33 protein-coding genes and 1 pseudogene are annotated in these 42443 nt (G+C 37.7%); 17 read left to right on the top strand and 17 right to left on the bottom strand.

Annotated elements, in window-relative coordinates:
• The first annotated feature begins 920 nt into the window (after positions 1 to 920).
• Positions 921 to 2342: an ammonium transporter gene (locus ACIR131C_RS22455; protein WP_035371814.1), complete on the top strand. Its 1422-nt coding sequence runs from the start codon at positions 921 to 923 to the stop codon at positions 2340 to 2342.
• A gap of 95 nt (positions 2343 to 2437) precedes the next feature.
• Here the strand turns inward: ACIR131C_RS22455 and ACIR131C_RS0110305 are convergent, their stop codons facing one another.
• Both ACIR131C_RS0110305 and ACIR131C_RS0110300 read right to left on the bottom strand, forming a co-directional pair.
• A complete protein-coding gene (locus tag ACIR131C_RS0110305) occupies positions 2438 to 3943 on the bottom strand; it encodes a M16 family metallopeptidase (protein WP_028090122.1) in 1506 nt (501 codons plus the stop codon).
• Positions 3944 to 4053: 110 nt separating this feature from the next.
• Positions 4054 to 5631, bottom strand: a complete 1578-nt coding sequence (locus tag ACIR131C_RS0110300; protein ID WP_028090121.1) for a M16 family metallopeptidase — start codon at positions 5629 to 5631, stop codon at positions 4054 to 4056.
• 135 nt (positions 5632 to 5766) lie between these two features.
• Here ACIR131C_RS0110300 and ACIR131C_RS0110295 point away from each other — a divergent pair, with 135 nt between their 5' ends.
• Positions 5767 to 6381, top strand: a complete 615-nt coding sequence (locus tag ACIR131C_RS0110295) for a TetR/AcrR family transcriptional regulator (RefSeq protein WP_028090120.1) — start codon at positions 5767 to 5769, stop codon at positions 6379 to 6381.
• Between the two features lie 21 nt (positions 6382 to 6402).
• On the opposite strand, the gene ACIR131C_RS0110290 is transcribed toward ACIR131C_RS0110295, so the two are convergent.
• Positions 6403 to 6843: a DUF4332 domain-containing protein gene (locus tag ACIR131C_RS0110290; RefSeq protein WP_028090119.1), complete on the bottom strand. Its 441-nt coding sequence runs from the start codon at positions 6841 to 6843 to the stop codon at positions 6403 to 6405.
• Between the two features lie 369 nt (positions 6844 to 7212).
• Positions 7213 to 7809 carry a hypothetical protein gene (locus ACIR131C_RS0110285; RefSeq protein ID WP_028085329.1) on the bottom strand — a complete coding sequence of 199 codons (597 nt, stop codon included), beginning with the start codon at positions 7807 to 7809 and terminating at the stop codon, positions 7213 to 7215.
• Between the two features lie 196 nt (positions 7810 to 8005).
• On the opposite strand from ACIR131C_RS0110285, the gene ACIR131C_RS0110280 reads away from it, so the two are divergent.
• The 5 genes from ACIR131C_RS0110280 (at position 8006) to ACIR131C_RS0110260 (ending at position 13910) form a co-directional block, all read left to right on the top strand.
• Positions 8006 to 8611: a hypothetical protein gene (locus ACIR131C_RS0110280; protein ID WP_028085330.1), complete on the top strand. Its 606-nt coding sequence runs from the start codon at positions 8006 to 8008 to the stop codon at positions 8609 to 8611.
• Between the two features lie 404 nt (positions 8612 to 9015).
• Positions 9016 to 10497, top strand: coding sequence for an efflux RND transporter periplasmic adaptor subunit (locus tag ACIR131C_RS0110275; RefSeq protein WP_028090118.1), 1482 nt, complete (start codon positions 9016 to 9018; stop codon positions 10495 to 10497).
• Positions 10498 to 10519: 22 nt separating this feature from the next.
• Positions 10520 to 11737, top strand: coding sequence for an ABC transporter permease (locus ACIR131C_RS0110270; protein WP_028090117.1), 1218 nt, complete (start codon positions 10520 to 10522; stop codon positions 11735 to 11737).
• A 300-nt stretch (positions 11738 to 12037) separates the two neighbouring features.
• A complete protein-coding gene (locus ACIR131C_RS0110265; protein WP_028090116.1) occupies positions 12038 to 12802 on the top strand; it encodes an ABC transporter ATP-binding protein in 765 nt (254 codons plus the stop codon).
• A gap of 178 nt (positions 12803 to 12980) precedes the next feature.
• Complete coding sequence (locus ACIR131C_RS0110260) at positions 12981 to 13910, top strand: SMP-30/gluconolactonase/LRE family protein (protein WP_196811750.1); 930 nt, start codon at positions 12981 to 12983, stop codon at positions 13908 to 13910.
• A 59-nt stretch (positions 13911 to 13969) separates the two neighbouring features.
• Here ACIR131C_RS0110260 and ACIR131C_RS22450 read toward each other — a convergent pair whose 3' ends face one another.
• Positions 13970 to 15178 carry a DUF362 domain-containing protein gene (locus tag ACIR131C_RS22450; protein ID WP_051347531.1) on the bottom strand — a complete coding sequence of 403 codons (1209 nt, stop codon included), beginning with the start codon at positions 15176 to 15178 and terminating at the stop codon, positions 13970 to 13972.
• Between the two features lie 366 nt (positions 15179 to 15544).
• Between ACIR131C_RS22450 and ACIR131C_RS0110250 the strand changes: the two genes are divergently transcribed.
• From ACIR131C_RS0110250 to ACIR131C_RS0110240, 3 genes are all read left to right on the top strand, one after another.
• The gene (locus ACIR131C_RS0110250; RefSeq protein WP_231395441.1) at positions 15545 to 16408 is read left to right on the top strand and encodes a carbohydrate-binding family 9-like protein; all 864 of its coding nucleotides are present in this window, start codon (positions 15545 to 15547) and stop codon (positions 16406 to 16408) included.
• Positions 16409 to 16496: 88 nt separating this feature from the next.
• Entirely contained in the window at positions 16497 to 17936 is a 1440-nt protein-coding gene (locus ACIR131C_RS0110245) for a GTP-binding protein (RefSeq protein ID WP_028090113.1), read from the top strand.
• Positions 17937 to 18170: 234 nt separating this feature from the next.
• Positions 18171 to 18833, top strand: a complete 663-nt coding sequence (locus ACIR131C_RS0110240) for a methyltransferase type 11 (RefSeq protein WP_028090112.1) — start codon at positions 18171 to 18173, stop codon at positions 18831 to 18833.
• 67 nt (positions 18834 to 18900) lie between these two features.
• Here ACIR131C_RS0110240 and ACIR131C_RS0110235 read toward each other — a convergent pair whose 3' ends face one another.
• Both ACIR131C_RS0110235 and ACIR131C_RS0110230 read right to left on the bottom strand, forming a co-directional pair.
• Positions 18901 to 20337, bottom strand: coding sequence for an LCP family protein (locus tag ACIR131C_RS0110235; protein ID WP_028090111.1), 1437 nt, complete (start codon positions 20335 to 20337; stop codon positions 18901 to 18903).
• A 279-nt stretch (positions 20338 to 20616) separates the two neighbouring features.
• Complete coding sequence (locus ACIR131C_RS0110230) at positions 20617 to 20997, bottom strand: hypothetical protein (protein ID WP_028090110.1); 381 nt, start codon at positions 20995 to 20997, stop codon at positions 20617 to 20619.
• Positions 20998 to 21088: 91 nt separating this feature from the next.
• Here ACIR131C_RS0110230 and ACIR131C_RS22445 point away from each other — a divergent pair, with 91 nt between their 5' ends.
• Positions 21089 to 22183, top strand: a complete 1095-nt coding sequence (locus ACIR131C_RS22445) for an AI-2E family transporter (RefSeq protein ID WP_231395440.1) — start codon at positions 21089 to 21091, stop codon at positions 22181 to 22183.
• Between the two features lie 422 nt (positions 22184 to 22605).
• Here ACIR131C_RS22445 and ACIR131C_RS23910 read toward each other — a convergent pair whose 3' ends face one another.
• From ACIR131C_RS23910 to ACIR131C_RS22435, 3 genes are all read right to left on the bottom strand, one after another.
• Positions 22606 to 25263: an ABC transporter substrate-binding protein gene (locus tag ACIR131C_RS23910; RefSeq protein ID WP_051347530.1), complete on the bottom strand. Its 2658-nt coding sequence runs from the start codon at positions 25261 to 25263 to the stop codon at positions 22606 to 22608.
• A 33-nt stretch (positions 25264 to 25296) separates the two neighbouring features.
• Positions 25297 to 28428, bottom strand: a complete 3132-nt coding sequence (locus tag ACIR131C_RS23905) for an ABC transporter substrate-binding protein (RefSeq protein ID WP_051347529.1) — start codon at positions 28426 to 28428, stop codon at positions 25297 to 25299.
• A gap of 229 nt (positions 28429 to 28657) precedes the next feature.
• Positions 28658 to 29464 (bottom strand): hypothetical protein, encoded by an 807-nt coding sequence (locus tag ACIR131C_RS22435; RefSeq protein WP_231395439.1) that lies wholly within the window; start codon positions 29462 to 29464, stop codon positions 28658 to 28660.
• Between the two features lie 87 nt (positions 29465 to 29551).
• Here ACIR131C_RS22435 and ACIR131C_RS0110205 point away from each other — a divergent pair, with 87 nt between their 5' ends.
• The 6 genes from ACIR131C_RS0110205 to ACIR131C_RS0110175 all read left to right on the top strand — a co-directional run bounded on the left by ACIR131C_RS0110205 (position 29552) and on the right by ACIR131C_RS0110175 (position 34611).
• Positions 29552 to 29815 carry a glutaredoxin family protein gene (locus ACIR131C_RS0110205; protein WP_028090108.1) on the top strand — a complete coding sequence of 88 codons (264 nt, stop codon included), beginning with the start codon at positions 29552 to 29554 and terminating at the stop codon, positions 29813 to 29815.
• 270 nt (positions 29816 to 30085) lie between these two features.
• Positions 30086 to 31087 carry an SDR family oxidoreductase gene (locus ACIR131C_RS0110195; protein WP_028090107.1) on the top strand — a complete coding sequence of 334 codons (1002 nt, stop codon included), beginning with the start codon at positions 30086 to 30088 and terminating at the stop codon, positions 31085 to 31087.
• A 161-nt stretch (positions 31088 to 31248) separates the two neighbouring features.
• Positions 31249 to 32166, top strand: a complete 918-nt coding sequence (locus tag ACIR131C_RS0110190) for an NAD(+) kinase (RefSeq protein WP_028090106.1) — start codon at positions 31249 to 31251, stop codon at positions 32164 to 32166.
• 318 nt (positions 32167 to 32484) lie between these two features.
• A complete protein-coding gene (gene nblR / locus ACIR131C_RS0110185) occupies positions 32485 to 33198 on the top strand; it encodes a response regulator transcription factor NblR (protein WP_028090105.1) in 714 nt (237 codons plus the stop codon).
• 162 nt (positions 33199 to 33360) lie between these two features.
• Positions 33361 to 33888 (top strand): DUF192 domain-containing protein, encoded by a 528-nt coding sequence (locus ACIR131C_RS0110180; RefSeq protein WP_028090104.1) that lies wholly within the window; start codon positions 33361 to 33363, stop codon positions 33886 to 33888.
• A 531-nt stretch (positions 33889 to 34419) separates the two neighbouring features.
• Positions 34420 to 34611 carry a DUF2949 domain-containing protein gene (locus ACIR131C_RS0110175; protein ID WP_035368584.1) on the top strand — a complete coding sequence of 64 codons (192 nt, stop codon included), beginning with the start codon at positions 34420 to 34422 and terminating at the stop codon, positions 34609 to 34611.
• A 140-nt stretch (positions 34612 to 34751) separates the two neighbouring features.
• Here ACIR131C_RS0110175 and ACIR131C_RS0110170 read toward each other — a convergent pair whose 3' ends face one another.
• The 7 genes and pseudogenes from ACIR131C_RS0110170 to ACIR131C_RS0110140 all read right to left on the bottom strand — a co-directional run bounded on the left by ACIR131C_RS0110170 (position 34752) and on the right by ACIR131C_RS0110140 (position 41898).
• A complete protein-coding gene (locus ACIR131C_RS0110170; protein ID WP_028090102.1) occupies positions 34752 to 35903 on the bottom strand; it encodes a pyridoxal-phosphate-dependent aminotransferase family protein in 1152 nt (383 codons plus the stop codon).
• 115 nt (positions 35904 to 36018) lie between these two features.
• A complete protein-coding gene (locus ACIR131C_RS0110165; RefSeq protein WP_028090101.1) occupies positions 36019 to 36264 on the bottom strand; it encodes a DUF5340 domain-containing protein in 246 nt (81 codons plus the stop codon).
• A gap of 117 nt (positions 36265 to 36381) precedes the next feature.
• Complete coding sequence (gene trpC, locus ACIR131C_RS0110160) at positions 36382 to 37263, bottom strand: indole-3-glycerol phosphate synthase TrpC (protein ID WP_028090100.1); 882 nt, start codon at positions 37261 to 37263, stop codon at positions 36382 to 36384.
• Positions 37264 to 37352: 89 nt separating this feature from the next.
• Positions 37353 to 37691, bottom strand: a pseudogene (locus ACIR131C_RS27340) (four helix bundle protein).
• A gap of 17 nt (positions 37692 to 37708) precedes the next feature.
• The gene (lpdA, locus tag ACIR131C_RS0110150) at positions 37709 to 39139 is read right to left on the bottom strand and encodes a dihydrolipoyl dehydrogenase (protein WP_028090099.1); all 1431 of its coding nucleotides are present in this window, start codon (positions 39137 to 39139) and stop codon (positions 37709 to 37711) included.
• A 133-nt stretch (positions 39140 to 39272) separates the two neighbouring features.
• Complete coding sequence (truB, locus tag ACIR131C_RS0110145) at positions 39273 to 40151, bottom strand: tRNA pseudouridine(55) synthase TruB (protein ID WP_028090098.1); 879 nt, start codon at positions 40149 to 40151, stop codon at positions 39273 to 39275.
• 88 nt (positions 40152 to 40239) lie between these two features.
• Positions 40240 to 41898: an alpha/beta hydrolase gene (locus ACIR131C_RS0110140; protein WP_417033460.1), complete on the bottom strand. Its 1659-nt coding sequence runs from the start codon at positions 41896 to 41898 to the stop codon at positions 40240 to 40242.
• Positions 41899 to 42443 lie beyond the last annotated feature (545 nt).

The raw sequence follows: 42443 nt of genomic DNA, 5'->3' as shown, positions 1-42443 counted from the left end.
GAATCTTGCGTAAGTCCTACTACAATTAATCACTGGTATAGGTAAGTGAACTATCTAGTCAGTCAGACACAGTTTTTTGAAACCATATCATAATTACAGTAATTACAGTGAGATTTATCCCAATATCCCCCTTGAGAATATAGAAATTTCAGTAAAAACGAAAAAACGCCAAAAAAAAGGTTTTATGGTGTTGACAAAGAACTTTGAATATGTTATCCTTATCTTGATAAGGAAGAACTATCTCCAATTAATTTCTGATTCCCGTAGATAAGTGAATCATCTAGTCTATTTGGCGTAGTTAGAAAATTTTACGCTTCAATTGTGACATGGATAATTAGGTTTAACTATATCTGACAATATTTCTGTTATTTAAGCTCAATACTATTTCCCCAATATTATAGTATTTCCCAGTCTAATGAAGTACAAAATTATCCGCGTTTATCTGCGTCCATCTGCGTTCAATTATTACTGCTTGTACCTCACTTGAATGGGAAAGGCCATGATACAAGTATAATACAAATCCGAAGCTTTGTCAAGTCTTAATAGATCAAATTATGTGAATTAGGATATCCGAGATATTGAAATTTACAGAATGAAGTCAAAAATAATTATGTAATCAGGTTAGTGTTTAAAAAACTTATATATATGGGCGCACGATTTTCCACCCATAACATAAGCATAATATAAATTTTGGGATTTGTCAAGTCTTAAATAGTTACCAATTTTCTCCACCCAAGGGATAAAACCTGCATAAATAAGTGTGACCTATATACATAGGTGTGACAGATAAAATTAACCAATAAATTAAGTCTTTTGTATCTAAGGTAACAGTATTTTTTTCTTGCTTATGATATGAGTATCAAAGCAAATGCTGATATGACTAACCATAAAAGTCCAGCCTTAATTACACAAAAACACGAATGAATAAACGTATCCGCCCTTTTTATCGCCTTTTAGCACTGGCTATAGGTTCAATGGTATTGGCGATTTTCGCGCCTACAGTTGTCCAGGCCGCAGACCCGGTAACACTAGAGTCCTTAGACGCGACAACCAAACAATTACAAATTTCTGTTGATACTACCTGGGTATTACTCACAGGCTTTTTAGTATTCTTCATGCAGACCGGGTTTTCGATGTTAGAAGCAGGTTTACTGCGTCAAAGAGGTGTAGTTAATGCCCTATTAGAAAACTTTATTGATGCTGCCCTCACCATTTTAGTATGGTGGGCTGTAGGCTTTGGAATTGCTTTTGGCACAAGTAGTGGTGGGTTCATTGGTACAGACACCTTTTTCTTAAGTCAATTACCCGTTGACGGTGCTTTTAGCAATGGTAACGTGCCAGGAATAGCCTCCCAACTCAATGCTTACACCTTGTTTTTCTTCCAGTTTGCCTTTGCGGCTACTGCCAGTACAATTACTACTGGGGCAATGGCAGGAAGAACAGACTTTGTTGGCGACTTAATCTACAGTGGTATTATGGCGGCATTTAGCTATCCCCTTGTCGTTCATTGGATATGGAACTCCAGTGGCTGGTTAGGGAAAATGGGCTTTCATGACTTTGCTGGTAGTACCGCAGTTCACACCGTTGGGGGTTGGACAGCCTTAGTCGGTGCTTATTTACTAGGACCTCGTCCCGGACGTACTACTTGGGGAAAAATTCCTCCCGCCCATAACTTAGGTTTGGCGACTTTGGGAACTATGATTCTCTGGTTTGGCTGGTATGGTTTTAACCCTGGTTCAACCCTGGGTACTGCTAATACTGGTTTAATTGGTTTGATTACTCTGAATACTACATTAGGCGCTGGTGCTGGAGCTTTAGCATCCTTATTTTATCAATACAAAGGTTCAGGTAAATGGGATTTAGCCTATTGTCTGAATGGTTCTTTAGCAGGGTTGGTAGGTATTACCGCCGGTTGTGCTTTTATCGCGCCTTGGGCTGCGGTTTTGATTGGTTTAACAGGTGGAATTTTAGTAATTTTCGGTATTGATATTATTGAATCATGCAAAATTGATGACCCTGTGGGAGCATTTGCTGTTCATGGTATTAATGGTATGATGGGTACACTAGCAGTAGGCTTTTTGGGTCAACCAGAATTGACTTTGAATAAAAAAGCTGGTCTGTTTTTGGGTGGCGGTTTTGACTTGTTGGGTGTGCAGATTTTGGGTGTAGTTGCAGTATCAGTTTTTACTATTGTCTTCGCATTTGTCATGTTTAGTGTACTTAATTTTATTGGTAGGCTGCGTGTTAATAGTGAAGCTGATAAGATTGGGATTGATAAGTATGAACACGGTGCAACTGTTTGGCCTGATGTTTATGATCATGAGGAGTTTCTACAAGAGTAAAAAAATACTCTAGAAATCCTCAAGTTAACCCGTAGTTGCGAAATTAAAAATCAGAAATTTAGATCCCCGACTTCTTTGAGAAGTCGGAGATTTTTTTATTGAGGGGCTGCTGGCTGACTACCGGGGATGGTAATATCTATGGTTGTTACCTTCGTGGCTAAACTAGTTAATGGTTGTTTGATTCCAGTTTGATTTCCTACTACTAAAGTAACTAAATTTTCTGGTTTCAAATATTTCTGTGCTACCCGTTTAACGTCTGCTACTGTAGTAGCAGCAACGGCTTTTTGATAGCGAAATAAGAAATCAGCGGGATAACCATAATATTCGTATCGCATTAACCGAGATAGGGTTTGACTAGGATTTTCAAAGTTGAAAACAAAGGAATTTAGTGTGGAGTCTTTAGCATTATTTAATTCCTTAGTCGTGACATTTTCAGTTTGTAAACGCTTGATTTCCGTTTGTAGTGATTTGATGAATTGAACTGTAGTTTCCGTGCGAGTTTGTCCTCCAGCAATAAACATTCCAGGATAGTCAAAACGGGGGTTCCAGACACCATATACAGAATAAGCTAAACCTTGACGCGATCGCAACTCATTAAATAAACGTCCGCCAAAACCATTTAAAATACCATTCATAACATCCAAAGCTGGATAATCAGGACTATTGAATTTTCCACCCAAATGACCAATTAAAACACTACTTTGGGTAAGTTGAGGTTTATTAACAAAATATACCCCACCTAAATTAGCTTGAGTGACCTGTGGTAATTGGGTTTTAGTAATTTCAGGACTTGGTTTCCAGTCACCAAATTTGGCTTGAATCAGCGATCGCATTTTTTCAGGATTAAAATCGCCAACAATGCCTAAAATGAGATTATTGGGGTGAAAATATTGCTGATAGAACTTGAGTAAATCATCACGAGAAATTTGGTCAAGAGTTGCATATTCAACTGTACGCGCATAAGGGCTTTTTTTGCCATAAATTAGCTTTTTAAACTCTCGACTGGCGATACTATTAGGACTATCATTGCGACGAGAAATATCACCACGAATTTGAGTTTTTTCCAAATCCAACTTATCTTGAGCAAACGCCGGTTCACGTAATACCTCAGTAAACAGCCCAAAAGCCATTTCTAAATCTTCCTTGAGAGCTTCAAAACTCACACTACCAACAGCTTCCCCCATATCTGTTTCCACCGCTGCGGCTCGTTGTTCTAAAATCTCATTTAACTGATTTGGGGAATGTTTTTGAGTTCCACCACTGCGCAAAGTAGAACCCACCAAACCAGCTAAACCAGTTTTTTGGGCTGCTTCCCAACGGCTACCTGTTCTTACCAAAACTGTACCACTGACCAATGGTAGCTCATGATCTTCCATCAAATAAACTACCAAACCATTTTTGAGTACATACCGTTCATACTTGGGTAACTTAACCGCCGCAACCGGGGGAAACTTTAATTCATTGTAATACTTTGCTGTCGTTCCTGCCCAAGAAAAATTCAAATTTACAAAGAAACAAGCAACAACCACTACCAAAGTAAAAACAAATCGTTGTCCCCTAGAAAACTGAAATTTTTTGTTTTTCAAATCAAACCTCAACATATCCTTCTTCTCTATTTTCAATTTTTTTAGCATAGCTTTCCCTAATTTCCTAAAGAGAGATTTTCAAACCCTTCCTCTCTGCGACTCTGCGTGAAATAAAACCTCAAATTTCACCCTGGTTGTTTTGACAACAACTTACCAACAATGCGATTTTCTGGCGTAAAAGTAGTACGGGCTACTCTTTGAATATCTTCAGAAGTCACCGCTGCAATTTTATCCAATTGCAAAAACAAATTACGCCAAGAACCGGTTTTAACTTCATATTCTAACAACTGTTCTGCCATACCTGAATTAGAATCTAAACTGCGTAATAAAGACGCTCTAGCTTTAGTTTTTAATCGTTCTAATTCCACCGCAGATACAGGTTCAGTCTTCAATTTATCAATTTCTTGCCTTAAAGCGATCGCTACTTCATCTACTGTTTTTCCTGGAGATGTTAGGGCATAAAAGAACATTAAATTGGGATATTTATCCCCAGGAAATCCGCTATAACCTTCCGCATTTAAAGCTAAATTTTGTTTTTCCACCAAGGACTTATAAAGTCTTGATGTTCTCCCGTCACTCATTAAACTACCGATGATTTCATAAACTGCATGATCAGGATCGGTAATAGCTGGAACATGATAACCCTCTAAATACCAAGGTTGAGTAGATAATTCTAAAGTAACTTCCCTAGTCGCAGTTTGCTGAGGTTCTATTGGTAGTTTTTGTTGGGGTTTAGGTTTAGCTTGATAACGTCCAAAGTAAGTTTTCGCTAGTTTTTTGACTTCATTGGGGTTGACATCTCCCACAATAGCAATAGTTAAATTACTAGGAGCATAATAAGCTTTAAAAAACTTCCTCACATTCTCCGGTGTTAAGTTGCGAATATCCTGATCATAACCAATTACTGGCCTTCTATAAGGATGAACTTTGAAAGCAGCATCTATGAATTTTTCTATCATCTGACCGATAGGAGAATTTTCTACTCGTAAGCGTCTTTCTTCCAAAATTACTTCTTTTTCTTTATAAAATTCTCGAAAGACAGGATCTAAAAATCGATCAGATTCTAAAGACATCCACAATTCTAATTTATTCGCAGGAAAACTATAAAAATAGCGGGTAGCTTCTGAGGATGTAGTAGCATTTAAACCCACACCTCCAGCTTGTTCGACAATTTGCCCCATTTCGTTCTGTTTAACTAATTTTAGGGCTTGGGATTCTACTGATTTAAACTCGGTTTCTAACCGGGCTATTTCCTCTTTTTGATTCTCCGCTTTGGCGATTTTAATTTGGTTATCCAACTTTTCTAATTTTTCCAGCAGTGGGGCTTCGGCTTTGTAGTCTTTAGTACCGATGCGCTTTGTGCCTTTAAAGGCCAAATGTTCTAAAAAGTGGGCTACACCGGTTTGTCCATCTGGTTCATCAATACCACCCACATCAGCATAGGTTAAAAAGGAAACCACTGGGGCTTGATGTCTTTCTAAAACAATGAATTTTAATCCATTATCCAGACGAAATTCCGTTAAACGATTAATTACTTGTTCTAGGTAAGGCTGAATGGAATTTTGAGGCTGTTGCAAGGCTATGGCCATTTCTGGTATCCACCCCCAAGCCAAGACTATCAACGCTAAACTAGTGGCTAATAGAGAACGAAATGGGGACTTTTTCACGCCAGCGGTCAGCAAATTTAAGATTGTCTGGTGCATAAGCAAAAGTTAAGGTAAGTTTACATGACTGGAAAGACACACAGAGAGTTAACCTTCTATGAAGATTTTTGCAATTTCTCCATGCCGCGTTGCACAATAAGGCTACCAATCCTATTTTGAAGATATCAAAATACTATGCGAATTTTTAATTCCCCGCCATCATCAGAAGCACAGACCCGCGCCCGAATTTTGCAAGCAGCACAACGATTGTTTGCTACCAAGGGATTCGAGAAAACTACAACCCGTGATTTAGCACAAACCGCAGGAGTAGCCGAAGGAACTCTCTTTCGTTATTTTGACAATAAAAAAGCAATTTTGGTGGAAGTCGCCACTAATGGCTGGGTGGATATTCTCACCGATTTACTCACAGAACTCAGCGAAATGGGTAGTTATAAGGCTATAGCCCAAGTTATGCATCGTCGGATGTGGAATTTACAAAAAAACGCCGACATTATGCGTGTTTGCTTTATGGAAGTGCAATTTCATCCAGATTTGCGCGATCGCATTCAAACCGAAGTTATTGATAAAATGACAGATGTGGCTGAAGCATTTTTTCAAACAGCAATAGATAAAGGCATCTATCGTCAAATAGATGCCAAACTTGGTGCTAAAGTATTTTTAGGTTTATTTGCGATCGCTGGTTTTGCTGATCACACCCTCATAGAACCCAACGCCTCCCCCCAAGAAATGCAAAAAGTGGCGGAAGGGTTGGCGGATATCTTTCTGAATGGCGTTTTAGCAAAGGAATAGCCAATTACCAATTACTACTAACTAATTACCCATGGCTTGCGCTTCATGACTCCACTGTTGCACTAACTCAACTGCTGGACATAAATCCCGGCTGTGCAATGTTGATACTTGCAAACGCATAACTTGTCTATGCAATCTGTGAGTGGGAGTTTGCGCTAATTGGGCTATGGAAATAACACCAGCGTGAAGTAACATACCGCAATATTGAGTCCCTACACTGGGAACACGGGCTAAACCTGCTAAAACTACCCATTTATTCACAGAATGAAGATCTACCTGCAATTTACCCGCTAATATTATTCTCTCTTCTGGAGTTTTTCCTCTTGTAATTAGTTCTTCTGTGGTATTGATACCACAATTCTTTAGTTGAGCTTGTTCTTCTAGGCTTAATCCTGGTAGATCTTTAACAGGCCAATCGGATTTTTGCAGTAAACTTCTATTATTTGCACGGTTAATGGTCATTTTTTCAGCTTTTACTATGGGTTTATTTATCTAAAAATTTAGAATTTATCTAGATTCTCTCCCTTCCATTATAACACTTTGATCAAATCGCCATCTTTCTTTAGTCCGGCATCATTGACTTTATTGATAAGTTAACAAACATCAGGAAGAATTAGCAGCACAGAAATAATTAATATTTAAACTAAATACTTGAAATAAGTAGGTGAACGGAAAAAAAACAACATAAGTAACGAAAAGTAAAGTTGTCCAAAACCTGTTCCCTGTTCCCTGTTCCCTATTCCCTGTTCCCTATTCCCTTGTCATAACGACAATTTTTCACGCCAACCTACTTACTTTATAGTGAGGTGGGCATTACCCACCTCACTACAACTAATTAGCAACTTCAGCCATTTCAATTACCCGTCCGTCATAATCCTTAACTAGAAAATTCAAGGGTTTTTGATTACGAATTTTGAATTTTAAACCCCGCACTTCTACTCGCATTAAAATTAATTCTAGACACTCATGATCAAAACAAACATGACGCTGTTGATCTTTTGTGCCTAAACTAGCACCTGTGATAATATGTAATTGAGTATTTTTTTTCAGTTGATACCACAGCCCGTCCTGTCCATGATTCATGGTACTGTTAGACCAACTAGGACTAGCAGACATATACAGGGGGTCAATACTTGTTGCACCAATGGTTTGCTCATAATTGTAATAATAGTGCAAAGGTACTTCCGCTACGGGCAAATCTAACAATCCTTCATACAACTGTCGGGCAACTTCTAAATCTGATACCATAACAGTATAAACTTTAGGAGCGCTACTCAGAAACATCCACATAGCACCAGCGTAAGCCGCCAGCAGCATAATCATAATCCCTTGGGTGGAGAATAGGCTATCCAAGGGCAGGGAAGGCAAGAATGACCCTAAAGTTAGTGGACTTAGCAGGAACATTATGGAACTAGCTTCTATAACCATGAACAAACAGTATCAAAATATTGGTATAAAGTAGCCGCTTCTAATAGCGTCTATCAAGACTAACATTAAGTCCTTGTTTCTAGTTTATCAATAATCTAGTAGTCTGATCTGAGTCTATTTCACTGATTTGCAAATATTATTCAGCAGCCTTTAACTATTCCCTAGTATATTTTAACAGTTATCTAATCTAGAGATTGTGCAAATTCCCTACTTTCCTCACATTAATCACCCATTGGTAAAGTCACTATTTGATCACAGTGATCAAGAATTACTGACTTTGTTTCAACAATATCCAGATTCCGGTAAATATTTTACCGTGATTTTTTGCCGTTATAGCTCAATATTATATACTTTAAGTTGGCATTCGGCGCGATCGCCTGTACAAGCTGATTATTTGTTTGCTCTGATATGGCGACATATATTTTATCAATTAGGTAAACTAGATTTAAGTTCACAGGACGGCTTAACCCTACAAAACTGGTTAATTAATATGACCAGTTTCTATATTAACAAGATTGAACTACCACCAACAGAAACTATTCATTATTCCCTTGAGAATACTTCACCACCACTATGGTGCTATGTAGAACAAGCATTAGATCAACTACCACCAAGATCACGTTTAATGATCTTAATGGCACAAAGATTCCACTGGAATGAAACTAAAATTGCTGCTTATTTACAAGCTGAAGGAGAAGAAATTTCTCTGAGTGAAGTTACCAGTTGTCTGGAAGAGAGTTATCGAATGTTAGAAGCTAAATTACCTGCTGATATTCGGGCTATTTATTTAAACGAAAATTGAATTTATATTTTATGCTAAAATAGCACTATTTATTATCGAGCAATAGAATAAATGTAAGCAATGCTAAAAAATTCCCAGTTTTAACTTCTGATATCGTCTTGCTTACCTCTTGATCCATAACTACAAGTACAAAAGGAATTGAGATTATAGAACAAATTCACCATCCTTTAAATAGTTCCCCAGAGAAATGATCACAAAATTTAGTAAATAAGTTGCTAAAATAGGAGATTAAGTCATGTTTACTAATCACAGATAACTATGATATTATAGTCAACAGGAGGATAAAAAACCAAAAAATAAAAAATTCACCCCATCAGATGATGAATTACATAAATCAAATGATTGTCATCAAGTTTTGTCTATAAAATAGACTCGCTAATTTTTGTTCCTTAACTTTTTTAATCATGATTTTTTACATAGAAATTCCCTTAATTGGCAAAAAAGTTAAATATCCATTACGTTGGTTAATTGGTTTAATTGCCAGTGGTGCTTTAATTGTAGGAACAACAGCCACTATTAAAACCATCCAGCAAGGAAATAAACCACCAGATATAACTAAATTGACTGTCCCAGTGGCAGCAAGAGATATAACTGTCCGCATTACTGCTAGTGGTAAAATCCAACCAATTCAAAGCGTTAATATTAGTCCTAAAAGTTCTGGACTGTTGGCAGATTTAAATGTTGAACAGGGAGACAAAGTTAAGAAAGGACAAATAATTGCCCGCATGGATAATTCGGAAATTAAAATGCGAATTATCCAATACAAAGCTAATTTAGAACAGGCAAAAGCGCAATTAGCGGAAAGCCTAGCGGGAAGTCGTACCGAAGAAATTGCCCAAGGAAAAGCCCGTGTAGCCCAAGCACAGGCTCAATTAGCGATTATCCGTGAGGGGAATCGTTTACAGGAAATTCAACAAGCACAGGCTCAAGTAGACTCGGCAAAAGCTGCTGTGGAATTAACTGAATCACGTTTAAAACGTTATCAAGATTTAGCAAAAAATGGAGCAATTTCTCAAGATAGTTTAGAACAATATATCAGTGAAAATAGAAAAGCAAAAGCCAATTTAGAAGAAGCTAAAAAACGATTATCCTTACTGAAAATTGGCAACCGTAACCAAGATATTCAAAAACAACAAGCAATAGTTAATCAGGAAAAGGAAGCTTTAAGAAAATTAGAAAATGGTAATCGTCCTGAAGAAATTGCCAGATTAAAAGCAGCAGTAGCTAGTGCAGAAGCTCAATTAAAACAACAACAAGTACAATTAGAAGATACAATTATCCGCGCTCCTTTTGCAGGCATTATTACTCAAAGATACGCGACAGTGGGGGGTTTTGTTAGTCCTGCTGTTTCTGCTTCCAGTAGTGCTTCTGCTACCTCAACTTCTATAGTAGCTTTAGCTAAAGGATTAGAAGTTTTAGCAAATGTTCCTGAAGTAGATATATCCCAAATTAAACAAGGACAAAAAGTAGAAATTACCGTTGATGCTTATCCCGATGAAATTTTTCATGGACAAGTGCGTTTGATTGCTCCTGAAGCGGTAGTTGAGCAAAATGTCACCTCATTTCAGGTGCGGGTTACTGTTAATAAAGGGTCTGAAAAACTGCGTTCAGGAATGAATGTGAGTGAAGTGACATTTGTTGGTAATAACATCCAAAATGCCCTATTAATTCCCCAGGAGTTAATTGTTACTCGCAAGGGAAAAACTGGAGTGTGGTTATTAGGTGAAAAAAATCAACCTGAGTTTAATCTAGTCAGAATTGGTGCGAATATTGATAACGAAGTTCAAGTTTTAGATGGTCTTAAAGCCGGAGATAGGATATTTATTGATCTACCTAAAACGAAGGAAAAAGGTAAAACAGAATCGAGCAAAGAAAATAAAAATTAAACATAAAAATTCAGCACAAATTATGGACATTTTAGAAAGCTTTAAAATGGCAACTACCACCTTATTAGCTAATAAGTTGCGAAGTAGTTTAACTATGTTGGGAATTATTATTGGCAATGCCTCAGTTATTGGTATGATTGGGATTGGAGAAGGAGCAAAAATATTTACAAATAAGCAATTTCAGTCCTTGGGACCTAATACTTTATTTGTTATTCCCGGTAGTCCAGGAACTCGCAGTAGAGTAACAGGAGTACCGAGAACTTTGGTTTTACAAGACGCTAAAGCAATAGCTAAACAAGTCCGCGCAGTCAAAGAAGTTGCTCCAGAGATTAATAACCGAATTACAATCACTTATCGCAATATAAATACAACAAGTACGGTGATCGGTACTACACCTAATTATCCCACAGTTCGTAATTTAGAAATTAAAGAAGGTAGGTTTTTTAATGATTTCGATATTAAACGGAGTAAAAGAGTAGCAATATTAGGTCCAGATTTAGCCAATAAACTATTTGATAATCAAAATCCTCTGGGTCAGAAAATCCGCATTCAAAATACTACCTTTCAAGTAATTGGTTTAACCGTAGCCAAAGGTTCTTCCTTTGGGAGTAACAATGATGATACCGTTTATATTCCCATTAATACCATGTTTAGTCGTTTAGTGGGGAGAACATCCCCTTTTGGTATTAATATTGCTATGATTTCTGTATCAGCGAAGGATGAAAATAGTATATCAGCAGCAGAGTTTCAAATGGCAAATTTACTGCGTCGTCGGCACAAAATTACCCGCGAAGATGATTTTACCATTCAAACCCAAAAAAACCTCTTAGAAATCAGTAATTCAATTACCGGAGGATTGACAATAATGTTAGCTGCAATAGCTAGTATTTCCTTATTTGTGGGTGGGATTGGGATTATGAATATTATGCTAGTTTCTGTGACTGAACGTACTCAAGAAATTGGACTGCGGAAAGCTATTGGTGCAACCCAACAGGACATCCTTCTGCAATTTATGATTGAAGCCGTGATATTATCAGTAACTGGTGGTTTAATCGGCATTATTTTAGGGGGTGGTAGCATCATTTTAGTGGGAATATTTACTCCTTTTCAATCTACAATTTCCCCAGCAGCAGTTCTTTTAACTGCGAGTGTTTCTGGTGCTATTGGTTTATTCTTCGGTGTAGTTCCGGCTCGTCGCGCGGCTCAACTTGATCCTATGGTAGCACTAAGAACGGCGTAAAAATAATTGAAAATTACATATCTGGTATCGGTTTAACTACCAATTATCAGAGCAACCACGGGGGATTTGCCCCTACATAAAATCGCCATCTTGTAGATTACATAATCGGTGTTCTAGTCATCGCATTTTTAATTACAGCAGTTCCCGGTATTATGAAGTACAGATATTAATGATAAAACTCTTGTGGTGCGGGCATCTTGCCCGCACAAAGTGTACCTCACTCAAGCTCAACTTGCTGTAAAATTCACACAAACAGCAATCTATACGTTACAATAACAATCTACATGAGGATAAATCTTTATGGCTAATACTCTGACTTTTAATGATACGAATGTTCCTCAATCTGCACCAGAATCAGCAATTATCAGTTTAGAGGATATTTTTAAAGTTTATGGAATTGGAGATATAGAAGTTAAAGCACTTAATCAAGTGAATTTGGTGATAGAAAAAGGTGAATATTGTTCGATAATGGGTCCTTCTGGTTCGGGGAAATCCACAGCCATGAATATTATCGGTTGTTTAGATCGTCCTAGTCAGGGAAGTTATTATTTAGATAATTTGAATGTCGCGCAAATGAGTGATACAGAATTGGCGCATATTCGTAATAAAAAATTAGGGTTTGTCTTTCAACAATTCCATTTATTAAACCAATTAACAGCCTTAGAAAATGTCATGTTACCAATGGTATATGCTGGTGTTAAACCTGGGGAAAGAAAAGAACGAGCCACAGAAGCATTAATCAAGGTCGGTTTAGAAAAACGCCTCAATAATAAACCTACCCAATTATCAGGAGGACAACAACAAAGAGTAGCGATCGCTCGCGCCATTGTCAACCGTCCCGTTGTTCTCCTGGCTGACGAACCCACCGGCGCACTTGATTCTCATACAACTCAAGAAGTATTAGATTTATTTAGTGAACTTAATAGCAGTGGGATTACTGTTGTTATCGTCACCCATGAATCAGAAGTTGCGCGCCAAACTAAGCGCATTGTTTGGTTTCGTGATGGTGAAGTTGTTCATTCTCATCTTACTCCCAATGAATTACATCAGGTTGTTATATCTTAAATTTTGGTATTGTTGAATTGAGGTATGAAATTCTAGAATTGAACCTTTTTTTAAAACTCTTACCTTTGCGTAAGACTAAAATTCATCTGCTTAATCAACAATACTGTTTTACCTTCTACCATTTTTTTGTCCCTGGATTATATTTTGGATAGGTCTAATATGATGAGGAAGGTTCTAATTGCGGTTAAATATTGCCAGATGGAAAGTTATCCCTGGGATTATGGGAACGATTTGGTTATGTTTCCTATCCAGTTCCCTAGCGATCAGGCCTTACCAAAGTCGCGCCTTCACTAAGGAGGGAACATTTACCGCTCAGATTGAGGGGGCTGCTGTTGATAAAAATGGAAATTTATATGCTGTGAGCTTTGGACAAAAGGAAACGATTGGTCGGGTTACTCCAGATGGGGTTAGCAGCTTATTTGTTAATATGCCCAAGGGTAGTACCGCTAATGGTATTCGGTTTAACCGTCGAGATGAGATGTTTGTCGCTGACTATACAGGACACAAGGTGCTGAAAATCACTCCAGAGGCCAAAATCAGTGTGTTTGCTGATGAACCCAAAATGAATCAACCAAATGATTTGGCTATTATGGACAATGATATTCTCTTTGCCAGTGATCCCAATTGGAAAGAGGGTACGGGTCAGTTGTGGCGTATCAATAAAGATGGTAAAACTGAACTGTTGGAAAAAAATATGGGAACGACCAACGGCATTGAAGTGTCACCAGATCAGACCAAACTTTACGTTAACGAAACTAAGCAACTTAGAGTTTGGGTGTATGATTTAAATTCAAAAGGTGAAGTAAGTCACAAAAGACTACTACATCAATTTTCCGATGGTGGTTTGGATGGAATGCGTAGCGATATCATGGGAAACCTGTATATCACCCGCTGGGGCAAAGGAGAAGTTGTGAAAATGTCTCCCGAAGGAAAAATCCTCAAAACTATCCCACTCATTGGTCAAAAACCAACCAACCTTGACTTTGGAGGCCAGGATGGACGCACTTGCTTTGTGACTATAGCCGATAAAGGCAATATAGAGACCTTTCAAGTCGAACATCCGGGCAGGTCTTGGAAAATGCGGCATCGCGCTAAAAATGCTAATTGAAAAAATCCTTGATTCGTAGGTTGGGTTAAGGTAGGTTCACATTTCTGGTGAAAGTGGATTCAGGCCAGTCTAATCTTGACGTGGTTGATTTTTTCAATATCTGCAACCCCTAAACCCAATGCAGTAGCAATCATTATATGCTGGGGCTGACGCATATCAAATCCTTCTTCCTCCAAGGTTGTTCCTCCCGTAATACCTGTTTGCTTGGCTGAAGCTTGGACTCCCATTCTCCCGGTTTTGGCCACAGGAGGTAGATTCATGGCAACACGCTTGGCATCAATGATTTGCCACTCAATGCGATCCATGGCTACTGGGTCCGTAGCAAAGAACAGGGAGCGATAAGGCCAAGTATAGGGCGAATCCTTTTTACCAAAAGGTCCCTTTTGATACACTCCTACCAATCCATCCATAATGTTAAGCACAGTCTTTTCTCGAATGGGCTGGAGGGAACAGATGGTAGGAATGAAAATATTACAGGCGTTAGTTTCCGGTTTGGCATGACTGCGGGCGACATTATTAACTAGTCCATGGGAGAGGTTCTTCAAAGCACCAGTGATACCAGCGGAACCATGATCTTTGAGTACAGGAATATTAATTAATTTGTTAATTTGCTTGGAGACTATATTACAAAGATGCGATCGCCGGGTACGATCATCTTTGGGGTCATGAAGTTTGGGATCAATAAGTTCCATATAGGCGTAAACTTCTGGATCGTATCCCTTGATATCAAGTTGAACATCGTCATACTTTTCTACTGCACCTCCACCCCGCACACCATCAGGGAGATGTTTTTGGTAGCCAGCTTTAGCCCACATATCGCCATAGCGATCAAAAATAATTATATCTTGCGGTTTAACACCAGCAGACTTCAATCCATCAACGACTTCATAAATTAAGACATGATTAGAGATAGCCAGGGGTGCGCCCACTGGGTTCACCTTAATTCCTACTACATCCCCACGCTCAAACATGGAACGCCAGGAACTGACATTATCTGCTGCACCTGTTAACTCCATCATGCCACGGGCAACCATCTGGCGAACTGGTTCACGACGAAATTCACCATTAACTACAGATTCAATATGCCCGACTTCCACAACCCGTCCGGGGAAGGAACCTGGGATACCTAATCGTGAAACTACTGGTGTAGCTGTTGCCAGAGAAAATTTGTGGAATATTCCCATCACACTACCCGCCCCTACTGAGAGTGTTCCTAATAAAAGCTGACGGCGGTTAATGTTTAATAAGTTATCAGAAAAGTTACTCATACTTTAAAAACCAGATATCTGATTGGGGTGAAATTAGCGAAGATTAGCAATAAGGGGTTTCTACCTTGAAAAACGTAGTTTTTTGAAATTACAACATTGACCTGACTCAGATACAACATTAGCGGGCAGGATGCCCGCACCACAAGAGTTTTATCATTAATATCTGTACCTCATGACACGGGAATTTGATCTTCTTGCTTAAAGCTCAAAACTCAAACGAAAAACTCATTATTGACGCACTCATTCGCAACACGAAAAATTGGCTTTGAGATTGTCAAATAATCAGGCTTGATTCTTACACAATTAGCAAGAGATTACTATCTATCCAAAGGTAGTTGCCAACAGTTTAAAATAACGGGATTTTATTTGTTAGTACAGACTATGTGGTTAATTTCTACGGTGTTTAAGTCCCTAGCCCTAATTACTATGAAACAATTGAAAAATTTTAAATACAAAAAAACACTCAATGATGTTTTTTTATCTCTATTATTTATATTAGTTATATTATTTATACTTTCTTTCTCCCTGACAGCATTTGCACGTAACCAACCGTTTTATACTATTTTTCACACAAGTACACCAATAATCATTGATGGTAAATTAGATGAGCCAGGATGGACAGCAGCGCCGGATCTAGGGAAATTCAAATTTCCCTGGTGGAAATCGGGGAAGCAGGAACAAACAGTCAGTAAATTGCTGTGGGATAATGATAATTTATATGTATCTTTTATTGTTGAAGATGCACATATTTGGGCAGAACAAACTCAGCGTGATAGTGCAGTTTATAAGGACGATTGTGTAGAAGTGTTTACAGCACCGAATGTAGATAAACCCCAGGTCTATTTTAATATTGAAATGAACGTGCGGGGGGCATTTCTAGATCAATTTCATCCTCAAGGTCCAGTACGGCCATTCACCTCCGAATGGAATGGTGAAGGCATAAAAATTGCTACCTCAATTGTCGGGACGCTAAATGACGACAGTGATACAGATAAATATTGGATTTTAGAAGCGGCGATTCCCTTCAGCAATTTTGCTAAGGTAGCTAAGAATACACCAGCCAAATCAGGAGAAATTTGGCATCTCAACCTGAACCGCTTAGGTGGTAAAACAAATCCACAGCACAGCCAATGGTCTCCCAGCCAAACTCCAGACCCCCAATTTCATGTCCCCGAAGATTTTGGTCGTATGGTATTTTTAAGAATGGAGAGTCCATTTTGGCAAAGATAAAATAAATTTTGGCAAAATAGGTAAAGATTGTAGAGCCGAGAATCCCTACCCATTGAACGTCTATGACCAATATTTTGTGTTCCTCAAAATGAATACTATACCCGAATCTATACCCAACTGGGAAGAAGAACTAGACAGTGCCATTTTTACCTTTGACGATATTCAAGCAGAACTTAATTACAAACAGGCCAAAACCGCATTACGAAACTTAGTGAATAATCTGGATCTTTCTCCTGGGGAAAAATTAGGTTTAGAAGCTGAAATTCACGATTTGGAAACTATGCTAGATAAATTAGAAAGCATGGTAGTCCAAATTGCTGCTTTTGGTATGGTAGGACGTGGTAAATCTTCTCTTCTTAATGCTTTAGTGGGAGAAGAGGTTTTTGTTACTGGTCCTTTACATGGTGTAACTCGTGATGCTCAAATGGTAAATTGGAGTATTAGTGAAGAAGTTTTGGGAACTTTGAAAGCTACATTACCTAGCAACGGCCAATCTCAAGTGGAATTAATTGATACTCCTGGATTAGATGAGGTAGACGGTGAAACTCGCGCCGCTTTGGCTGAACAAATTGCTAAACAAGCTGATTTAATTCTGTTTGTGATTGCAGGAGATATGACTAAAGTTGAACAACTAGCTTTATCTCAATTACGAGAAGTAGGTAAACCGATAATTTTGGTCTTTAATAAAGTTGATCAATATCCTGAAACTGACAGAATTACAATTTACAAAAAAATTCGAGATGATAGGGTACGAGAATTACTTTCACCAGCAGAAATTGTCATGGCTTCCGCTGCTCCATTGGTGAGAATTGCAGTACAAAATTCTGATGGTACTAGAAGTGTAAGATTACAAAAAGGTAAGTCGCAAGTTGAAGAACTAAAATTAAAAATTTTGGAAGTTCTCCACCGTGAAGGTAAGGCTTTAGTGGCTTTAAATACTATGCTTTATGCTGATCATGTGAATGAGCAATTGATAGAACGAAAATTAATAATTAGGGAAGAAAATGCTAATCAGTTGATTTGGAAAGCAGTAATTACTAAGGCATTGGCGATCGCCCTCAATCCTGTTACAGTGGTTGATATATTAAGTGCTGTCATTATAGATATTTCTTTAATTTTAGGTTTATCTAAACTTTATGGTATCCCTATGACAGAAAATGGTGCTGTTAAATTATTGCAAAAAATCGCTGTGAGTATGGGTGGTATTGGTGCTAGTGAACTATTCGCAAATCTTGGTTTAAGTGGTTTAAAAACTTTGTTAGGAATCTCAACAACGGCTACCGCAGGAATGACAATTGGTCCCTATTTATCCATAGCTATGACTCAAGCCGGAGTAGCTGGTGTCTCTTCTTATGGTATCGGACAAGTTACTAAAGCTTATTTAGCAAATGGTGCAAATTGGGGACCAGATGGACCAAAAGCAGTAGTTAAGCAAATTCTCTCAACTTTAAATGAAACTTCGATTTTAAACCGCATTAAAGATGAATTATTGACGAAAGTTAAACTGAGAAAAAAAATCTCAAATTAGAGGATGTTTTAAAAGTTCGCTTCCCGTCAGGGATACGCTATTATACAAACTACAGCGTTTTTCGCTCTGATAAGGTATAAAGTTGAATCATGAAACTCTTGTGGTGCGGGCATCTTGCCCGCTAGATATGTACCTCATAACACCAGTAAGTGCTGTATGTCGGTTTTTTTCCGCTCACCTACTTACAAACTGATTTTCGTTTAAGATAATCAAATTACATGATATTAAATCATTATGTTCAGAGAAGAAGCTAAGTGGTTAGCAAATATTATCTATTCTCTCAATCCTAACAGTGTATTCCCTATGCTGAATATTGGTAGTTCTAACAAAAAATTTAGAGAACAAGAACAACCCTGGATTGATGAGTTATTATTCAAACCCGCAAGAAGTAAAGGCTACTCAGTAATTCATACGGACATAAAAAATGATATAGGTGTTGATCTCGTCGGAGACTTATGCAACGTTGATTTTTTAAAGCAACTTTCAGAAATGAATATTCAATCTGTTATCTGTTCTAACCTATTGGAACACATCAATAACAGAGAAGAAATCAGTAAAATTATTAGCTCTATTGTCCCTAAAAATGGCTATCTTTTTGTGACAGTTCCCTATCAATATCCCTATCACTGCGATCCTATTGATACAATGTTTCGACCCAATATCCAGGAATTAAGTAGCCTGTTTCCCGATTTCAAAATTGTCAATGGGGAAATTCTCCCAGGAGGTTATTTAGTACAATCAACTACTACTACTCCCATATTGTATACACTAGCGATGTTGATTCGACTTATGTTACCCATTTACCAACCATTGCGTTGGGTTGATTCTCTAAAATATGCTCTATGGCTATTCAAAGATATTTCTGTTAGCTGTGTTGTGTTGGAAAAAGTTAATTAGGGCTGACTGATAGCTTGTGTGGTGTCTCTCGTTCCCAGTCTCCAGAGTGGGAACGAGATAAATGTGATTAAGGATGAGAGGAATCTTGGAAAATGGCTTGGTTTTGAAACCAATCCTTACCCACCTGGATACTAATATCTGAGCCAATATTACCAGTGCTTTCTACGCGCACTTCCCCAAATCCCAAGAGACTACGTAATGATTCTGCACTATTTCCGTCTCCTTGTTGGGCGACAATGTGAGTTACTTCTAAGGGTTGTCCCCAGGGTTTAGAGATAAAAATATTGGTATATCCGGCTTTTTCCAATGTTCTAATTAGGGGACGCAACTGTGAGCGATTCCTGCGGAGTGCTTCGCTATCGCTCCCTGTACTGTCTTGAATAGCTACACGCAAACGACTAGGATCACTGGACTGTAGTTCTGTTTTTGCTTCTGAATCAAAGTGCTGAGATACTAGTTTACCAATAGCTCGTCTATCTGGTACCCAGTAGCTGGCATCAAACTCACGATTTTCACTGAAGCGTCCAGGTAACATTAACATTTGCATATTTGAGCGACTGGTTTTTGAGCCAAAACCCACCAGTGCTATTAATTCTTCAACGGATAAGTTGGTATCAATATTTTCTTTAACAACATTCAGAATGTCCGGTAATCGAGTAATAGTTGTCGGGTTTAAAGACTGTTCAATTAAAGCCCGTAACACCATTTGCTGACGTTGAATCCGACCAATATCCCCCAATTCATCATGACGATAACGTAACAATTGTAACGCTTGTTCACCGTTAAGATGTTGTTGACCTGCCTTTAAATTAATATATAAATGCTGGGAATCATCTCGGTATTTCATATCTTTGGGGACATAAACATTGACCCCACCCAAAGCTTCAATTAACTTACTAACTCCTAAAACATTAATGCGTACATAGCGATCTACCCCGATTCCGCCTAAGAGATTACTAACGGTTTTCGCTGTTAAAGCCGGACCTCCCTCCACATTAGCAGCATTAATTTTTTTGATGCCGTAGCCTTCAATTTCTGTGCGGGTATCTCTAGGAACAGAGAGCATGACTATTTTGTTGGTCTCTGGATCAAATTTGATCAACAGCATGACATCAGCAAGACCGTCAAAAGAATTAATTTGGGGTAAATAACCGAGACTTTTGCTATCAACGGGGGGGTTTTGTACATCTGGGGGTAGTACACTCATACCCATGAGGAGGATATTCACAGGACGGGTTAATTGAGAAAATTGTAACCCATTCCCAGAGATGCGATCGCCATCAAATACTGCTTCTTCCTGGGGAGTAAGTTGAGCTTGTTGCAAAGGTGTACTTTCCCAAGAAACTGCTAACAGCGCTCCTGCCAGCCCTGATAATATAGCAATTCCTCCCATACCCACTATAAACCATAGCCACCGTCCCGATTTTGATGGGCGAGAAATTTTCCGCCTATATTTAGCTTTTGCGGATCTTTGTTGTGCTGCTGATGTTTTTTGACTAGTCACAGACTTCCTCTCACCTACGATTTTGAATAACGTAAATTTGCCGACTCAATACATCTAAAACAAATCAAACTATGATAGCCAATTTTTGATTAAGTTTGCTATGGCGAAGGACTAAATTAAACTCAATGCAATAATTTTCAACTAACTGCATTGCCATTAGAAATTTCAGTCCAATAAATAGACATCTGGTAAAAATTAAATGTGGCTCATTTGCCACTGTTGTATAGAGACATCCCTGATGCAAGTATTCTCTCCTTGACAATTTTTACCTTTATATCTCTAATACTTACGCCATGCTTCCTCGGACAAATTACTAAATCCTGGTAAACGCGCAGATTTGCCTTGAATGACCCGAAAAATCAACCAAAGACTGACTAAAAAATAACCAGAAGTCAAGAAACTATTGAGGATTAACAACCGCAGTGTCAAAAAATCCGCAGCTGCTCCAGTAGTTAACAATAAATAACTTAATATCCATATCAAAGCCAAAGTGATAGATAGACGGCTCACAGTCAGTTGTTCTCGACTACCCTGACGGTTATACAGAGTCCACAGAGAGGGAAAAAAGCCGATAATAGGAATCAAGGAGAAAATTAACTGTGTTTTCAGAGCATCTGTATCTTTTACTGTCAGGTTATCCATAGTGGTTGATGTGATCATAAACTAAAGATGGTGAATAAAACTCATCAAGTTAGAGATAATATTCTGTAAAGAAGAAATCCCTTGAGTTCTATAGTGTAATTATCTAAAAATGCAAACACGAAAGCTACTTACTTGGTGGCAAACACTGACACCACTGGCAAGATTTTTAGCAATTGCCCTACTTGCACCCCTATTAGTTCTCAATGGTTGGGCTATTGCTACAATTTTCGATTATTTTCACTCCCTGATCGTTATTTTAGTCGGAGCTTCGGTACTAGCCTTTCTCCTCAACTACCCCGTCAGTTGGATGGAGAACCACGGAGCTAAAAGAGAACAAGTGGCTATCTTAGTTTTTTTATCAGCATTATCCATTTTATTAGCTCTAGGTGTCACCCTGTTTCCTCTGGCGTTGACCCAAGCCCAACAACTGGTAGCCCGTCTACCAGAATTAATTGACTCAGGACGTTCTCAATTAATGATACTCAATGATAAAGCAGAAAGCGCAGGTTTGCCAATTAATTTAGATGCTTTAGCCACACAAATTAATGATCGCGTTAAGGGACAATTACAGTCCATAGCCGGACAGGTCTTAAATTTAGCTGTAGTCACCGTTACCAGCTTACTAGATTTCCTGTTGACAATGGTACTAACCTTTTATTTATTACAACACGGGAGCGAACTTTGGGAAAGTTTAGTACAATGGCTACCTTCTAAATTTCGTGATCCTTTTTCCAATACAGTTCGTTTAAGCTTTCAAAATTTTTTTATTACCCAATTAATCTTATCCACCTGTATGGCTTCTGCTCTCATTTCCGCCTTTTTGTGGTTAAAAGTCCCTTTTGGGTTATTATTTGGATTGACGATTGGACTTATGGCGCTTATCCCCTTTGGTGGTTCTGTGGGTATCGCCCTGACAACTTCTTTAGTCTCACTTCAAGATGTGAGTATGGGGATAAGAGTATTAATAGCATCAGTAATTGTACAGCAAATCCTGGAAAATCTGATCGCACCCCGGATTTTAGGTAGTTTTACTGGTTTAAATCCCGTTTGGATTTTAATTTCTGTCTTGACTGGAGCGAGAATTGGCGGACTTTTGGGGGTAATTTTAGCGGTTCCCTGTGCTGTGGTCATTAAAAGCATTATCAGCGCCATTCGTCCCCCGGTTCTGAATCTTGATCCAGAAAAATCTTTTACTAGTCCGTAATAGCTACACCCATAAGACCAGCAAAATTTGCGAAAATAGTAGGTTAACTTATTTTATCGCGGTTGCTGATCAAAGCTACGAATAGGGGTCATGCAAAGACGCAAAGGCGTAAAGAATCAAGGTGATAAGGGTTCAATTTCCTATGTTGGCGGAGGTGTAACTAAATACACTTAATAACATCTCACCAGCGGACACTAAAACATACCTTCTTCCTAAACTTACGCCATAGCGTCGTTGTAAAAAATTGCTTTTGATAGGATTGATTTTCTTATGGTTCATGTTTTACCTCTATTGTGCTTTGATTTTTACATCTTTGTCCAGTCAGATGTTGATAATGTACTATTTGTTCACTATCTCATGTCCAATTTGATCAATCCTCAACGGTTACAATTTTGGTAACGACTATCTATTTTACCCAAGTCCTATGGAATAATCATGGTAAATTTCCCGTCCTTAACCTCTACAAGTACAGATTGTCCTTGACGCTCTCTTCCTTTGGTAAACTTGAGTGGATAACCTGATGTTTGATTATTGTTAAGCTCAACCTTTTGTAATCTTTCTAATACGTTATTTCGGGTATTATCTTGGGTATTATCTTTTGATAAAGCTTGAATAAAAGCCTGGGTTGCATCAAAACTGGTTGCAGTCCGCCAACTAATAGCTCCGCCCCATTTTTTTCCAGATTTTTCAGCAAAATCTTTTGCTTGTGAAGTTTCTCTAAACCAAGGAACTGATAAAATCATTCCCTCTACAGCCTTTCTACCTTTGATTAAGGTATCATTGCTATAAAGAGTGTGTCCACCTAATAAACTTAAAGAATTATCATCATTCGCTTTAGCAATCTCAATTGTAGCATTAGTGTGTTCTGTATCTGGAAACAAGATAGCAGCTTCCGCTTGAAATTTATTGATACTAACTTGTTCTCTTGGATCAAATTCTTTGTCACTTAAATCAATTGTAGGAAGTACCTTACCTCCCATTTTTTTAAATTCATTTGTAAATGCCTTTGTGATACTCTGGCTATAGGTGCTGTTAGGATTATTAAAAATCACGACTTTTTTAAACCCTAGACGATTAGTATATTGAGCTAACTTTTCTCCAGCAATTTCATCAGAATCAACTACTCTAAAGAAAACTGAGCTTTTTAATAAATTACTAGTAGCAGTAGAGGAAATAATCGCTAAACCAGCTTTTTCATATTCTGGTATTACAGCTTTAGTAACATCGCTAGAATTATGTCCAATTACTCCTAATATAGAATCATCTTTGACTATTTCCTGGACTACTTGTTTTGCTTCCTCTGGGTTATTACTATCATTAGCAATGACAACTTTTAATAATAAACCGTTTGAGCCTTGATTATCATTAAATTGATTTTGTGCTTGAGCTACACCACGTAATATTTCTTGAGCATTATCATTATTAGTTTTGCTGTCTATAGGTACAACCACTGCTAAACTCACGGAAGAACTATTTTGACTAGCGCGAGCGTTATTGTAGTAAATTAATACTTCTGGGTCGTAGGGATTTGCTTTGACAGCTTGTTGAAAGAAATTAACTGCTTCTTGATAATTACCATTTTTAAAGGCTGCAATACCCTGGTCACGAAAGCGATTATTAATATTAGAAAATAATGTTTTATCACCTCGGCTAATTGTATTATTATCTGGTGCATAATCTGGTGTGGGAGAAGAAGAAATTTTTAATTCCCTTTTTGAATCTAGTAGAGAGAAATTAGTATAACTAGCAACAAAAATACTAGCCGCAATTGTCATGGTAGTTGCAACTGCTGTTAAAATCATTAATGGGCGTTTTGTAGAAATATTTGCAGAAATATCAGTATGACTATTGCTATGATTTGTTATAATGTTGCTTGTGTTATTATTCTCAATATTCTCAACTATCTCTGGTAGTTGGATCATCTCTTTCTGGTTAGGAATTTTTTTTTCCTCAAATTCACGGAATTGACCGATTTGATCTTGCAGGGGATAACGTTTTATAATCCAGCGACGCACCAATTCTACTTTTATTTTTTCTCCGGTTGCATCTAAAAAACCATTGTCTAACAGTTGTTTTCGGGCTTGATTAATCAGTTGATTTTTTGCGTCAATTCCCTGAATTTCTAGTAATTTTAAGTAGTTTTTTCCAGTTTCTTGAGCTTGTGCAATTGCGGAAAAAACGACTTGTTCGGGAATAGAAAAAGCACACCAAAACCAGGATAAACCAGCTTCACCGATTTCAATTGCTGTATCTACAATTTTTTCTACGTCTGCACTAGTAATTTTAAAACTATTCTGTTCTCGCGCTCTACTGAAAATAGCAAAGCATATTATTTGTGTACAATATGGATGTCCTGCGGATAGATTGAAAATCGCTTTGATAGCTTCTTCTTCATATTCAAGTACACCTTGGGCTGGTTTCGTAATTAATTCCTTCGTACTATCTTTATCTAATAACCCAATTTCTATCTTAGGTACATCTTCAAAGATTTTCAGGATATTAAGTGTACTTGCTAAATGTTCTCCTATGGATATAACTATAAATAATTTATTATTTCTTTTAGTGATATCAGATAATCTGCGGAAAATCTTTTTTGTTAATTCTATGGCCGATGATTCTAAATCTTGACTAATTAAAGCATCAAATTCATCCAACAGTAAAACTAAATTTTTGTTTTCTAATTGTTGATAAACTTGCGGTAAGAATTGACGTTCAAAGATATTAATTTCTAATTCTAATTCTGTGGTTTTGGGTGGTGATATGCTAGTTTCTAGCTCTAAATTATCTACGATTGCTTGAGCTAGTGCTGCTAAAATACTACTCCAGGGATCCTGACTGTAACATGATAAATCAAAGGTAACAAAAACAAACTCATTCACTTCCGCCAATTGTTGGGGAATACTAAGGATGATAGATGATTTACCAATACGTCTTTGTCCGTATAACAATAGTAATTGTTGAGACTGTTCAAGAGAATCTTGAACAAGCTTAAATATACTTTCTCGGCCAAACAGGGACTCTCGGTAGTCAATGGGACGACCGATAATATATGGGTTTCTGTGAAGGTTGGAAGTAATCATGCTCTAATCATACATCTAATCTCCCATTGTAACTCATTCAATGGGAACAAATTTACCATCTTTAACTTGAACAAGAATAGATTGCCCTTCGCGTTCTCTTTCTTCTGTAAACTTGAGTTGATAGCCTGATGTTTCATTAGTGTCAAGGTTGATGCTTGGTAATTTTTCTAACAAATTGGTTCTTGTAGCATTGTTAGATAGAGCTTTGATAAATGCTTGGGTAGCGTCAAAGCTAGTTGCAGTACGCCAACTAATACCTCCGCCCCATTTTTTTTCAGATTTTTGAGCAAAATCCTTTGCTTGTGGAGTTTCTCTAAACCAGGGTGTAGCAACAATTAAACCCTCTACATTCTTTGAGGTATTATCGCTATAAAGAGTGTCTCCACCTAACATTTTTAACTCTTTTACTCGTCCGTCTTGGGGGTTATCCTTGAGTTTGGCATTCCTACGGATAATTTCTTTAACAATTTTGATGGCAGTATCAGTGCTTTGTGTATCTGGAAACAACATAGCTGCTTGTGCAAATTTATCTCTACTATAGACAGTGGCGGAAATTTCTCTCCTCGCATCAAAATTGATATCAGTTAAATCAATTAGGGGTTTACGAACCACCTCACCGCCTAATTTTTCAAAGCGATTAGTAAATACTTCTCTGATACTATTACTATAAGGGCTGTTAGGATTAGCAAAAATGACTGCTCTTTTTAATTTCAAATTATTGAAAGTGTATTCGGCTAGTTTTTTTCCAGCACTTGCATCAGAACTAACTGTCCTAAAGAAAACAGATCTTTTGAGGAAAACACTAGTCGCGGTGGGAGAAATAATTGCTAAACCAGCTTTTTCATATTCTGGTAATTCTGCTTGTGTAGCATCACTTGAATTATGTCCAATTACACCTAATATGGAATTATCTTTAACTAATTGTTGTGCTACTTGTTGCGCTGATTTGGTGTTATCATCGTTAGCAATGACAATTTCAAGAAACCTATTATTTAAACCTTTATTATCGTTAAATTGGTTTTGGGCTTGTGCTACACCTCGTAAGATTTCTTGAGCGTCATTTTCGTTAGTACCTATGGGTACAACGACAGCCAATATAAAGGGAGAACCCTGTTGACGAGCGCGGGCATTATTATAGTAAATTACTAGTTCTGGATCCTTTTGATTTGCTTTTATGGCCTGTTGAAATAACTTAGCCGCTTCTTGATAATTACCATTTTTGAAAGCTGCAATACCTTGGTCACGGGAGGGATTATTATTATTAGGAAATAATGTTCTTTCACCTCGGCTAATTTTGCTATTATCTACCACACAAGAAACACCTAAAACACCTAATTCTCTGTTTTCACCTGGTGGACAGGTTCTAGAAAGCTGCTGATAAATACCAAAACCGAAAACAGATACAACCGTAGTTAAGGCAACAAATGTAACAGGTATTTTCATGATTTGTCTGAATGGGTTCGGTTTTACTGTAGTTTTATTTGCTATGATTTGTGGTTGTGAGTTTAGGTTTTGTACACCTTGTAACCTAGATTCAAAAGCTCCAATTTCTGCCAATTTATCCTGAGATAATTGTCTATTGGGATCAATTTGTAAAACTCGTTTATACTGTTCTCTGGGGCGAGCAAAGTCTTTATTAATGGTCAGGTCATGTCCGTATTTTTCTAATGTTTCTATAAAACCGTCTTTGCTCTCTTCTGGAGCAATTTTATAGGCTTGTTCATACAGTTCTAAAGCTTTATCTAAATTGCTTGCTTGGGAATATTTTTTAACTAGATCAAATACAGGCTGTAAGACAATTTCCTGTTGATTATTAATAGAGTAAAATTTGTAAGCTCGACTGTAAAGTTCAAAAGCTTGGTCGAATTTTTCTACCTGTAAATATTCTTTCGCCAGAGAGGTTACAGTTTGAAAATTATTAGGATTAATTCCTAATGCTTCTTCATAAAGTTGTAATGCTATTTGCGGTTTGTTTTGTGCTACCGAACAAAGATTGTCAACGTCTTGCTTATCAACTTCTGCTAATTTACTAATCTCATCTTTTAGCTGATGTTTCTGCAATAACCAAAGCCGAACTAACTCAATTTTGACTCTTTTTGACTCATTTAAAAAACCATAGTCAGCCATTTCTTTGGCTACCTGAGTTAAGGAATCTGTTAATATGCCATAATCTTTTAGTAGTAGTTTGGGGTTATAGGAAACTCGGTCGTCTTGCTCTTCTCTATGTTGAGCTTCTGCTGCTGCTGAAAAAACAACTTGTGCTTGAGGATATAAACCATCCCAAAACCAAGCTAAACCAGCTTCTCCTGTTTGAATTGCTTTATCTATGATAGTTTTAACATCTTCTGCATTTATTGTCCATATCTGACGTTCCCGCGCTAAATTGAAAAGCTCATAGCAAATTAATTGAGTGAAATAAGGATGACCTGCTGATAAACTGAATATCTCTTCTATTGCATTTTGCTGATAGGTAACAACTCCTTGAGCAGGTCTGGTAATAAGTATTTCAGCACTATCTCTGTCCAGAAAACTGATTTCTCGATGGGGTGATTCACGTACAAAATCAAGTAGATTTGGTAGTTCTTTAATATGTCGTCCCACTACGGGAATAATAAATAATCGTTCTGGCCATTTTGACAACCAGTCCTTGATTAATCTGAAAAATTCTACATTATCTTCGTTATTTGCTTCACTTAAAACATCGAACTCATCTAACAATAAAACCAGCTTTTTTTCACCTAATATATTGTATATTTGAGTTAAAAAATCCCCATGAAAAATTGTAGGATCATCTTCTATATCTTCTGCTGTAGGAATAGTAATAGGAATAGTCGTAAGACTATTTTCTATTTCTTCTCCAATTCTCTTTGCTAGATAGTGTAAAATTTGATTGATGGGATGTTTCTGATTATCACCGACAAAAACCTGGATATCAAAATCAATAAAAATAAATTGATCCTCACTATAACTTATCTTTTGAGGAATTTGTTTGAGTACAGAAGATTTACCAATCCGTCTTTGACCATATAAGAGAATTAGTCGAGTATTTTGTTGTAAAGTATCTTTAATAAACTCAAATAAACTTTGTCTACCAAAAAATTGGTCTGGTTTGTCAATAACAGAACCTATAATGTAAGGATTTCTCTGCTGTTGTGGATTAATCATATTATTTGTACTCCTCACCGATTATACACTTGGCTTTAAATAAAAATGGGATATTGATACTATACATTCTCTGTAGAATTTACGCAATATCTTACTAAAAATTTTTGTTTATTTTTGTTTATTTTTGTGTGGGGATAATTCATGAATTACCCCTACTTTGTATTTTACAGCAGTAGGGTGTGTTAGCGTCAGCGTAACGCACCTGAGATTTTTGAGATTTAGATAAGTCCTATCCAAGTAATATGTCACGACCAAGTTTAAGGAGCGATACAACCGTATCTTGATGCTGACCTGACCAAGTAATTGCTTTTTTCATCTCCTCAACTTGTCCATGACTCATCAGATTAAGAAATACTCTCTCGCGTTTTCTGATTTCACTAGCTTTTGTATTCCAAATCTCCTGAATTACCCACTTTTTCATAATTGAAGAAGTGAATAAATATATCTTTTCCTGTTCTTTTGGTAATTTTGGTTTTGGCCTGATTTCCGAAACAATTACCCCCTGTTCTTCTAATTCAGTTAAACTGCGTTCATTTTGATTCAAAATGCGACCCATACCTTTTAAATTAAAGTCTTTCTGCTCTAAATGACCGTCTAGATCTAACAAAACAATCAGCATTAACAAGGTTTTTTGTTGGTCATTACATCTTTCCCAAATTGTTTCAAAAATCTGTTTAGTATCCCTTTCAAAATCACTATTAAATTTATTAATATCAACTTCTTCTCCTTGCTGTTTTGCTATGTTTAGTAAAAAACCAGCAATTTGTATTAAAGTCGGATGACTACCAGTAATATTTCTAATTCCAGTTCTTAACTCTGGTGGAAATACTGATCCTGGTAATAATTGCTCTGTTTCCTGGTAATCAAATTTTTTCAAAGATTGATACATGAGCATGAATTGTGTCAAAAGCGGCTGTGATTTCAGATGTGCGACCGATAAAATATTCTGGAGGAACTTGTATATTGGCGAAGAAGGGATGAGCCATAGTTCTGGAGATCCTAATTTAATTCTGACGTTATTAGCCATAATAGTCATAATACAGGTTATCTCCTTGAGATTCCTGACTTATTAAAAAATTCGGGGATCTGAGTGGATGTTAAATAGTTCTCTAAGTATGATTTTATGCGATTAATTCTCTACAGCAAGCCCGGTTGTCACCTTTGTGAAGGATTACAGGAAAAATTAGCCCAAATCAAAGCTCTGAGTTTTGAGCTAGAAATTCGGGATATTACCACTGATAAAAATTGGTTTGTATTGTATCAATATGAAATACCTGTACTCTATTTTGTCACTGATGAGGGTAAGGAACAAGCCATACCTCGTCCCTCTCCTCGTCTCAGTGTCGAAGGACTGGAAAAATTTTTAGCTAAGTATGTAAAAACTTGAATTGGAGTATGTTTACATTTTGCACCAGTCCCGAAAAATGCCTCCGAATTAATGCCTAAATATTTAGTAGTGAGGACTTTAGTCCTCTCTTCAGGAAACTATTTAAACAAAATCAGGGCTAAAGCCCTGACTACAGATAATACGTGATAGTTTTTTGTGACACCAGTGTAAATCCTAAATCGAGTTTGCTGAAAAATTTGTAAAGTTTTATTTACAGAGCTAATTCTGTTAAGATTCTTTTCATAAACATTAAAATATATAACCAACCCCATGACATTATTAATAGTCGGTGCAACTGGCACATTGGGAAGACAAGTAGCCCGTCGCGCAATTGATGAAGGATACAAAGTCCGCTGTTTAGTTCGCAGTCCTAAAAAAGCAGCTTTTCTCAAGGAATGGGGCGCTGAACTGGTACGCGGGAATTTATGTCATCCTCAAACCCTGACAGAAGCTTTAACAGGTGTAACCGCAGTTATTGACGCTGCTACATCTCGTGCCACGGATTCTCTGACTATTAAGGAGGTAGACTGGAATGGGAAAGTAGCGTTAATTCAAGCTGCTAAAGCTGCGGGGGTGGAAAGGTTTATCTTTTTTTCGATTTTAGATGCTGATCAATACCCCAATGTTCCACTGATGGAAATTAAGCGCTGTACAGAGGTGTTTCTAGCAGAATCCGGCTTAAACTATACAATTTTACGTCTAGCTGGTTTTATGCAAGGTTTAATTGGTCAATATGGTATACCTATTTTGGAAAAACAACCTGTATGGGTAACAGGTAAGTCTTCACAAATAGCTTACATGGATACCCAGGATATTGCTAAATTCGCTATTCGTGCTTTGAGTGTGCCAGAAACAGAAAAGCAGTCTTTCCCTGTGGTGGGAACTCGCGCTTGGGGTGCTGAGGAAATTATTGATCTTTGTGAAAACTTATCTGATAGAGACGCAAAAGTTACACGAATGCCCCTGGCTTTACTACGTACTGTCCAAAATTTCCTCCGCTTTTTTCAGTGGGGATGGAATGTTGCGGATAGATTGGCTTTTACAGAGGTTTTAGCTAGTGGTAAAGCTTTAAATGCAGAAAATATGGAGGAAGTATATACTGTATTTGGGTTGGACAAAGAACAAACAACCACCCTGGAAGTTTACTTACAAGAATACTTCAGCCGGATTATGAAGAAGCTAAAAGAGTTAGATTACGAAAAAGCTAAAGTTAAAAAGCTCAAAAGCCAAAAGACTCCTTTTAAACAGTCTTCCAAAGCCAATAGTCAATAAATGGGATTTTGGATTTTGGATCTCTTCCTGACGCGGTGATTCCTAATTTCTGTCCTAAGGAAAAGACTTTTTCAATAAATGTGGAACTAATGGTTATATTGGTCAAAAATGTGTAACCATTAGATACAGAAAAAGCATCCTTTAAACTTGGATATTTGAGTGTGCCGAAAGCAGGCATTATCTATAACGACGTGAAACCGATAGCGAGTAGTGTCGCTATCCAACTAAAAGACAAGCTCACCGCTGCTGGTTGGGATGTTTACATCACTGCGAGTATCGGTGGTATATTGGGTTATTCTCAACCAGATAGCCTTGTCTTTCACACACCTATCGAAGGTCTTACGCCCCCTGGCTTTGACTCAGATATGAAATTTGCAGTGGTGTTGGGGGGAGATGGTACGGTGTTAGCAGCATCTCGCTTAGTCGCCCCCTCTGGTATCCCCATGCTGACGGTCAATACGGGTCACATGGGATTTTTGACGGAAACTTTTCTCAACCAGTTACCCGAAGCCATAGAACAGGTAATGGCTGATGAATATGAAGTTGAAGATAGGGTCATGCTCACCGTCAAAGTTCTCCGGGGAGATACGGTGACATGGGAGGCTCTCTGCTTAAATGAAATGGTGTTACATCGAGAACCTTTAACTTGTATGTGCCATTTTGAAATAGCAGTGGGGCGACATTCTCCAGTGGATATTGCGGCAGATGGTATTATTGTTTCTACTCCCACGGGTTCTACAGCTTATTCATTAAGCGCGGGGGGTCCGGTAATTACTCCTGGTGTCCCCGTTTTACAGTTAGTACCTATTTGTCCCCATTCCTTAGCTTCTAGAGCTTTGGTATTTCCTGATCATGAACCAATTAATATCTATCCTGTGAACATTCCCCGATTGGTGATGGTGGTAGATGGTAATGGTGGATGTTATATTTTAGCAGAAGATCGGGTATATTTAGAGCGATCGCCCTATAGTGCCAGATTTATCCGTCTACAGCGACCTGAGTTTTTCCGTGTTCTCCGGGAAAAACTGGGTTGGGGTTTACCACATATTGCTAAACCTTCTTCTGTAGAATTGCCTTAATGGTGAGTAGTCAGTGGTTAGTTGTCATTTGTCAGTTAGCGTCATAGTCATATTGGCCAGTAAACGCCAAATTGGTCTAACTCGCACTTCTCCATGCGGGATCATCTTAAATCGTAGCAATACGGTTTAGATGTCAAACAAACCAATTATTAGATTTTTGGTATCGCTTTCTCAGATTTTACATTTTTTCCTTCTCTCTGAGACAATTAAAAATCCTGGACACACAGACAAAACTCAACTACTTGAGTTCAGTTCAGGAGTCTTGATTTTTCATTAGTCCACCTTCGCGCAGCGTTCCGAATTACCAATTTCTAGCAAATGATAGCTATTCACAATCCCTCTATTTTTGTTTTGGTGATTGAACCAGATGAAACTCTAGCTAATCAATTAGCTTTTGATTTACAAGAAGCTGGTTATGATGCAATTGTAGCTCATGATGCGGTCAATGGATTAGAATACTGCGGCGATGCTTGTGGTGTTCAAAACCGTAATCAACCTGCTTTAATTGTTATAGACCGGATGCTGATTGGAGAATCTGGATTATCTCTATGTAAAAATATCAGAAATATGGGTAATCGTTCTCCTGTCTTAATTTTAATGGCCAGAGATACAATAGATGATCGAATAGCTTGTTTAGACGCTGGCGCTAATGATTATATTCTCAAACCTTACCGTTCGGAAGATTTTCTCAAGCTGATTCATCTCTATCTCAAACCGGATCTTGATACCACAGAGCAATTGCGCTTTGGAGATTTAGTTTTGGATATAGGGACGCGTCGCGCTATTTACAATAGCAAAGCTATTGACTTAACCATGAAGGAATTTGAACTGTTAAAGTTCTTAATGGAACATCCCCGCGAAGTATTAAGCCGCGAACAAATTTTAGAGAATGTTTGGGGTTATGACTTTATGGGTGAATCTAACGTGATTGAGGTCTATGTTCGTTATCTTCGCCTCAAAATTGAAGAAGAGGGTCAAAAACGCCTAATTCAAACTGTACGCGGTGTAGGTTACGTACTCAGAGAATCCTAAAATCCATAAACTGAGGAACATTTACAAATAAAATCTAAATTTGTGGACAATTTGGCAGAAATTAAGTAAAATAGTTAAAATCTAAATCCCAGTAAATAAACTAAATTGTCAACTGTCAATCATTAATTACTAATCACCCCTTTCCTCTTCCCTGTAGCAATTATGATTTATTGGTTCAGTTTATGTTCAGTATTGCTGAGTATTTTACTAACAGGTTGTTCACCACCGACCACAGCTAAATCTCCTCCTGTGATATCAGAGTCTCCAGCCCAAATACTAGTAAATGCTGGTCAAAATTTACCAATTTCAGCAATTGCGACTTTCCCTAAAGATGTAAAAATTGAGTTGGAAGTAGCAGAAACACCAGAACAGCAAATGATGGGTTTAATGTATAGGCCAACTTTAGCGGATAACCGGGGAATGTTGTTTATTTTTCCCTCGTCACAACCGGTAAGATTTTGGATGAAAAACGTCCCAGTTGCTTTAGATATGGTCTTTATCAGAAAAGGTGTAGTTGAGTATATACAACAATCTGCTCCTCCTTGTAGTGAAGATCCTTGTGCTACTTATGGTCCTTCTGTACCTGTAAATCAAGTAATTGAACTCAGATCAGGACGAGCCGCAGAATTAAATTTAAAAAGAGGAGATTATATCAAAATTGATTTCGTTAGTCCTGTAAGTTATCAGTAATTTAAATCCTGATTATAGCGTTTCTGGCGTTGCATAATGACAGTATCAGTTATGTTTCCGTCCAAGGTGCAAAGGAAAAAAGATTTTTAATTTTCCGAATTTATAGCTCCATTAGTCTATCACCATGCAGGCTACTAGCAACGACTTACTTTCCTTCTATTTTGTGTAAGTAATCTCTACAATAGGGTATCAATATACCAGACTTTTCGCAAATACTTGGTTTATTGTCAAAAAATATGAGGTGAACTAGCATAAATAACAGGGAAGAGGTTAACATTTAGTATTAGTCTGAATTAAGATCAAGTTTTAGGTTCTCCTGGTTAAACTTACCACATTAGATACAAGTAGCAAAAATCTCTCTTTTGATATAAAACTTTGAAAAATGGTTATGGAGAAGCAATATTTTCTATATAACCTCTCAATGTTAATCTACTTGCAGCAAAGTGACAAATAAAATACTGGTTACATAATACCCGCAAAATAGATAAACAATCTATAATTATACATTTCCCCCAAGGATGTGACATACAAATGGTAATATCAAGATATTCTCGGCTGATTAATTTTCTCCAGGAAGATTTAGCAATTTCCACTGCTTCCTTGTCCGTAGCATTGCGTAACCGTGATCAAGATCCTGGTTCTTTAACAATGACTCTTTGGCAATATGGTTTAATTACTCTAGAACAGTTAGAACAAATTTATGATTGGCTAGAAACGGTATAGGGAAAAGGTGACAGGTGCTACGCCACGGGGACAGGTGACAGGTGACAGGGAAGAGAGAACAATTACCTATTACCAATTACCCATTACCCATTACCAATTACCAATTACCCATTACCCATTACCCATTACCAGCCTCATAACTACTGAGCAAAAACTTTTGCTGCTGCTGCTATACCAGCGCCAACGGTGAAGTTTTCGTGACCAACCTGTGGCAGAACAACTTCTAGGGAGGCGATACAGCTAAGGATATCACGATCGCTGACAAAACCCAAGTGACCAATGCGGAAAATTTTATTACTGAGATGGTCTTGTCCACCTGCTAGAGCGATATCAAACCTTTTTTTCATCAAAGAGCGAATTTTATCACTTTCGATGCCTGGAGTGGCGACAGCGGTAATGGCCGGACTAGCACATTCGTCGGCCGCAAACAAAGATAAATTTAAGGCTTTTATAGCCGCACGGGTGGCATTTTTTTGGCGTTCATGACGGGTAAAGATGGATTCCAATCCTTCCTTTTTCATCATTCCCAGAGTGGTGTGTAGGGCTACTATTAAGTTAACCGGGGGAGTAAAGGGGGTCGTATTTTTAGCGGTAGATTTGCGATATTTACCTAAATCTAAATAATATTTAGGTAACTTTGCGGTTTTGTAAGCTTCCCAGGCTTTGGGACTGACGGAAACAAATCCTAAACCGGGAGGAATCATGTAACCTTTTTGAGAACCGGAAGCGACTACATCTAAACCCCAAGCGTCTACAGGGACGTTGTAAGCGCCTAAACTGGTGACAGCATCAACAATAATTAAGGCCTGTCCATGTTCTTTAACGTGACGGTTAATAGTTTCTAAATCATTAATCACCCCGGTGGAGGTTTCACTGTGGGTAATAATTACAGCTTTAATTTCCTTGTTGGTGTCTGCTTGTAGTTTAGCTGCAAATTGGTCTGGGTCTAAAGGTTGTCCCCATTCTGCGGTGACAGTTTCCACATTTAAACCAAAAGCTTGACCGACTTCTACCCAACGTTCCCCAAATTTACCATTAGAACCAACTAAAATGCGATCGCCTGGGGAAAGGAAATTAATTATTCCCGCTTCTACAGCACCAGTACCGCTGACGTTTAACATCAGTACATCACTTGTAGTTTGATGTAGCCATTTCAGGTTTTCTGTCACCTCCCCCATCATACTACTAAATTCACCAGTACGGTGGCCAATGGGGTGTTTGGCTAATGCTAGTAAAGCTGCTTCTGGAACTGGAGTCGGTCCTGGAATCATCAGCATCAATTTATTATCCATCTGTGTGTTATGTCCTAGTTGAAAATTTCAATACGATCCAAATTAACCCTTAAAGGGGATAAAAACACAAAAAAAATCTACTAAAATCCTTTATAGGGATAGTAGTTCAAAACCGTCAGGAGCAATCAACTTGATCTGGAAAATGATTGATAGACCAACGGTAATCAATTTTCACAGAGGAAGACTGAAAAATTTCTTCTAATCGTTTTTGTTGGGATGCAGCTTTTCGCATGGTAATAATCAGTTGATTGACTTGATTGCGAAGGTCTTGATTTTGACCTAAAGAGGTCATGGTTTGCTTTTCCAAAAGTTGAAGTATCAGTTCGTAATGGATAGGAGAGGGTAAAGGAATTGGCTCCATGTAATTTATTGTCAAGTTGCAATTTAGGGATTTTTTAATTTTCTTTTAGTCAAAGTTTAGCTAATCCTTAACTAGTTGTTACACAGAAAATAAATAATTGCAGGTCATGGGCTGTAATTAAGCAAACAGATTCGTAATTGCTACTTGAGGATCTGGTTGTTTCACTAATGATTCACCAATCAGTACAGCAGATACACCTGCTGTTTTAACTACATTTAAATCCTCTGGATGATGCAATCCTGATTCACTGACGACTAGAATATTTTTTGCTTGTAATTGCTCACCTCTAGCTGTCATTAATTCAGAAGTTGTTTGTAAATCAACGGTAAAATCTTCTAAGTTGCGATTATTAATTCCGATTAAGGAAACACCATCTAAAGCTAAAACCCGATCTAATTCTTCCAAATTATGCACTTCTATTAAAGCTGCCATTTTCAAGTTATGAGCAATTTTAATAAAGTATTGTAGATCTTGATCATTGAGAATTGCTGCTATTAATAAAACTGCATCTGCACCATTAATACGCGCCCAATACATTTGGTAGGGATAGATGATAAAATCCTTACATAGTAGGGGTAAATCTACTGTAGAACGGACTAAAGACAGATTTTCAAAACTACCTTGGAAAAATTTAACATCTGTCAGCACCGAAAGACAACTAGCGCCCCCTGCTTGATAAGATCGAGCTATGGCTACTGGGTCAAAATCTGTCCTTAATATCCCTTTACTGGGAGAAGCTTTTTTAACTTCGGCGATTAAAGCGGGATTAGTTTTACCATAACGCAATGCAGCGATAAAATCACGGGTGGGTGGTACAGATAGGGCTTGTGTTTGCAATTCCCGTAAGGGAAGCTTTTCCCGCATTTTTTCAACTTCTGTTTCTTTATGCCAGACAATTTCTTCTAAAATATTATTTGGTGCTGCACCCTCTATAGCGGATTTATATTGGATTATAGAAATATTAATAGCTGGGCTAGGTGAACGACGACGAATTTGCATATTAGTTGGTTGTTGGTTGTTGGTTGTTGGTTGTTAGTGGTCTGTTGTTAGTTGTCAGTTGTCAGTTGTCAGTTGTCAGTTGTCAGTTGTCAGTTGTCAGATTTTTTTCCTGAAAGATTGCCAATGGAGTTAAGATCAGCGTTTAACTTAGGAGAAAGTTCTTCAATAATTGGTTTGAGCCTATTTACTTCTTCATTTGTTAACAGATTTCGTTTATAAGCCCGTCTTAACCAATGTCTAGTTTAATTTAAAGAACCTCGCGCTATTCTGACGAAACGGCGATTATCCTGAAAGTTATACCTACCACAACCTTCTGCAATATTTGCGCTAATACTATCAACAGAACGTACTATTTGCTTACCAATTGTTGCTTGAGGAAATTCCTCCCAATATTGACCACTGACAACTAACCATTGACCACTGACCACTGACCACTGACTAACGATTAACTAACTAACGCGCGTTTATAAGCTTCATCTAGAACTTCTGAAAGGGTGGGGTGAGCGTGAACTTGGTAAGCAAGAGTTTTGATAGATTGACGGTTAGCAACAGCGGCCGAAGCTTCGTGAATTAGATCCGAGGCGTGGGGACCAAAGATATGTACACCTAAGACTTCTCCTGTATCTTGGCGGTAAATCACCTTTGTCATACCGTCAGTATCATTTTCTGCCAAAGCTTTAGAATTACCTTTAAAATAACTCTTAGTGGTGGCGATTTCAAAACCTTCATTTAAACCCAAAGCATGGGCGGCTGTTTCTGTCAAGCCTACATAACTAACTTCTGGGTGGGTAAAGGCGGCGGCGGGAATACTGCGATAGTCAACAGTTTTTTGACGACCCATAATATTCTCTACAGCAATGATACCTTGAGCGGATGCTGCATGAGCTAACATCATTTTCCCGGTAGCATCACCAATAGCCCAGAGGTGGGGGACAACTTCCCCGTTCGATAATACTGCCATATTATCATTAACAGGGATAAAATTACGGCGGTCAAGGTCAACACCAACGGATTCCAGACCAAGATTTTGGGTAGCGGGAACACGGCCTGTAGCGACTAAACAAGCATCAACTTCGAGAACTTCTAAATCTTCTTTAGTTTCAAAGTTAGCCAATTCAATGATTACTGGTGAACCCGGTATGACTTTTTTAGCGTAAATACCGACTTTGGTTTCAATATCGCGGGGGTTAATTAAGACCCGTTCTGCCAGTTTAGCAATATCCCGGTCAAATCCGGGCATTAACTCATTTAGGGCTTCAATTAAGGTAATTTCACAACCCAAAGCTGAGTAAACATCAGAAAATTCTAAGCCAATGTAACCACTACCAATAATCGCCACCCATTTGGGGAGAGTTTCTAATTTAACGCCTTGGTCGCTGGTAAAGACTGTTTTCCCGTCTACTTCAATTCCGGGGGGAACAAAGGGGACAGAACCGGGGGAAAGGATAATATTTTCGGCGGTGATGGTTTTCTCGCCTTTATCTGTGGTAATGGTGACTTTTTGTGTACCTGCGACCTTACCCCAACCTCGAATAATATCAACTCCCAAGCGTTTGAGACTGTTGGTTAGGTCTCCTTGAATTTTGGAGACGAGATTGTTAGCATGATTAGCGATGGCTTCTCGTTCAAACTCGACACTGCCAATTTGTATTCCCAATGACTTGAGGTGATGAGCGTTACGTAATTCTCTCACTTTTCCTGAAGCCGCCAGCAATGCTTTAGAAGGGATACAACCCCTGTTTACACAAGTCCCTCCCATATCCCCAGCTTCAATAATCGCCGTTTTCTGACCGCAACTGATAGCGTGTAAGGCAGCACCATGTCCACCTACACCAGCGCCGATAATCACTAAATCGTAATCAAATCCAGGACTCACTTTTGTTTCCCCGTTTTCTTTGCCTATTATCAACTTAACTTTTTTTGTGAAACTTTTATGTTTGTGAAATCATCAAAATTATACCAGTTATCGGAGAAATGTCCAAGAAAACCGGAAATTGTATTAATTCTTTTCAATTAATTTCAGAAAATACCATTTGGGGAATTAATAAGTTATCTTGTAATTTTCCGATTCCTAAAAAATTTCCTTCTGTTTCGTAAACCCGCACAAAGTCGGGAATCTCAAGATTGAGGTCAATTTTTTGACCTTGACACCATTTTTTTGCGGATATTGTTGGTAAATTTACGGATAGTAAATGTTGTAATGGTGCGTCTGGGGCTAGAGGTTGAAATCTGCCTGTTTGCAGTTGGTTTTCTAAATCTGTGAATGTGAGACTGTCTGGGATTTGAAAACCGCTGCTTTCTGTACGCATGAGGGCGGCTAGAGTACCACCTGTGTTTAATATACTACCTAAATCACGAGCGATCGCCCGAATATAAGTTCCCGCACCGCAAGATATAGCTACATCTACTTCCGGTAAATCACTGTCTCGCCAGTCTAATAGCTGAATTTGAGAAATTTCTACTGTTCGCACTGGAACTGCGACTATTTCCCCTTTTCGTGCTAAATCATACAGGCGTTTGCCATCAACTTGAATGGCGCTATAATTGGGGGGAATTTGCTCTATTTTGCCAATAAACTGGGAAAGTGCGGTTTTTACATTTTCTAAATCCAAGCCGGGACAAGGTTTGGAGGTAATAATTTCTCCTTGTAAATCATCAGTAGTAGTCTGTACACCTAGACGAATAGTGGCTTGATAGACTTTTTCGCCTGGTAAATATTGTAACAATCTTGTGGCTTTACCCAAAGCTATAGGTAATACTCCGGTAGCTGCGGGGTCTAAAGTTCCTGCGTGTCCTACCCTTTTCATTTTCAGTAGTTTTCGCACTTTGGCTACACAGTCATGGGAAGTCCAGCCAAATGGTTTGTTTAAATTCAGAAAACCTTGCACAATTTTAGATTTAAGATTTGATATCTTTGTATTTTCACATAAATTGTCAAGCAGAAGATTCCCAATTTCTTCGCCAAGGGAATCTGAATTAGGAACAAAATATCAATAAGTGAAGTAGAGAAATACCAATACCCAGTATCCAAAATCCAAAGCGGACTATGATATGAGAAAGTTTTTTTTTGCCAGGTTGGTTTTTATGGAAGTGATCATCTAAAACTGGTGCTAATTTAATATGATCAAAAGATTGAACAAGATCTAACCCCAGGGACTGACTAGCAATACTCTGAAAATAAGCAGCGTTAAGATAGGAAATATATTCTGGTTTTTTAGCTACATAGGTTTGAAAAAAAGGTAAACTTAAAGCATTCATATAATGGCGGGCTTGGGAAGCATCACCTACCATATCTTTAGGTAATGCTATTTGTGTACTTTCAGGGTTACTATTACCAATAGTAGAAAAATGAGTAGCACCCAGTAGCATGACTAAATATTTGTGGGGATAAGTAAGCCAAGAAAAAGGTAAAATCTGCTCATATAAAGCAGGGGCTACAGTATCTTCACTACTACCAATAATCATAATTGGGGTTTGAATTTGGCTTAAACCAACTTGGCCAAAAATGGAACTGGTAATAGGATTAACAGCGATAGCAGCTTTGACTCTTTTGTCTTGTAAATTATATTCTTTTTCTGATTGATTTGGTAATTCTAAAGCCCGACATTGCAACAGTAAAGACATATTCCAGGTATTTCGCAATTTATCTAAATCACAGTCTTTTTTTAGTTGTTGAAAGTTAATTTTTGCGCCAGCTAAGGCTAATGCAGTATAACCTCCTAAAGACTGGCCAAATACTCCTACTTGTTGGAAATTAAGCCGCTTCTGAAATTGTGAATCTAATGCCAATTGATCTAAAATATATTTTATATCTAAAGGTCTATCTTTAAATTCATGAGCTTCTATGACTTGATTACTATTTATTAAAGATTTTACTTTTTCTTCATAACTACTTGGATGATTGGGAATGACGACAGCAAAACCATAATTAGCTAGGTATTTTCCTAAATAACGAAAGTTACTACTATTTAAACCTAAACCGTGAGAAATGACAATTATAGGGGCAGAATTTTGGGTATTAGGAATATAGATATCAGTGGATAAATGCCGATTACGTAATGAGTCGAATAACTTTAATGTTTGTTTTTGAATTGGGAAATTTGGCTGCTGTGGTAATTTAGATAAATTCTCTAGGGAAATGGTTGCTGCTTCTAAATTTGATGCTTGTGTTAATGTAGCGATCGCTTTTTGAGTTGCACTGATCATTTGCTCTAATTCCCTAGCAATTCTCCAACCAGAAACCACATCAATACTAATACTATTTTGTGGATATTTACGTAATAAATTTAATAAATTTAATCCTTCTGGTTCAGCAGCAGCGGAAATTAAAGCTGTGCGTAAATTCTGAGATTCTGATACTGGAGAATAGGATTTAGTTTGAATTAATTCTGTCAACCTTTTTAAGATAAATTTCCCCTGTTGAGTGTCGAGAAATTCAGAAACTACAGCAGGACTAATTTTAACTGGTTGAATTAAAATTTTTCTTAATTCTTGTAGTGTACTTATAGGAATATATTGATAATATTGGGCAAAGTTTGTATTCAAAATACCATGTTCAGCATAGTTTTCTAAAACACTAATGGGGATAGAAATATCTAATGCTGAATAAGCTGCATGAATTTGTGTTGCTGCCATTGCAGAGTTACTTATTCCCAATGTTGGCAGCAACATTGATAAAATCAGTAATAGGGAATTTTTTCTCAGGTTCTTGCCACAATTACCAAACATATTGATCGCTTAACTTTTATGGTGATGTTGTTGAGCGCGGCTCAATTTTGGTAGTTATTTGGACACCCTGATAAATTTATGCTGTATTCTGATTCTCAGGTATATTTATGAGTGAAATCAGAAATGGGATAGAAGGATTTATATTCAGGTTCTAATACCAGCATTTCTTTGAAGATCATAATACATGACTGATTTATCCACATCAGTATTGATTATGTATTTTGACTGATTAATAAAATTTGAATAATGCTAATAAATCCTATTAATCAAAGTTACTTTCTATCTGAATTTAGGGATAAAATGTAATGCTGAGAAATTATTGGTTTTCTGTTTTCAAGCATAATTTAAAGATTGTAATAGTTGTTTTTGTGATAGAGAAAAACCCAAGTTATAGTTATTTAACTTAAGAATGAGACATTAAGATACACAATAATCACGGATGATTTCATCTA

The sequence above is a fragment of the Dolichospermum circinale AWQC131C genome (assembly GCF_000426905.1).
Lineage (GTDB): Bacteria > Cyanobacteriota > Cyanobacteriia > Cyanobacteriales > Nostocaceae > Dolichospermum > Dolichospermum circinale.
This window is presented reverse-complemented; position numbering and strand designations above follow the sequence as displayed.

Coding starts and splice junctions, on each gene's coding strand:
- ACIR131C_RS22455 (WP_035371814.1), top strand. CDS start 921: ATGAATAAACGTATCCGCCCTTTTTATCGCCTTTTAGCACTGGCTATA.
- ACIR131C_RS0110305 (WP_028090122.1), bottom strand. CDS start 3,943: ATGTTGAGGTTTGATTTGAAAAACAAAAAATTTCAGTTTTCTAGGGGA.
- ACIR131C_RS0110300 (WP_028090121.1), bottom strand. CDS start 5,631: ATGCACCAGACAATCTTAAATTTGCTGACCGCTGGCGTGAAAAAGTCC.
- ACIR131C_RS0110295 (WP_028090120.1), top strand. CDS start 5,767: ATGCGAATTTTTAATTCCCCGCCATCATCAGAAGCACAGACCCGCGCC.
- ACIR131C_RS0110290 (WP_028090119.1), bottom strand. CDS start 6,843: ATGACCATTAACCGTGCAAATAATAGAAGTTTACTGCAAAAATCCGAT.
- ACIR131C_RS0110285 (WP_028085329.1), bottom strand. CDS start 7,809: ATGGTTATAGAAGCTAGTTCCATAATGTTCCTGCTAAGTCCACTAACT.
- ACIR131C_RS0110275 (WP_028090118.1), top strand. CDS start 9,016: ATGATTTTTTACATAGAAATTCCCTTAATTGGCAAAAAAGTTAAATAT.
- ACIR131C_RS0110270 (WP_028090117.1), top strand. CDS start 10,520: ATGGACATTTTAGAAAGCTTTAAAATGGCAACTACCACCTTATTAGCT.
- ACIR131C_RS0110265 (WP_028090116.1), top strand. CDS start 12,038: ATGGCTAATACTCTGACTTTTAATGATACGAATGTTCCTCAATCTGCA.
- ACIR131C_RS22450 (WP_051347531.1), bottom strand. CDS start 15,178: ATGAGTAACTTTTCTGATAACTTATTAAACATTAACCGCCGTCAGCTT.
- ACIR131C_RS0110245 (WP_028090113.1), top strand. CDS start 16,497: ATGAATACTATACCCGAATCTATACCCAACTGGGAAGAAGAACTAGAC.
- ACIR131C_RS0110240 (WP_028090112.1), top strand. CDS start 18,171: ATGTTCAGAGAAGAAGCTAAGTGGTTAGCAAATATTATCTATTCTCTC.
- ACIR131C_RS0110230 (WP_028090110.1), bottom strand. CDS start 20,997: ATGATCACATCAACCACTATGGATAACCTGACAGTAAAAGATACAGAT.
- ACIR131C_RS22445 (WP_231395440.1), top strand. CDS start 21,089: ATGCAAACACGAAAGCTACTTACTTGGTGGCAAACACTGACACCACTG.
- ACIR131C_RS23910 (WP_051347530.1), bottom strand. CDS start 25,263: ATGATTACTTCCAACCTTCACAGAAACCCATATATTATCGGTCGTCCC.
- ACIR131C_RS23905 (WP_051347529.1), bottom strand. CDS start 28,428: ATGATTAATCCACAACAGCAGAGAAATCCTTACATTATAGGTTCTGTT.
- ACIR131C_RS22435 (WP_231395439.1), bottom strand. CDS start 29,464: ATGACTATTATGGCTAATAACGTCAGAATTAAATTAGGATCTCCAGAA.
- ACIR131C_RS0110205 (WP_028090108.1), top strand. CDS start 29,552: ATGCGATTAATTCTCTACAGCAAGCCCGGTTGTCACCTTTGTGAAGGA.
- ACIR131C_RS0110195 (WP_028090107.1), top strand. CDS start 30,086: ATGACATTATTAATAGTCGGTGCAACTGGCACATTGGGAAGACAAGTA.
- nblR (WP_028090105.1), top strand. CDS start 32,485: ATGATAGCTATTCACAATCCCTCTATTTTTGTTTTGGTGATTGAACCA.
- ACIR131C_RS0110180 (WP_028090104.1), top strand. CDS start 33,361: ATGATTTATTGGTTCAGTTTATGTTCAGTATTGCTGAGTATTTTACTA.
- ACIR131C_RS0110175 (WP_035368584.1), top strand. CDS start 34,420: ATGGTAATATCAAGATATTCTCGGCTGATTAATTTTCTCCAGGAAGAT.
- ACIR131C_RS0110170 (WP_028090102.1), bottom strand. CDS start 35,903: ATGGATAATAAATTGATGCTGATGATTCCAGGACCGACTCCAGTTCCA.
- ACIR131C_RS0110165 (WP_028090101.1), bottom strand. CDS start 36,264: ATGGAGCCAATTCCTTTACCCTCTCCTATCCATTACGAACTGATACTT.
- trpC (WP_028090100.1), bottom strand. CDS start 37,263: ATGCAAATTCGTCGTCGTTCACCTAGCCCAGCTATTAATATTTCTATA.
- ACIR131C_RS0110140 (WP_417033460.1), bottom strand. CDS start 41,898: ATGGCAGCAACACAAATTCATGCAGCTTATTCAGCATTAGATATTTCT.